Raw genomic sequence first — 57259 nt, forward strand, 5'->3', positions numbered from 1 at the left:
GCGATTGCTTCAGCACAATCCGGAGACCGGCTGCTACTGGCTGCCGGCCTCCACTCAGGCCCCGTCCTCGTCGACAAGTCGCTGTCACTGATCGGCGAGGATGGTGCCCACATCGATGCCGGCGGCACGGGGTCCGTCATTCTGGTCGATGCAGCCGATGTGTTCATCGAGAACCTGCAGATCACCGGGTCCGGCAGTTCACACGAAGAGATCGATTCCGGCGTCAAGCTGACGAAGAAGGCTGCACGTGCCGTGGTCCGCAACAATGTTCTGATCGGCAACCTTTATGGTGTCGACATTCATGGCGCCCGCGACACCCGCATTATCGGCAATGAAATCACCGGTCGCGATGACCACCGCATGAACCGCCGCGGCAATGGCGTCTATGTCTGGAATGCTCCGGGTTCTACCGTCGAGAACAACAGCTTCGAGCTTGGCCGCGACGGCATTTTCGTCAACACCAGCCGCAAGAACACATTCTCCGGAAACCGTTTCGAGAACCTGCGCTTTGCGGTCCACTACATGCATGCCCACGACAGCGTCGTGGCCGGCAATATCTCGATCGGCAATCACCTCGGTTACGCGATCATGTTCAGCGACCGGGTGACGATCCGCGACAATATTTCGATCCGCGATAGCCAACACGGCATCATGCTGAATTACGCCAACAACTCCATTGTGGAGGGCAACGCGGTCATCGGTGGTGGGGAGAAGTGCCTCTTCGTCTACAACGCCAACAAGAACATCATGCGCGGCAACCGGTTCGAAGCATGCCCCATCGGCGTTCACTTCACCGGCGGTTCGGCACGCAACGAAATCACCGGCAACGCATTCGTCGGCAACCGCACCCAGATCAAGTTCGTCTCCACCCGCAGCCATGTCTGGTCCGGCAATTACTGGAGCGACCACGCGGCCTACGACATTAACGGCGACGGTATCGCCGACCAGCCTTTCCGGCCAAACGATGCCATCGACCGCATTCTTTGGACCCAGCCGTCCGCGAAGCTGCTGGTCGGCAGCCCGGCGGTGCAATTGATCCGCTGGGCGCAGAAGAATTTCCCCGCATTGCTCCCTGGTGGCGTCGTCGACGACAAGCCGCTGATGAAACCGCACGCGTTGCCGGAGTTTGCACGCCGATGGAAGGCCAGCACGAAATGAACGCTTCAGTCGATATCAGTTCGGTCAGCAAGTCCTTCGGGGCCGTCCATGCCCTGGAGCGGGTTTCGCTCTCGGTCGCGCCCGGCGAGACGCTGGCGCTGCTCGGCCACAATGGCGCGGGCAAGACGACCCTGTTCCGCATACTGCTCGGCTTCATCGAGCCGGACAGCGGTGAAGCGCAAATCGGCAGCCTGAAAGCCGGCAGCCGGCAGGCCCGGCACATGATCTCCTATCTGCCGGAAAACGTCGCCTTTCCCAAGACGCTGACAGGCCGAGAAGTGGTCGAGCTTTATGCCGTTCTGAAAGGTTCCACAAAAATCGAGGCCGGACAGGCGCTTGAGAAAGTGGGTTTGGCGGAAGCGGCTTCACGGCGCTGCGGCACTTATTCCAAGGGCATGCGCCAGCGTCTCGGCCTTGCCCAGGCGATTGTCGGAAATCCGGGCATCCTGTTGCTGGACGAGCCGACTTCCGGCCTCGACCCGCTGTCGCGCCAGGATTTCTATCAATTGATCGCCGATCTGGCGGACAAGGGCACCTCGGTGCTGCTGTCTTCCCATGGCTTGAGTGAACTGGAAGCCCGAGCCAGCCGCGTCGCGATCTTGCGCAAGGGTAAGCTGGTTGCCGATGGTCCGCTCAACATATTGCAACGCGACGCAAGGCTGCCCACCCGCATCCGTGTGAAGACCGCTCCCGCCGATGTGGAGACGCTGCACCGCGAGTTTGGCGGACGGCGCATCAATGGCGCTTCGGTCGAGGTGACCTGCGAGCCGGACGAGAAAATGGCGATCCTAGCCGCCATTCATGAGCGTCCCGGCGAAATTGCCGATATCGAGGTGATCCCGCCGAGCCTAGATGAGGTCTACCGGCACTACTCCGCCTGCGACCCTGAGAAGGAGGCCCGGTCATGAATGCGCTTCTCGCCATTGCGTGCACGGAAGCCCGCCTCGGTTTCCGCAACAGTTGGGTGCTGCTGTCGACGGTAATCCTGACCGTCTTTGCGGTACTGCTAGTGCTGCTCGGTAGCGGCGCTTCGGGTCAGGTCGATGCGCCGCTTCTCAGCGTTTCCATCGCCAGCCTGTCGACCCTGTCGGTCTACCTCATTCCGCTGATCGCGCTGCTGCTGTCATTCGATGCAATCGCCGGCGAGATAGATCGCGGAACGCTTCAACTCGTGCTGGCGACACCGATCCCGCGCTGGCAGTTGCTGGCCGGCAAGTTCATAGGGCATCTGGCAGTGCTCGCCATCGCGATCATTGTCAGTTCCGGTGTCGCCGCCGGTCTCGCGATTGCACTCGATGATTATGCAGGTGCGCGACCGCTTGGCGATCTGGCGGCGCTAACGGCCACGAGCATCCTGCTCGGTGCTGTCTTTATTGCGATTGGCTATGTGGCCAGCGCCAGCGTGCGCCAGACGGGCACGGCGGCAGCACTCGCCGTCGGCATCTGGCTCGCCGCCGTCGTTCTCTACGATCTGGCGCTTCTCGGCGGCCTGCTTGCCAGTGGCGAGGGCGTGTTCGCACGCTCGGTCTTCCCCTGGCTCCTGCTGGTCAATCCGGCTGATGCCTTCCGTCTGTTCAACATGAGCGCAGCCGATGCCTCTCTCTTGCAGAACGGCCTTGGCTCGGTGTCCGGCAGTCCGCTGGCGCATAGCGCATGGGTGCTCGTCAGCCCGCTTGCCTGGACGCTTGCCGCCATCTCCTTCGCTGTTCTCCTGCTGAAAAGGGTCCGGCCATGAAACGCACTCTGTTCGCTATAGCTCTCTTCACCGTCACAGCGGCCCTTGGCGGCTGTTCCGAGGAAGAACAGAGCGCCGCCCTGCCCGCTCCGGTCGCCATGACCGAGGAAGCCGTCGGCCACTACTGCAATATGACCGTACTCGAACACGAAGGGCCTAAGGCGCAGATCCATCTGAAGGGATACGAGCACCCGGTCTGGTTCACACAGGTGCGCGATGCGGTGGCCTTTCTCAGGTCGCCGGAAGAACTGGCAGAAGCCGTAGTCACCTATGTGCACGACATGTCAAAAGCAGATAGCTGGGCGCATCCTGGCGACGGTGCATGGATCAATGCCGAAGATGCGCTCTACGTCATTGAAAGTACTCGAAAGGGCGGCATGAGCGCGCCGGAGGCAATACCGTTCGGCACGATGCAGGCCGCTGAAAAATTCATCGCCGAGAATGGCGGGCGCGCGGTGCACCTGGCCGAGATTCCCGACACTTACGTGTTGGGACCTGTCGACCTAACCTCCGTCAATGAAGAAGAAACGAACGCTCACGCGCATATGGGTTCAATGCAATGACCATCACCCGCAGACGTTTCATCGCAATCTCCGCTGCCACCGCCGCCTGCGGCATATCTGGCATCTCCACCGCTGCAGCCTCAACGCAGCAATGGCAGGGTGTGGCACTTGGTGCTCATGCGCAGATCCGGCTTGGCGGGCTGGAGGCATCGCGGGCGCAAAAGCTGCTCATCGCGGTTCGCAACGAGATCTCGCGGCTCGAGGACCTCTTCAGCCTTCACCGCCCGCAAAGCGCGCTCTGCCGATTGAACGCAGACGGGTTCCTTGCGGAGCCTGCGCCCGACCTGCTGGCGCTGGCGAGCCAGGTTTCGGCTGCCAATTCACTCAGCGAAGGGATTTTCGACCCGACCGTTCAACCCCTCTGGCAGACCTATGCCAAGGCCGGCGGGAAACCGAATGAGGACGCGCTTGCGCACGCCAGAAAGCTTGCTGGGTGGCACAAGGTCGCCGTGGATGTGGATCGCATCGTCTTGCCCGTCGGCGCCGCCCTCACATTCAATGGCATCGCCCAGGGCTTCGTGACCGACCGGATCGCCGACTACCTCCGCCGCAACGGCTTGAGCGAGGCGCTCGTCGAAGTCGGAGAAATCAGCGCAATCGGCGCGCCTTTGTACACGCGCGGTTGGCCTGTACATCTCGGCAACACCGATGGCCCTGCAGTGCGATTGCGCGATCGCGCAATCGCCACCAGCGCCCCTTCCGGAACGGTTTTCAGCGCCGATGGCGAGAGCCATCTCATCGATCCCGTTTCCGGTAAGCCGGCAACCTCCGACTGGCAACGCACGACTGTGGTTCACAAGTCCGCTGCCATGGCAGATGCACTGTCGACCGCTGCCGCTCTGATGCCGCTGGAAGCTGTGGAGCGGATGATCAAGTCCAGCGGCAATGCTGCGTTCATCGGCCAGCATGCCCGGCTCGGCGAAGTTCGGTTCGAAGTCTAAGAACCTCTGCCGTCACGATCCGCGCAGCCGTGACAGCGCGGGGCCAAGCGTGACGGCGAATGCGGCATACGCAACGATCCAGGACGTTGCCGCCAAATAGAGCAGTTCGACATAAGCCGCGGGCGCATATTCTGCAGAGAGCCGAGCAACAGTCGCCAGAAGAATTGCCGCGAAAGCCAGCTTGCCGCCTGCCCCCGCCCGCAGCTCCTGACCGGTGTGCCCGCGTGCCGCGCGCACCATGACGGCGAGCGTCATTGTGCCGAACGCACCGACCCCGAGCAAATGATAAGGTACCGCAGGAGGCATGGCTTCCGGCGCCAGAATGGTCATGCCCAGCGCCATCATGCCCACAGACAGCAGGGCGTAGGCCGCGTGCAGGATCCACACGAGCGGATCACGCAGAGTGCGATATCCGGCCCAGCGCGCGAGACGAAGCAATTGCATGGCCCCTGACGTGACAAGCAACAGCGCAGTCACCGTCATTTCCGGCAGCACAATCCAACCAGCAAGCGCCAGGCTCGTCACACCGATTGCCAACTTGTCGAACGGCCCGAATGACGCAGGCAAACGTCCGGGGTTTTCCCGCACCAGCCAGTTGCGGGTGAAGCTCGGTACAATGCGCCCGCCAATAATGACAGTGAGAAGCGTGGCTGCGGCAAAGGCCATGCGTCGCGCCAGAAGTGTGTCGTCCGCGAACACCGCTTGCCAGTGAAACAGTGCATTCGCACCCGTGAGTATGCCGAGCGGAATGAGAACTTTCAGGTTGCGCCAGTTGCCGCCTGATACGATTTCACGCGCGATAACGAGCGCGACGGCTATAAGGAAAGCACAATCGGCCATCATTGCTGCCTGCCAGCCGATCCATTGCGACATCAGCACCGCCAGCCTGCCCGCAATCCAGAGAGCAACCAGAATTATGAGCCCGGCGCCCTGCAACGGCATGCGTCCGGTCCAGTTGGGAACTGCGGTAAACAGAAATCCGGTGATGATCGCCGGCAGGAAGCCAAACAGCAGCTCATGCACATGCCATTCGACAGGCGCGAAATGCGTCGGCAAGATGATATTGCCGAACCATGCAGGCAACCAGAACGCAATCGACGCTGCGGCGTAGATGGCACCGGCAAGAAAGAAGGGCCTGAAGCCGTAGCTGAAAAGGGCCGGACCTGTATAGCCGCGCGTACGTGGGATGGACATGGTTTGGTTCCAAATACTGGACTAGGCTTCCAGACCTTATGACCAAGCGCGGTTCTCTCTTTGCAGTTGAGCAAGCTCTGAAGGAAACATGCTTCAAAAACTCGATGTGTCCCTGATCCGGGATCTGCCACCGTTCCGCGATTTGGACGAAAATGCCCTGGGTGAGCTCTTGATGCATGCCCGTTCCCACCGGATATCAAAGGACGCGAATATCTTTTCCCAAGGGCAGTCGGCGCAGGAATTTTTTCTGCTGCTGGATGGGCATCTGCGCGTCGTCAAGTTGACCCCCCAGGGCGAACAGTTCGTTCCGCGCTACATTTCCGCGGGAGAATTGTTCGGAATCGCAGTGGCGCTTGGCCTTGACGAATATCCAGCGACTGCGGTGGCTGCACGTGATTGCGTCGTGCTGTCCTGGCCCAATTCGCTGTGGTCGAACCTGATACAGCGGCATCCGACATTTGCGACCAATACCTACGCAATGGTCGGCCAGCGCCTTTCGGAAACCCAGCAGCAACTTGCGGCATTGGCGACCGAGTGCGTCGAGCAACGTGTGGCGCACGCAATTCTCAAACTGGCAAATCAGACCGGAAGGAAAACCGAAGACGGCATTGTCATCGACTTCCCGGTTACGCGTGAGGACATCTCGGATATGACCGGGACGACGCTTCATACGGTGTCCCGTCTTTTGAGCGCATGGGAAACGGCTGGATGGGTGAAATCCGGTCGCAAGCAGATCACCCTGACTGACGGCCATAGGCTGGTGATGATTGCAAGCGGCAAAAAGTAGCCGGAAGTGAGTTCATCGACGCTGCGATCTTTCGATCGCCTCGGCAATCTCTTCGAACAGCGCGTCGGGATCCAGGCCGTGCTCGCGCGCGGCATCCCCAGTGTCATGGAAAGAAGCCAGCAGGCAACCTACACACAACATGCGATTCCGGTTCATGACGGCGATCACTTCAGGATGCCCGGTCAGCAATTCATCCATTTTCGTGCTGGGTGAAATTGTTCCAGATCGCCTTTTCCGAGTGGCCATCAACGCTTCCGGCATCATCCACGCCTTTTAGAGATGCGGAAATGTAACCGGGCTCGCGCTATCGCTCATTGCATTAATGCAAACAGCTACATGGCAATCGAGTGAGCTAGATGGCCATATTCTAGGAAGGGTTCCTCCAAACAAGCAGGGCTTGCGTGCGGCGCATCGTGCAGCACGCATCTATCGTGTACCGCTTGCAAGGTGACCTACTAGCGAAGCGTCGGGAGCTCGCCCGCCCGTGTGGGAAAGGTCCGGAATACGGTCCCTAAACGCATGAGGCGCGCTAATTGCGCGCCTCACACAGTCTTGTCAGCCAGACAGGTCTGCACCAGCTCATGCGGTCGGCGGATCGATCCTCGGGAACCACCACCCCCGCGCGCAAAGCCCTCCAACGTTCAAGTTTGTTGGCGGGTATCGGCGGCCCTCTCGCTTCAAGCGGTGGTCATCCCACGCCTGCTTGGCGGCAGAGCCTTCTCGTAGGAAGAAGGGCTTACCCGGCTTTTCAGGTTCGTGGAACACGTCGTCGCCGAGCCAGCCGGCGCTAGTTGATGATTCCTGATGATTATCAGGACTCACGGTGACACTTGATTTGGGTCTCGGTGAGTCATTGGACTGATCACCAAGATCGTCCACGTCATCATCCTGATCGGCGGATTCTACCTCTCGTTCGGCAGCCTCATTGGCCAGCTTCGCCAGATTGATCCGGTACGTCGTGCCAATCGTGAAATGCGACGACCGCCGACGCTTCTTGCGGGAGATATACCCAGCCTTCTCGAGTTCAACGAGTGACCGACGAACGGAGGGCAGGCTGAAACCTGTGTCTGCCGCAATGGTTCGCTGCCTCGGCCAGCAAACGCCCTTCTCGTCTGCGCGGTCGCACAGGTACGTGAGTGTGACCTTTATCCGAGCAGGCCGGAAACGGAGTTTCAAAGCAAGGTTGCGCAGCCGATTACTCATGGCAGTTTCTCCCCTGATCCGGGAAAGCGCCAACGGAAGCCGTGGATGACGCCTTCCGGCTGGCGAGCCATTCCTCGAGATCTGCGCGCTTGTACCGGACGCTTCGACCGATCTTGTAAAACTCCGGGCCGCCGCCGCGCAGTCGCCAGGATTGCAACGTTCGGACGGGCAAGCCGAGCAGTTCGGCGACCTGGCCCTCCTTGAGATAAGTGTCAGAATTTGAAGTTGGTGAGTGCATTTGAGCTTTCTCCCGTACGTGTTGAGAGAGAGCACAAAAGGAAATCGAGCACTGGCGATCGTCAGATGTTTTTAGGAAGAATTCCGATCAAAACCGTCCGAAAATTCTCCGGTACACGATAGGCTGCACGTTAGATGCTAAGCGACTGATAAAGCGATAGTTCTTCCTTCGGCTTATTGCCGTAGTGGGCAAGCCATCCGGTCGAATTCAGCTCACCATATGAGCGCAAAAAAGTAAGACGCCTCATATCGTCATCCGGATCGAGGTTCGATAGTTCGTCCAGCAAGTCGATATTGATTTGGTCGGCTATGGTTCTGAGGGAACGGTCTTTGCTCGAGTACAGGGTCGGGTGGCCAAAGAGCGTAAGGCAGCATTGTATGAACTTGACCATTTCCAGATCTGGCGACGTTTCGTTTTTGTCCATCTTGCCCGTCGCATGGAAGGTGACTGGCCGTTCCAGGCAGAAGGCGTAAATCTCCATCAATCGCAGGAGGAGAAAGTTCTCAGGTTTCTGGCGCGTCAATTCCGAATTGATCGCCGTCAGGTTCAATTTCAATGCGTTGAGATGAATGGCGGCTGTGCCTTCATGACAGCGGATAGCAGTTTCTATGTAATTGCTGTGATCCTTGGACGTGAAGCTTTGCAGTGCCTGAGTAAACTGGACATGCTCACTGATCGCCAAAGCGACACGCTCATACCTGTTTTCGCTAAGCATATCCTGCAGGACGTTGCGGTGCTCCTTACGATCCACCCAGAGATCTGCATATCGCCACGCAGCAAGCCATGCGCGGGCGACAGCCAATCTGAGTTGTCGGGACGGTTGGTCCTGATCCAAGCCCAGTATCAGCCGTAGCAGCTTGGTGTGCAGTTCGGTCTCGATCCCACTACCGCTATCCGGATCACGCCACACGGCAGGCATCGTTCGACGATAACGCTCGTCCGTTTCCGGCGTCTGCAACGCGTAAGCATTAAGTTTCTTCAAGGCCGCTCTAACTGGCGATTCTGGGCGGGGCTCAGTGCGTTTCCCATAGACCCAGTTAAAGACAAGCCATGGGGGATAAACCTCCGGAAACCCTGACAGGCGATGAAACCCGTTCGGATTCCCGGTCCATTGGCTGTAGTCGATGGAGCTCATTTGCGAGATGTGGCTCTATTAGTGCCATTAGAGCCAGCTAAGCCGGCAGCAATGCGTTCGCCAAGCTCATCGGAGAGCGAGCGGATCGGATCCATGTCCCTGTTCACGTAGCGGCTGGTCATCGAGATATTGGCGTGCCGCAGCAGATGCCCGATCAGGAAAGCGTTCCCGCCGCTGCGCGCCGCGAATGTGCCGACCGTGTGCCGCAGGTCATGCAAACGCACATCCGGAATTTGCGCGTGATGGCGAACACGCTGCCATGCATTCTCGACCACTTCTTTCGCGAGGTGCCTTTGAGGGTCGCGGACGCGCGGCAGAACGAAGGGCGAGTCCTCGAACTGCAGTATGCCCTCAAGAATCTTTGCTGTGGCTTCGTTCATCGGATGCAATGCGCGGCCACCACCCTTTCGCGCGGGAAGCGACAAGGTGCGCGCATCAAGATCGACATGACGCCACTCGAGCGTGAGAACTTCGGAGAGGCGCGCGCCGGTGAAGAGCAGAAGGCGGATAGCCGCGAGCACGAATGGATCGACCGGAGTGCGTCGAGTTTCGACATCCTTGGGAAGATGCTTTTGCTTCGACGCTGGCGCCTTGATCGCCCATGGCAAACCGAGCTTCTCTGCTTCGTTCAGGACAGCGCCAAGACGTGTTAGCTCCTGATCGTCCAAGAAACGATCCCGATGGTTTTCCTTGTAGCGCTTAATACCGCGCACTGGATTGCTGAACTCCGATCGCATGCCCCACGCCTCGGCACAATTGAAAGCCTTGGAAATGACCGACAGCACGTAATTTGCCTGTCTTGGTATGGATGCCATTCCACTATGCAGCTTAGCGACATCCGCGCGTGTAACAGCGTCAGCGGGCAGTGTCCCAATCTTCGGCAGGATGATGCGTTGGACAAGATCACGGATGGTGGCCTGCGTGGACGGCGCATTATGCCGCTCGACGTGATCGATGAGGTATTTGTCGAATAGGTCTTTGACCTTGGGAGCCGTCCGTTTCTGCACCTTAAGCGCGATTGGATCCCGATTCTTGGAAACATCGACGAGCAACTCGCGCGCACACTTTCTAGCTTGATCAACGGTCAGCGTTCCGTAGCGACCCAGCGTCATCCGTCGAGAGCGTCCATGGCTGTTGCGATACTGGAGCACAAACGACTTCGTTCCCGATGGCAGCACCAGTAGCCCAAACCCGGCCACGGCGCTGTCCCACACGATCCGTCGTTTCCCATCGGCTTTTTCGGTATCGACAATCCGTTTACTGAGGTTAGGCATGGCTGGCTCACTGTGGTCGATCATCGCAAATCGCGACGCACCCAAAGTGCCATGTTTTGTCAGCACAGTGTCAGCAATTGAGTGCGAAACACAGCGTAGTGGATAGCAATGTGGAAAACTCAGATTAGATAATTGGATAAAGAAAACAGAACGTTACGCGCACAAACCAGCAAAGCCGCGTACTAGCATGCAGCGATTTGTAATCAGGGGGTCGCGGGTTCGACTCCTGCAGCCGGCACCAGCCATTCCGTCAGCTTTGCATCAATGCGTTCGGTCCTCTGGGAGCCTTGTCCAACCCGTGGGTGACGGCTGCCGAGTGACCTGGTCGCGCGTCCCCCGTTCCAGACCGGATCGCCATCAGGCTGATGGCTCGAATAATCGGGTTCCGGTAATGCGCAGTTGATTCCAGTCGCATCAATGGGGGCCGAGACACACGCCGCGATCACTCCCGCGATTGTCCCCGCCTTGGGCGATGGAACCAAATTTCGCCCAATCCCATTTCATCAGCATGGAAACGCGCATTTACCTGTTGAAGCCTGTTGCAGAGGCCAACGACCCGCAGTGGGACCTCGCCTCGAACCGCGGCGAAGTCTGGGTTCGCGCCCATTCGCCTGCGGACGCGCGGGTGGTCGCCAGCGAGGCGGAAATCGACTTTCTCGACATTGATGCAAAGCCTGCGCACGGAACCACGACAGAGTTCGCCAGCGCCTTCCGCAACATCAAGCTCTATGAGGCCCTCGAGTGGCACGGCGACGAGTATCCCGCCAATGGCCCGCGCGAGGTCGTGGCCGGACTGGACAGCACGTCCACCAGGTAGGCGCGGCTCCGGCGAAACCGAATTGACGAACGAGTGTATGTGATATGGAACCGGCTCAGACTTGGTTATCGGAGCCAGACCGCCTGCTCCACATAGCCGCTTCCTGCGCGGTGTTATTCTTCTACATCGTGGCGCTGACCAGGCTTTCGGGTAAGCGCACCACGGCAAACCTCAATAATTTCGACTGGATCATCACCGTAGGAATCGGCTCGCTGATGGCCTCCGGGATCCTCCTGCGCAACGTATCCATGCTGGACGCGATTCTGGCGGTCGCTGTGCTGGCCGCGCTGCAATGGCTGACCACGTGGGCTGCGATGAAATCGCGGCGGATCGCGAGGCTGGTGAAGTCGGAACCGCGCATCCTGCTGGAGAATGGCACGCTGCATACCGCCGCCGTCTCCAGCGAACGCATCTCGCGGGAGGAAGTCGACTCCGCCCTTCGGCGCGCAGGGCTTCCCGATCGCGGCGATGCCGCATGGGTCGTCATCGAGAATAACGGCGAACTGTCGGTCATCGCGCGCGACAAGAAGGCCGCGACCGGCAATGCCCTGCTTCGCGAACTGACCGAACGAACCGGATAGACCGACCATAGGACCTGTCTCATGACCGCGAACCATGATCGACCTGAAACGGAGACGACAAACGGCCTGAACGAGGCGCTGATCGCGACCACGCGCGCCCGGCTTGCCGAGGATGACCACACCGGCATGGTCGGGCGACTGGAAGGCCACCTGTGGGATCGCCTGCGCGAGGCGTGCAGCGACATCCGGCTCGTTGGCCCGAAGGAGTATCTTTCAAGGGCTGGTGAACCGATCACACAGAGCGCCCTTCTCCTCGACGGCATCATGGTGCGCAGCATCGCCCCTAGCAGCGCACGTCCTGAAAACCAGTTGATGGTGGCGATCCAGGTTCCGGGCGATTTCGTCGATCTCCATGGACTGCCGCTCGGGCGCCTTGACCACGACGTCCGCACCCTGACGGCATCTCGCGTCGCGTTCTTCCCCCATGATGCTCTCGAGGAGATCATGGAAGACGTCGAAGACGCCCGCGCGCTCTGGGAACTGACGATGATCGACGCCGCGATCCACCGGCACTGGACCTATCGAAGCGGGCGCCTGCGGGCGCTGGCGTCAATGGCCGATTTCCTGTGCGAGTACGACCTGCGCATGCAGCAGGCCGGTCGCGTTGTGGAAGACCGGCTGCCATTGCCGCTCATGCAGGCCGACCTGGCCGAGGTCACCGGCCTGTCCAAGGTCCATGTCAGTCGCGTCCTGAAGGACCTGCGTGATGCCGGCCTTTGCACGGTTCGCAATGGCGTAGCGGAAATCCACGACCGGCCCGGCCTGCGAAAGATCGCGGGATACGACCCGGCCTACCTCTACCTGCCAGAGTCCGCTCCGGTCGAGTGACCGGTCCGCGACGAGAACAGCGTGGCAATCCAGGTATCGCCGGCACACCGCGTGATCGCATGTTCCGGCCGCGCTTCGCGGAGTGCCGTTAGGAGCTGGTGTTCCACGTCGCTGGCGGTCAGCGTCGTCTGCGTGTCGCCGGTGTAGCCCGCGACGAGGCAATCCCCGCCGGGTGAGAGATCACGGACAACGCAGGCAATGGTGCACGCCAGTGCCTCTTCCTCCAGGTAGTAGAGAACTTCCGACAGCACGATCAGGTCCCACGGCCCCTCGGGCCAGTCCTGCGGAACCGCGGCGACTTCAAAGCGGGCATTGGAGATATGGCGCGCCCTCGCCCGTTCGATGGCGGTTGGCGCAAAGTCCAGTCCAAGCAAGGTTTCGCTGCGGTGCGCGATCTGCGCGCTCATGACGCCAATGGAACAGCCGACTTCCAGGACGCGGCCATATCTGGCGCGCGGGAGCAGTGCGAGGCAGCGGGCATACTTGTCTGCTTCGTAGGCACTGGTCTCGTAGCCCCACGGGTCCGGATTCTCCCGGTAGAGATGGTCGAAGGAGGCAGCGTCGCGGGTCATGCCGGTATGAAGATCTCGTCGGCCTCGACGAAATGCTGCGCGAGGTCGCGCGGCATCCGGAAGCCTTCGGGATCATCCGCGATCAGCCCGGTCATCTGCGAGCCGTGGGCAGCGATGGCACGTGCCTTGATGAAGCGGTAATCGGCGGTTGGAAAGCGGAGCATTCCCTCGCTGGACGCGCCTTCCACCGGCGTCTGCACGCGGCCCCAGACCGGGCAACCGAACAGCTTCGGGATTCGCTTTCGGCTCGCCAACCACTCACCGAGCCGCCAGACGCGCTGGTGGTCGGGGTGCGGGTCTCCGTTCCATGTCGTCCAGATGGCGGTGACGTCGAAGAACAGCGTGGAAATTCGCCGGCCGATGGTTCCAAACGCTTCCGCGCTGTCTGGCGCAGCCATGTCCGGATAGCCCAGCCAGACAATCGTGCCCCGGTCCCCGGTCAGGACCGAGACCGCATCGGCCAGTTCCCGGCGGCGCAGCGCCGAGAGTACATGCGGAGGATGGGTGCGCGAATTGGGATGCGAGCGTGCGCCGTCCGTCACCATCACGACATGAACCTGCCGCCCGGCACTTGAGGCTGCGGCGATCGCCCCGCCCATTGCGAGGGATTCATCGTCCGGATGGGGTACAAGCGCAAGGACATCGCCACTGCCCGCCAGTTGCTCAAGCGTGGCCGTCGGGGCATGCCGTGCGCGCGCCGCCATTCGGGTCAGCTGGACCACAGCGGACCCCAAGTCTCGCCGATTCCGGTTTCGGCGTCGCAGAGGGTCTTGCCGGCCAGCCGCAGCTTCCCGTCGAGATCGGCCTGCCGCAGGAAGAACGCGAGGTCGCGGCGAACACGCTCGACCGGTTGGCCGACCGCGAAGCTGCGCGCGCCCAGTGCCCTGTCGGCGATGGAGATGCCTTCCACGCACGCGGCCTCCACGGCTTCGCGCGCCATCAGCACCAGTGCCACCTCGCTTGGCCCGGCGCCGGGGGCCTCGATGCGCGCCGCGGCATCCTCGACCAGCAGACGCGCACCATGGGCAAGGCCCGCGATCCGCGCGACACGATGAAGCTGCGCCTCGGTAGCACCGTCCCCGAACGCTGCAACGGCGCTGCGCACCTCTTCGGCCAGCAGTTCGAGCCCGCCGACATGCAGCGCGACATAACGCCAGACACCACCCTGAAAGTGCGGCTCGCGTTCGTAGTCGCAGGGCTGCCCCAGCGGTTCGGCATCTATACCGGTGAAATCGTAGCTGCCTGACGCCGTGGCCCGCATGCCGGTGGTGTTCCAGCTGCTTGCATCTGCCCTTTCACCGGCTTCGACGGGCGCGAGCGCCATCTGCGTGCCGTCCGGGGTGGCAGCCGTCACCAGTGCACACCCGATGGTGCCAAGACCGGACGTGAAGCTCTTGCCACCGGTCAGGCCGAGGGCTGCATCCGGTGAATGAGCACCTTCCAAAGGTTTCGCACCGTTGGCACCCCACACGCCGTAGATCACGCCACGCGAAGCAGCGGCGAAATGGGCGTCACGCTGCGCCGATGTTCCGTAGACTGCGATCAGCCGTAGCGCGTTCATGTGTCCTTCGACCAGGCGGCCGACGGACAGGTTCGCCCGGCCGATCCGGCGCAGGAGGGTCACGCGCTCGATGACGGGCGTACGCGGGTCACACAGGTCGCCCAGCATGCCGGAGCGCACCATCAGCGCCATGTCGTGTGACAGGTTGCGGATGCCGGCATCGACCTCCTGTGCGTGGCGGGCAATTGTCGCCAGCGCGTCTGCCGGCGACAACGACGGATCGGGCGGCTTGAATGCGGCTGTCATGCGATTTGCCTTTCGGGTAGCGGCGGCTGCGCACCGAGAGCGGTGGCGAGCAGCGGCAGTTCCCGGCGGAGATCCGACAGCCGCATGCGTGTCCGACGCAGATCGGCGCGCCCGGCCTCGACCGTAGCCCATGTCCGCGTGAAGTCGCGATGCGCCATGCGCTGCCGCAGATCACCGCGCAACCGGTTGCGAAGGATGGTCTGGGCAGCCGGTTCGAGAAGCTCGTCGACCAGCGGATTGGCGTCTTTTATTCGAGAGGACAATGCATCAGCCATGCCGCCGGGCGCGCGGCCATCCAGCCGGCAGGTCGTCGTCACCTGCACGCGCGCGGAATGACGGACCCGAAAGCCGCATCGTTCGGCAAGATCGGCCAGCGCACGGTCCTCCCCGCAGCGCAGGTCGGCAAAGCCGCCAAGCGCCTCGTAGTGCGAAAGCCGAAGGGCGAGGCTTGCGCCCGCAGCGTTGAGGTGCGTCGGCTCCGGGTCCCAAGGCACCGGATCGAGAAGGCACCGCGCGGCAATCGTCAGCGCCATGTACTCCCCTTCAAGGGATCCGGAATTTGCGATCTCGGCGGGCAGGATCGCCGCTTCTTCCGGATCGGGAAGCACCGTGCCGCAGACAAGGTCCGCCCGGCCGAGTTCTGACAGGTTTGCATCGACCCAGTCGCGCGCCACCCTGGAATCGGCATCACTGACCATCACGGCCGCACGCTGCGAAAGACGGGAGCGGCAGGCGTTCACCGCAATGCGCCGCGCACGGCCAACCCCGCTGTCTGCTGGCGGCGAGCGATCATCGACCACGATGCCACTGGCACCGGACGAACGAAACCAGTCCACGGTGCGGGTGAAGGTGTCATCGTGGGACCCGTTGACGACCACGACGATGCCGCCGCGACCGCGCAGGCTCGCGGCAGCCGCATCAAGGCAGGCCGTGATCCGCTCGGCCTCGTTGCGCGCAGGGATGGTCACCGCCACGGGCCATGCCGTGGCGGTGCCGAATGCCAGGTGGTGCCGGGATAGATCGGCCATCATCAGGCGTCCCTCTCCCAGAAGCGCAGCGCCTTACAGGCCTTCAGGAAACCCTCGGCATCGTCCGCGCTGTCGATGGCGTGGACGCCGCCATCGGGGTCCTCCGGCACGGCTGCCGACCAGAAGTGGTTCTGCGCGTCGTCCGAGAGCGCGATGAACTTCTTGTGGGCGTGGGCATCCGCCAGAAACGTCCGCGCGCTGTGCATGCGCGCGAGCTTTGCAGCGCCCTCTGCGGAGGCAAGCACCGCGACGGCGTCGTAGAGAACGGACGGCGCACCATCGAGCTTCTGGTCGGCGGCGATCGTCCTGCCCCGGCTGGTCGTCACGCCGCCAACCTTCTCGGCCACGATCTCGACCGTGGCGCCGGCGTTCTTTGCGGCCTGCGAAAGGTCATCGAACAGAGCGCCGTCGATACCGTCGGTCACCAGTATGCCGAGCTTGCGGCCTGCAAAGGTCTCCGGCGGATTGGCGAGGATGCTGAGCGCGGGAGACGGCTCCGTCTCCACCACCTCGCGGGCAGGGATAGCGGCCTCGGGCATCTCGCCAAGGCCCAGACCGTCCGCCACCATCTCGGCGAGGTCGCCGTCGATATTGGGCAGGTGCGAGACGACACGCTCGCGGATGGCCGGGTTCTCGACCTTCGACAACTCGAAGATCAGTGCATCGGCGATGTGGCCCTGCTCCACCTCGGTCTGGCTGAGGTAGAACTGGCGTGCCTGGCTGTAGTGATCGGCGAAGGTCTCCGAACGAACCCGCTGCTTCACGCCGGTCTCTTCGACCTCGTAGGAGCGGAAGCCGCGTTCGGGGTCTTCGCGCGGGCCAAGCCCGTGGCTGTTGGGCTCGTAGTTGGCGCGGCCGCGCGGGTTGTGCATGGCCATGTGCCCGTCCTGCTGAAGATGGGCGAAGGGGCATTTCGGCGCGTTGATCGGCGTGTGGTTGAAGTTCGGGCTGCCGAGCCGCTTCAACTGGGTGTCGAGGTAGGAGAAGTTGCGCCCCTGCAGCAGCGGGTCGTTGGAATGGTCGATCCCCGGCACGATGTTACCGGTCTGGAAGGCGACCTGCTCGGTTTCGGCGAAGAAGTTGTCGACCATGCGGTCCAGCGTCATCGTGCCAACGATCCGCACCGGCACGTCTTCCTCGGGCACCAGCTTCGTCGCGTCGAGCACGTCGAAGGGGAAGCGCTCGGCGAAATCCTCGTCGAACACCTGCACGCCGAGGTCCCATTGCGGATAATCACCGGCGGTGATCGCATCCCAGAGGTCGCGCCGGTGGAAGTCGGGGTCCGCACCGTTGATCTTCACGGCCTCGTCCCAAAGCACGGACTGCACCCCGAGCCTCGGCTTCCAGTGGAACTTCACGAAGGACGACTTGCCGGCCGCGTTCACCAGCCTGAACGTGTGGACGCCGAACCCTTCCATGAAGCGGAAACTGCGCGGGATCGTGCGATCCGACATGATCCACATGACCATGTGCATCGCTTCCGGCATCAGTGAGATGAAATCCCAGAAGTTGTCATGGGCCGTCTGCGCTTGCGGAAAGGCGCGATCCGGCTCCTGCTTCGCCGCGTGGATCAGGTCGGGGAACTTGATCGCGTCCTGTATGAAGAAAACCGGGATGTTGTTCCCGACGAGGTCCCAGTTGCCCTCCTTTGTGTAGAACTTGACGGCAAAACCGCGCACGTCGCGGGCAAGATCGGGCGATCCCTTGTTGCCGGCGACCGTGGAGAAGCGCACGAAGATCTCCGTCTTCTCGCCGACCTCGGTGAGTACCTTCGCGCGCGTCAGGTCCGACAGGTCGTCGGTCAGCTCGAACGTGCCGTGGGCGCCGTAGCCGCGTGCGTGGACCACGCGCTCCGGAATGCGCTCGTGGTCGAAGTGGAACAGCTTCTCGCGGAAGATCTGGTCTTCCAGCAGGTGCGGTCCGCGCGGCGCAAGCTTCAACGAGTTCTGGTCGTCGGCGATCGGCATGCCAACCTGCGTGGTCATGGTTTCGTGGTCCTTGCCGGCGACCTGGTGGGTCTCGCCACCATTGCCGATGTTGGTCTGCTTGGTCGTCTTGCTCATGGTCTCGTTCCTCTCAGGAAGGGTCACGCGGTTGCGCGCGTTGCCTGCGGCACGGTTTCAAGCAGCCGTGCCCACTGCGCCGCGACGTGGGAGAGCCGGAATTCGGGCCGGGGTTCGGCAAACGGTGTCGCCGGCGCGGCGGCACGCCAGTCGGCGATCCGCGCGGCGATGGCATCAGCGTCTGTGGTGTCGATGCACTGGCCCGGACCGGAGGCGACCTCGTCGTTTGCGCCCAGCCCGCGATGCAGCAGCGCCGCGCAACCAACCGCATTGGCTTCGGCGATCACCAGTCCGAACGTCTCTGCGAAATGGTCCTGCGGATAGAAGAGGCAGAGCGCCCGGCGCATCCAGTCGATGAGGTCCGGTTGCGACAGCCGTCCGAGCGGCAGCACGCCCTCGGGGATGCGGCCTGTCGGCCAGTCGAGATAGCCGGGGTCGGCCACTGCCAGCCGCAGGTCGGGAAACCGTATCTTCAACCGCTCAAAGCGCTCGAAGACCTGCGCCAGTCCCTTGTGCGGCGAACTGGCAAATAGCAGCAGGTTCGGGTCGCGCGCGGTGCCATCCGGCGCAAGATCGTCGGCAATCGGATTGTGAACGTGGGTGATCGGCGGCGCGTCGTCGCCGAGCTCGCACTCCAGCCACCGCGCCTGCGAGCGCGACACGCAGATGATGTCCACGCCGTGCGCCTTCAGTGCGGGCGCAAGCCGCAGCGTGTGCCGGCCGGGAAAGACATGCAGCCAGACGTGAACACGGGCGTGCGGATGCAGCCGCGCAAGCTTCGGCGCGACCTTCAACGAGTTGACGACGACGATCCTGTCGGGGTTTTCGGGAAGCGGGCGACGCAGGTCGAGATCGGCGTAGGACACGCCCCCGGCAATCTCGACCGGAAGCTGACGCGCCGTCTGCCGCACGCGCACCGGCATGTGCGCGCTGAGGCTTTCGCATACCCGAACGAGCGTTGATTCCGTGCCGCCCAGCCCGGCGAGCGCGCCCGGCGCGCCGCTATAGGGGCGCGGTGCGACCGGATCGACGAAGGTGACGCCGCCGTTCATGCCGCCTCCTCCGCGCACGCGCCGAGAAGGGCTTCGAGCGACCCCGGTGCGCACAGACCGGCATTCGTGCACGACAGGAGCCGCACGCCCGTCAGGCTGATGGGGACCGGGTCCACCTGACGCGTTTCGAACCAGCGCTCCACCGCCGCCCAGACGCGCCGGCGGTCCGCCTGTCGGCGCGGGCTGTCGTAGTCGGTGTCGCCCTGCTGGGTCAGGCTGTCGGGTGTCTCGATCTTGGTCAGCAGCAGGTCCGGGATCACCCAGAGCGCTTCGCCTGCCATGATCAGCCGGTTTCGGAACTCGCGGTCCTCCTCGATGCAGTCGGAGAAGCCGCCCAGACGATCGAAGACGGAGCGGTGGAAGAGACCGGAATTGACGTGGGTCCAGTCTCCGGGGACGTGGGACGCCATCTGGAGATTGGGGAAGAAGTCATCGACCAGCGACAGGCTGCGCCGGATTTCCGTTCGCTGCCCGTCCGGCAGGATCAGCTCGTGATGGGTGAAGACGGCACCGACCTGCACCACGGTGCCAGGCTCGCGGCCGGACAGGCGCCAGTTCAGGCACGGATCGGCACAGATGGTCTCGTTGCCGATCACCCGCGCTTGCCGCAGGACCTTGTCGCGGTGCGGCAGGTCGTCGGAGTCGTGGAATGTCACCGCATCTGCCCCCGACAGCCAGATGCCGACATTCTTGGCCTGCGCGGTGCCCACGTTCTGCGCGAGCCGGACGCCGACGAAGCGCGGGTGATCCGCAAAGCTGCTGATGACATCGCCGGTGTCGTCGGTCGATCCGTCGTCGATCACGAACACGGTCGTGTCGGGATGGGACTGGCCGAGCGCGGCTTCGATGGCCTGCGGCAGGATGTGGGCCCGGTTGAACGTGGGAATGACGATGGCGACGCTGGGCAGCATGGTGAGCTCCTATGCAAGCTGGAGTGAGGCGCGATAGGCCGACAGGCGGCGCCTCGTGCCGAGGGCAAACGGGAACGGCAGGACGAGAAGCAGCGCGCCGAGACCGGCAAGCAGCGGAAGGCCGGGGACGAGCAGCAGGAGAAGCCCCGCAAGCGCCAGCGCCGGCATGAGCGGACCAAGCGACGCGCCACCGGACCCGACATCCTTCGAGGTGCGGCGGAAGCTTCCCGAGCAGCCGAGAAGCGCGTCCACGGTCCCCATCGCCGAGGGCAGGACCAGCACGAGACGCGAGGAAAGCGCGACCAGCAGGGCCGGAAATTCGGCGCGCCCCGAACGCATGACCGAGATGAACAGCGGCAGGCAGACCGACAGCCCGACGAGCAGCAGCCCGAAGCCGGAGAGCGACGTGAGATCGGCCGCAGCATGTGGGTCGAGACCTGCGGCAAGCGCCAGCCCGCCGCCGATCAGCCCGCCAGCCATCGGCAGGGCGAAATTGGTCCAGGCGGTCAGTTGCGCCGCGACATGAAGCGCTGCCGACAGCGACAGACCGGAAAAGCCCGTGAGGATCGTGCCGACATTGCCTGCGGCCCAGCGGTAGCGCTGTTGGGCGAGCCCCGCGACATCCAGCGGCAGCAGCCCGCGACCGGCAACACGGTCGACGAACCGGCCACGGAAACCCAGACGCCGCAGGCGCAGACCGAGCTCCGCATCCTCGGTGATGGTATCGCCGCTCCACTGCCCGGCGGCTTCGAGCGCGCTGCGGCGGATCACACTCAAGGTTCCCGTCAGCAGCATGGCGTCGGCACCATCGGCCTGCGGCGCATGGCGGTGAAAATAGTCGGCAAGTTCCAGCGAGATGCCGGCAACCTGTGCGCCGTCGTTGCGATAGGCCTGGGGGAACTGGAAGAAGTCGTCGTCGCGACGGGCAATCTCGGCTGCCGCAATCGCCAGGAAGTCCGGGGAGACTTCGTAGTCGGCATCGACGATCACGATGTGGGTCGCAGCCCGGTCGGTGCGCGACAGGGCGATGTTCAGCGCGCCGGCCTTCGCACCCTTCACGCCGTCCTCATGGAAGAAGCAGAACTGCGGCCCCAACCGGTCGCACAGGTCACTGACCGGCTGCCACAGCGTCGGGTCTGCCGTGTTGTTGTCGAGGACGATGACCTCGAACTGCGGCGCGCCGACCTGCCCTGCGAGCGAGCGAACCGTGCGGGATACCAGCGCGGGCGGCTCTTCATGGGTGGCGATGTGAACGGAAAAGATCGGCGACGGCGTTCCGGCTGCATCGTCCTGGCGCACGGGGCCGCGAAAGGAGACGCTGGCGGCAACCTGAAGCGCCGCGATGAGCCCCTGCGCGCCAAGCGCGAGCGCAACGATCGCCATCGCTGCGAGCGGTGCCACGAGGCCAAGCGCCACCGTCGTGAGGAATGCACCTCTGCTGTCGAGACGGAACATTCGGGGGTCTCCGAGAAACGAACCGCACCGCCGATGGGTGCGTACTGGCTCTACAATCTCGGGGGACCGACTTCCGTTCCGGTAACATTTGTTATGCGGGGGCAGCCGGGTCTTTGGCGCGTCGCGTCGGTACCGTGCGCCGTCTCCCTCCCCATCACGATCGGCGAAAGTTCATGTGAGCTATTTCGCATGCGTAAAACAGATTCATGACTGCCGCGCCGCTTTTCCGTTCTGGTGATCGACCCCGATAACCCCAACTGCGACATGCTGCAAAACATCTTCCAGGTGACGACGGCGCTGCGCCGACCCATGGCGATGATCATCGCTCGTTCCGACCCCGGTCCTGAAGGGTGTCGGCCACGTGTTCAACTGTGGAGTTGTCAACTTTGCCAGCATGCCGTTGCAGGCCAACGCGAGGCTGGAACCAGGCTTTGAAGCAGGTCGAGCGGCAACTTGAGGGCAGAAAGCCCGCTCCGCCCACCGATTAACCCTCCACAAACCATCCCCTTCCCTGAATGCACTTATTGGTTGTATTGAATGGCAACATTCAATTTGGGGTTGGGTATGAAAAACGTAATCAGCGCTGTGCTCGCGGCCAGCGTTCTCGCGGGCTGCGCGCAATCGGCGAGCCGCATTCCGGCGCAATATGTAAGCGATATCCAGTACGCACCGCTGGACTGCAACCAGATACGCGGCGAGATGGCCCGCGTAGCGACGCGCGTGAACGAGATCAGCCAGAAGCAGGACCAGTCGGCCAATGCCGACGCCATCTCCATGACGGTTGGCCTCGTGGTATTCTGGCCGGCGCTGTTCGTGCTCGCGGCCACGCCCGACCAGAAGGAAGAACTGGGTCGCCTCAAGGGCGAGTACCAGGCGCTTCAGCGCGCCGGACAGCAGAAGAACTGCGGGATCGAGCCGCCTGCCCCGCCGCAGAAGCCGCCGGGCGGGACCGGGGACGCGGGCTACACGCCGGACGTTTAGGGCATCGCCCCGCCCGTAGGCGCAACACTCGTCCTAGAGTTCCGACCACAGCACCCGCACGGCCATGGTCGCGGCGGCGGTGCGGTTCTCGATGCCGAGCTTGTTGAATATCTGCTCCAGGTGCTTGTTCACCGTGCGCGGCGACATGTCGAGGATCTCGGCAATTTCCTTGTTGGACTTGCCGTGGGTGATCCAGATCAGCACGCCCGCCTCGCGGATCGTCAGCCCGAAGGCGTTCGACAGCCGCTCCTCGTCGCCGCCATTGGTGCAATCCACCAGACGCAGCAGCACCTCGGCGTGATCGCTCGCATCCAGCAAGCGGAACTCGATGCTGGCGGACACGCCCTTCAGCGTCGTGGATGGCACGGTTGAGGGATCAGATTCCGCTGCCGTCTGAAGCCACTCCACGATCTCCCACGGCATCCGGTCGCCTGTCCCGTGGCGCAGGCCTGCAGAGATCATCAGGCTTTCGGCCTGATGCGTGGCCCAGCGGATTTCGCCGTGTAGCGTGGTGGCGACAATCCGGCGGCCAGTGCGGTCCAGCGCCTTGCGCGCCGACATCGCCTTGCGCGCATTGGCGAGGTGCACCTGGATGCGGGCGAAGAGTTCATCCAGCGGCAGCGGCTTGGTGACGAAGTCCACCCCGCCGCTGGCCAGAGCCCGCACGACATGACTGGTCTCGTTGGAGCCTGTCATGAAGATCACCGGGATATCCGTGAAACCCGGTTCGCCCTTGATGATCTCGCAAGTCTCGAACCCGTCCATGCCCGGCATCTTGGCATCCATCAGCACGAGGTCGGGCTGATGCGCGTGGATCTTGTTGAGGGCGCTGCGCCCGCTCGTTGCCAGGTCGACGTCGAAGCCCGACATCGTCAGCGCATCGCGCAGCATCGAGAGTGTTTCCTGGGAATCGTCGACCACCAGAACGCGGGCGTCCAGTCCGGTTTCAAGCGCCATGGCCACGGGCGTCCTCCAGAATGTTCAGGAACCGGTCCATCCGGTATCCGGCCATTAGGTCAATGAGGTGCGTGCAGAACCGCTTCGTTGCCGGGTGCGTCTGCCGCGTCTCCTCTAAAAGCGCGCGAACCGAGCGGTCCAGCCCGGCGCGCGCCAATATGGCGAGCTGGTCCAGCGTATCGGCAGCCGGCAGCTCGTGCGTTTCGAAGGTCATCTCGGGTTCATCGCCCTGCGCGGCGGCACTGGCATGAATCCATTGCACGCCGGTGAGCGCGCCGATGGTTTCCAGCAGGTCCTGAACCGCGAAGGGCTTGGTCAGGTAGGCATCGTGAAGCTGGCGGTTTTCGGGCACGTTGCGCTCGTTGCCCGCATCAGCCGACACCATCACCACGGGCAGGTCCGGGCCGTGGCGGTGGCGGATGCGGCTGGCAACCTCCCAGCCCGAGAGGTCCGGCATCGAAACATCGAGCAGAACGATGTCGGGCCGGTGTAGCGCCAGCGTCGAGAGACACGCGTGCCCGTTCGCCGCCGGCATCACGCGGAACCCCAGCGGCCGCAGCAGGTCCAGCACCAGCGCGCGGTGCGCCGGGTCGTCATCGGTCACTAGGATGGTGCGCCGCCGGCCCTGGTAACCGATGACAGGGCGCATCGTGTCGGCGCTCTCCTCGCCCTGCTGGGCCGATGGCAGCATCAGGCGCACCACGAAGGTCGTGCCCTGCCCGACCTCGCTGTTGACCGCGAGATCGCCGCCCATCACGTCGAGCAGCAGGTGGGTGATGGTCAGTCCCAGACCTGTCCCCGGCGCCATGCCGGCGCTGGTGTCCGGGGCGCCACGCTCGAACGGCAGGAAAACGCGCTCAAGGTCTTCCTGCGGGATGCCGGGGCCGGTGTCCTGCACCGTCAGGGTCGCGATGTCGTTGCGGTACGCGATCGAGAACGTGACCTTGCCGGTCTCGGTGAACTTCACCGCGTTGGACAGCAGATTGATGAGCACCTGCCGCAACCGCTTGTCATCGGTGAAGACGTAGGCCGGCATGCCGGTCAGCGCGTTGAACTCGAAGCCGATGCCCTTGGACTGCGCCTGCAGCGTGAACATATCGACGATCTGGTCCAGCAGCGGGCGCAGCGCAACCTTGTGGCGGTCGATCTCGACCTTGCCTGCCTCGATCTTGGAAATCTCCAGCAAGCCCTCGATCATCCCGGCGAGGTGTTCGCCCGAACGCTTGATGGTGCGTGCCGCATTCGCGACCAGCGGCTTGGGATCCTTCTCACGGTCGAGCAGCTGCGCATAGCCGAGGATCGCGTTCAGCGGCGTGCGAAGTTCGTGGCTCAGGCCCACCACGTACTTGCTCTTGGCGATGTTTGCCTTTTCCGCGACCTCTTTGGCCTCCTGCAGCTGGCGGTCGGTCTCCTGGTGGGCGTCGATCTCCGCCAGCAGCAGCTGGGTGTGGCGCCGGGCTTCTTCTTCGGCAAAGTTGCGGCTGTCCTGCGTCAGCACGAAGAGCCACACGATGACGCCGGAAATCAGCAGCACGATCACGAACATCTTCGACAGCGTCAGGCCGATGGAGTGGTTTCCCGGCGGGCCGATGGTGCTTTCCACGTAGATCAGCCCGAACAGCATGCCGACGATGGTCAGCGTCAGGACCATCAGCGCGCAGTAGCGGGCAAGCGTGGTGCCCGCCCAAGCCGCAACCGTTGCAGGCAAGTGCCGGGTCGCGAAATTGCGAACCTGGTCACCGAGGCGCGCGTCGGTCTTGCAGGCATCGCCGCAGCGCGCGTCCAGTGAACAGCACAGCGAGCAGATCGGCCCGGAATAAACCGGGCAGCGGGCCATGTCCTCGGTGTCGAACTCGTACTCGCAGATGCAGCACTGGATGCGCTCCAGCCCCTTCCAGCCCTGCTCCGGCGTGCGCGCGATATAGAAGGCGCTGCGCGTCGCCATCGCGATCAGCGGCACGAGGCAGAACGGCACGACGAGCGCCACGTAGGAGTAGAGCGCCTCGATCTCCGACCCGAACAGGCCGAAATATGCCAGCAATGCCAGCGCGATGCCGGCGAACATCGCCCCGAATCCGACCGGGTTGATGTCGTAAAGGTGGGCGCGCTTGAACTCGATGTGCCTGGGCGAAAGGCCGAGCGGCTTGTTGATGACGAGGTCGGCGACGATGGCACTGACCCATGCAACGGCGACGATGGAATAGAGCCCGAGGATGTGCTCCAGCGCCTTGTAGACGCCGAACTCCATCAGCAGCAGGCTGATCACCACGTTGAACACCAGCCAGACGACGCGGCCGGGATGGCTGTGGGTCAGGCGCGAGAAGAAGTTCGACCACGCAATCGACCCGGCATAGGAGTTGGTGACGTTGATCTTGAACTGGCAGATGACGACGAAGATGCCGGTCAGCCCCAGCGCCAGCTCCGGCTGCGCGAGCATCTTGCCGAAGACCGTCAGGTACATGTGCACCGGGTCGGAGGCGAGCTCGAACGGTACCCCGCTCTGGAAGGCATAGAAGGCAAGGAACGAGCCGGCGAAAATCTTCAGCGCCCCGATGATGACCCAGCCCGGACCGGCGGTCAGCATCGCCATCCACCACTTGCGGCGGGTCTTGGGCGTGGGGCGCGGTAGAAAGCGCAGGTAGTCCACCTGCTCGCCGATCTGCGCCATCAGCGAAAACAGCACGGCGGATGCCGCCCCGAACTGCACCAGCGAGAAGTTGCCGCCGACCGCCCCGTGCAGGCCGGTATAGCCGGTCCACTGGCGCACCGATTCCATGCTCTGGGCGGCGATGAACACGAAGGGCGCGAGTTGCAGCACCAGCCAGAACGGCTGCGTCCATGCCTGGAACCGGCTGATGAAGGTCACGCCGTGCGTCACCAGCGGTATGACGAGCAACGCCGAGATGACGTAGCCGACGGCCAGCGGGATGCCGAGAACGAGTTGGAGCGCGGTCGCAAGGATCGCCGCCTCGATGGCGAAGAAGATGAAGGTGAAGCTCGCATAGATCAGCGAGGTGATGGTCGAGCCGATATAGCCGAAGCCCGCCCCGCGCGTCAGCAGGTCGATATCCACGCCCGAGCGCGCAGCATTGTAGGAAATCGGGATACCGGCGAGGAAGATCAGCGTGCATGTCACCAGGATGGCGATCGCCGCATTGAAGAACCCGTAGTTCAGCGTGATCGCGCCGCCGATGGCCTCCAGCGCGAGGAACGACACCGCGCCGATGGCGGTGTTGGCAATGCGGGACGTCGAGAAGCGGCGCACGCCATACGCGGTAAAGCGCAGGGCATAATCCTCGAGCGTCTCGTTGGCGACCCACTTGTTATAGGTCCGCCGGATACGCGGAACACGTTCAGCCAGCACCCGTCATCTTCCCGTTGCGTCCGGTTCCCGGTGGTGCCCAGCCAGCCGGTCCGGCTCGATTCGCCGCACTCTTCGCACATGCAAAACGCGGACCAGTCCGAAGGCCGTCGGGGCAAGGGTCTCACGCCTCGCGCGGAAACAATCAGACCCACCTCGAACCGGCTGAAAACCCGCCCCAATTGCGCCAATTCCACAATTTGAGTGCGCTTTTGCAGCCATTTACCGAATGTTAAGGGGGCATTGAGTCCCGGCATATACGTCAAATGCCCCCTTGTTGCAGTGCACAACCACTGACGAAGATCGAGGCAGTTGGCAGCAAAACTGTCAGCCCGACTGACCCAGAACGCAGCAAATCCAGCGGGGCTCAAAACATGCCGAACGATCCCAAGTCACCCAACATCTACGGGTTGAACCGCCGCCAGCTTCTTGCTGGCATGTCCGCCATTCCGATCCTGGCCACGATGGGCGGTCCGCTCCGTGCGCAGGACTTCCCCACCGCCGAGGTCAACAAGACCGGCCTCGCCGTCACCGACGACAAGGTGACCGTGGGCATCCTCCACTCCATCACCGGCACCATGGCGATTTCCGAGACCGGCTCGGTGGAAGCCGAAAAGCTCGCCATCAAGCAGATCAACGAATCCGGTGGCGTGCTCGGCCGTCAGATCGACTTCATCCAGGAAGACGGTGCATCCGACTGGCCGACCTTCGCCGAGAAGGCCAAGAAGCTCCTAGTGCAGGACAAGGTCGCGTCCGTCATGGGTTGCTGGACGTCTGCCTCGCGCAAGGCGGTACTGCCGGTCTTCGAGCAGTACAACGGCATGCTCTTCTACCCGACCTTCTACGAAGGCCTCGAGGAGAGCCCGAACGTCATCTACACCGGCCAGGAAGCAACGCAGCAGATCATCGCCGGCCTCGACTGGGTGGCGAAGGAAAAGGGCGCCAAGAGCTTCTACCTGCTCGGCTCCGACTACATCTGGCCGCGCACGTCCAACAAGATCGCGCGCAAGCACATCGAGGACAAGCTTGGCCTGGAAGTGAAGGGCGAGGAGTACTACCCCCTCGGCCACACCCAGTTCAACTCGGTCATCAACAAGATCAAGCTCCGCAAGCCGGACGTGATCTACGCCATCGTCGTGGGTGGTTCGAACGTTGCCTTCTACAAGCAGCTCAAGGCTGCCGGCATCGACATGACCAAGGAAAGCCCGACGCTTCTCACCATCTCCGTGACCGAGGACGAGATCCTGGGCATCGGCGGCGAGAACATCGAAGGCGCCTATGCCTGCATGAAGTACTTCCAGTCTCTCGAGAACGAGAACAACAAGGAATTCGTGTCCGCGTTCAAGGAGATGTGGGGTGACGACAGCGTCATCGGCGACGTGACGCAGGCCGCCTATCTGGGTCCGTGGCTGTGGAAGCTCGCGGTCGAAAAGGCTGGCAGCTTCGACATCGACCCGCTGAAGATGGCCCTGCCGGGCATCGAGTTCGACAAGGCGCCGGAAGGCTACGTCCGGATCCACGAGAACCACCACTTGTGGTCGAAGACCCGCGTTGGCCGCGCCAAGGCGGATGGCCAGTACGAGGTCGTCTTCGAGACCGCGGACCTGGTCGAACCCGATCCGTTCCCGGAAGGCTACCAATAAGCCTTTCTGACGCCTGCCCCCGGCAGCTCTCCGACAACCGGGGGCAGGCATTTTTCCCGCATGAAACACCGTGGCGCCGGGGGGCGTGAACCGCCGCCCATGCGTGGAGCGAGGCAGAGATGATCGGCGACTACACCTACTATGAATTCTCATCCATCCTGGCGATGCAGGGCTTCGCGGGACTGATCCTGTTTTCGGTCTTCGTGCTGATGGCCCTCGGTCTCGCGATCATCTTCGGCCAGATGGGCGTCATCAACATGGCCCACGGCGAGTTCATGATCCTGGGCGCCTACGTCACCTATTTCACCTCCCAGTTCTTCGCAGCCTTCCTGCCCGACCTGTTCGGTGCCTACTTCTTCATTGCGATCGTCCTCGCGTTCATCGTGTCGGGGTCGCTCGGCATGCTAGTCGAATGGGGGATAATCCGGCATCTCTACAAGCGACCGCTGGACACGCTGCTCGCCACCTGGGGCCTGAGCCTCATCCTCCAGCAGTTCTACCGCTCCGTCTTCGGCGCGCGTGAAGTCGGCGTCACCCTGCCCGACTATCTCCTCGGCTCCATCTCCCTGACCGACATCATCGAGGTCCCCATCAACGGCCTCGTCGTGATGGGCCTGACCACCATCATCACAGTGGCGGTTTACGTCCTGATGTTCCGCTCGAGCTGGGGCAAGAAGGTTCGCGCCGTCATCCAGAACCGCATCATGGCGGGCGCCGTCGGCATCAACACAAAGATGGTCGACCGCATGACCTTTGGCCTTGGCTGCGGCATCGCCGGCATCGCCGGGTCGGCCTTCACGATGATCGGCTCCACCGGCCCGACCGCCGGCCAGCTCTACATCGTCGACACGTTTCTCGTCGTCGTCTTCGGCGGTGCGGCCAGCCTGCTCGGCACCATCGCATCCGCCTTCACCATCTCCCAGGCGCAATCGACCATGGAATTCTTCATGAGCGGCTCCATGGCCAAGGTGCTCACGCTGCTGACCGTGGTCGGCATCCTGATGCTGCGTCCGCAGGGCCTCTTCGCCCTCAAGATCCGCCGCTGAGGAGCATACGGACATGACCTTCCAGAACCCGTTCTTCACGCGCCGCGAATGGATCGCATTCGCACTCCTCACGGTCCTCATCGTGGTGGTCTTCCCGCTCGCGCTCGACGCCTTCCGTCTGAACCTGATCGGCAAGTACCTCACCTACGCCTTCGTCGCGCTCGGCCTGGTGCTGTGCTGGGGCTACGGCGGCATCCTCAGCCTCGGCCAGGGGGTCTTCTTCGGCCTCGGCGGCTACTGCATGGCCATGTTCCTGAAACTTGAATCCTCAAGCCCGGAGAACACGGCCATCCAGTCCACCCCCGGTATCCCGGACTTCATGGACTGGAACCAGATCACCGAGCTGCCCTTCTGGTGGGAACCCTTCAACTCGCTTGGCTTCACGATCCTCGCGGTCATCGCGGTCCCGGTCTTCTTCGCCTTCATCATCGCCTTTGCGATGTTCACCCGGCGCGTGGGCGGAGTGTATTTCGCCATCATCACCCAGGCGATCGCCGCCATCCTGACGATCCTCATCATCGGTCAGCAGGGCTATACCGGCGGCGTCAACGGCATCACCGACCTGCGCACGCTGCTAGGCTGGGACATCCGCACCGACGAGGCCAAGACGATCCTCTACTTTGTCAACGCGGCCCTTCTGCTCGGCTGCCTGCTGCTCGCCCAGCTGGTGAAGATCACCAAGTTCGGCCGACTGATGATCGCCATCCGCGACAAGGAGGACCGGGTCCGCTTCTCCGGCTACAACGTCTCCGGCTTCAAGATCTTCATCTTCTGCTTTGCAGCGGCCCTCTCGGCTGTCGGTGGGGCGATGTTCACGCTGCAGGTCGGCTTCATGTCGCCCTCCTTCGTCGGCATCGTGCCTTCCATCGAAATGGTGATCTTCGCAGCCGTCGGCGGCCGCCTGTCACTCTTCGGGGCGATCTACGGGGCGCTGATCGTCAACTACGCGAAGACCGTCTTCTCCGAGACCTTCCCGGAACTGTGGCTGTTTGCCATGGGCGGACTGTTCATCGCCGTCGTGATGCTCTTCCCCAACGGCATTGCCGGTCTCTTCCGCACCCACGTCGAACCCTTCTTCACCCGCATGTTCTCCGGCCTCGACCGGCGCCAGGCGGGAACGGGTGCGGCTGACGCTTCGCCCGCCGAATAGGAGGCTGCAACCATGTCACCCATCGCCAACCAGTCGCCCCCCAGCCATAAGGATTTCATCCTCTCGGTTGAGGCGCTCACGGTCTCCTTCGACGGCTTCAAGGCGGTCAACGACCTGTCCATCTACGTCGACGAGAACGAGATCCGCGTCATTATCGGCCCCAACGGGGCAGGCAAGACAACGGTCCTCGACCTGATCTGCGGTCGCACCAAGGCGACCTCCGGATCGATCAAGTTCCGCGACAAGGAACTGACGCACCTCAAGGAACACCAGATCGTCCACACGGGCGTCGGCCGCAAGTTCCAGAATCCGTCGATCTACGAGGAACTGACAGTCTTCGAGAACCTCGAACTGTCGTTTCCGCGCGGCAAGTCGGTGTTCGGCGCCCTCACCTTCCGCCGTGACGGCGAGGTGCGCGACCGCGTCGAGGAAATTGCCGACATGGTCTTCCTGAAGGATCACCTCAACACCGAGGCCGCGATCCTCTCCCACGGCCAGAAGCAGTGGCTGGAGATCGGCATGCTGCTGATCCAGAGCCCGGAACTCCTGATGCTGGACGAGCCGGTTGCCGGCATGAGCGTGGCGGAGCGGCTGAAGACCGCCGAATTGCTCAACACCATCATCCACAACCAGTCGGTGATCGTCATCGAGCACGACATGAAGTTCGTCGAGGACATCGCCCACCGCGTCACCGTCATGCACCAGGGAAAGGTGCTGGTCGAAGGGTCGATGGACCGCGTCAAGAACGACCCCAAGGTCGTTGAAGTCTATCTCGGTCACTAGGGGGCGAACATGCTTGCGATTGACAATCTCCACGTCGCCTACGGCGAGAGCGAAGTGATCCACGGCCTCGATTTCGAGGTCAAACCCAACGAGATCGTGGCCATCATGGGCCGCAACGGCATGGGCAAGACGACGCTCATGAAGTCGATGATGGGCATCGTCCCCACCAAGTCGGGTCATATCCGCGTCGACGATACCGACGTGACCGCCATGGAAAGCTACCAGCGCGTCGCCAATGGCATGGCCTACGTGCCGCAGGGCCGAATGATCTTCTCCACCATGACCGTGAAGGAGAACATCGAGACGGGCCTGACGGTGACCGGCGAAAGCAAGGTGCCCGACGACATATACGAGCTGTTCCCCGTGCTTCTGGAAATGAAGGACCGGCGCGGCGGCAACCTGTCAGGCGGTCAGCAGCAGCAGCTGGCCATCGCCCGCGCGCTCGCCTCCAAGCCCAAGGTTCTCCTGCTCGACGAGCCCACTGAAGGCATCCAGCCCTCCATCATCAAGGAAATGGCGCGCACCCTGTGCCGCATCCGCGACGAGAAGGGCCTCTCAATCGTGTGTTCGGAGCAGGTGCTGAGCTTCGCGCTCGACATGGCCGACCGCGTGCTGGTGATCGAGAAGGGCGAGATCGTCCACGAGAGCCCGCGCGACGGGATCGACGAAAAGAAGGTTGCCGGCTTCCTGTCCGTGTGACCGGGCGCGGCACTGACGGACAAGGCAATCCCACCAAACTTGAAGACCCTTAGAAAAGGAGCACGGACATGGCTGACACAATCATTTCGGTCGATCTCAGCGAGTCGCCGCACACCAACGAGAACATCCACAACCGCTGGCACCCGGACATTCCCATCGCCGTTTGGGTCGAGCCGGGCGACGACTTCAAGGTCGAGACCTATGACTGGACCGGCGGCCAGATCAAGAACGACGACGACGCAGCCGACGTACGCGACGTGGAACTGGAGCAGGTCCACTACCTGTCCGGCCCCATCGGCGTGAAGGGTGCCGAGCCGGGCGACTTGCTCGTCGTCGACATCCTAGACATCGGTGCCAAGGAAGAGATGCTCTGGGGCTTCAACGGCTTCTTTTCCAAGCAGAACGGCGGCGGCTTCCTGACCGAGCACTTCCCCGAGGCCCAGAAGTCGATCTGGGACATCGACGGCATGTTCACCAAGTCGCGCCACGTGCCCGGCGTGAAGTATGCCGGCCTCATCCACCCCGGCCTGATCGGGTGCCTGCCCGACCGCAAGATGCTGGACACCTGGAACGAGCGTGAAAAGAAGCTCTTCGACACCGACCCGGACCGCACGCCGCCGCTGGCAGCCCTGCCCAACACGCAGTCGGCCCACATGGGCAAGATGACGGGCGATGCCCGGGACAAGGCGGCAGCCGAAGGTGCACGCACGGTTCCCCCGCGCGAACACGGCGGCAACTGCGACATCAAGGACCTGTCGCGTGGCTCGAAGATCTACTTCCCGGTCTATGTCGAGGGTGCGGGCCTTTCCATGGGCGACCTGCACTTCAGCCAGGGCGATGGCGAAATCACCTTCTGCGGCGCCATCGAGATGGCCGGCTGGCTGCACTTGCGCGTCAGCCTGCTGAAGGGCGGCATGGAAAAGTACGGGATCAAGAATCCGATCTTCCGTCCCTCCCCGATCACGCCGAAATACGACGATTACCTCATCTTCGAGGGCATCTCGGTCGACGAATCCGGCGAGCAGCACTACCTCGACGTCCACATCGCCTACCGCCAGGCCTGCCTCAACGCCATCGAGTACCTGAAGAAGTTCGGCTATTCCGGCGCACAAGCCTACGCGATCCTCGGCACCGCGCCTTGCCAGGGGCACATCTCCGGCGTCGTCGACATTCCAAACGCCTGCGCGACGCTCTGGCTGCCGACCGACGTCTTCGAGTTCGACGTCATGCCCGGCAACGACGGTCCGACCAAGTATCTCGACGGGTCGGTCGACGTGCCGCTGGCACCCGATCTTTGATCCGCTGACGCCTGAGACACAGCAAGGAACAACGCGATGCCCTACTACGACTATGAATGCGGAACCTGCGGCCCCTTCACCGAGATCCGGCCGATGGCCCAGTCCGATGAAACCTGCGACTGTCCCGATTGTGGCGGGGCATCGCCGCGAGCCATCCTGCGGGCGCCCAACTTCGCCCTGATGGACGGCGCGGTCCGCACCGCCCATGCCACCAACGAGAAGTCGCAGCACGCGCCCTCCTCGTCCAAGGCGACCGGTCACGGCTCGGGCTGCTCATGCTGTTCGGGAACGAAGAAGTCCAAGGCCGTCTACCGCCCGGACGGATCGAAGACATTTCCCTCAAACCGCCCCTGGCAGATCAACCACTAGCCCAGAGCCGGCCGAGCAAAAAAATGGCGCCGGAGAGGTCAGCCCTCCGGCGCCAGTTCTGTCTTCAATGCAATGAACTACGACGAGTGATTCACGACTTGTCGCGGGCGCCCTTGTTCAGGTCTTCTTCCGCCCGGTAATCCTTGTCGAGCTTCTTGAAGCTCTCCACGACGCCGTCCGTCTCGACCTTGGCCTCGGCCTGCTCCTGCCGCTGGTTGCGAACATTGTACTGGTCGTCGCCCTGCAGCTTGTTGCGGCCCATCTTGTCGGACGCCAGATCGATCTCGCGAACCTTGCTTGCGCTTGCCTTGTCGGTCATCGGCTGATCCTCTCTGCGTGCTGAAAATGTGTGTCTGGAGCGGGTGTCCAGTGAACGGGCGCAATGCGGTGCGCCAACGTTCACGGTGCTTTCTGACCAACGCAAGCAGCCGGTCACGGTTCCATGGGGAACGCGTCCGCCGACCTCGCGTTGATCTGTCTGGCAGGCGAAATTCCGCCTGCCGCCAACGTCGACCCGGAGACTGTCCTGATCCCCACAACGCCATATCGCGTGTCAGCCGCGCGGCGCGCGGAACCGCACGCGCGCGAGAGTCAGCCCCCTGCTGCACCACGCGAGGGCGAGGAAATCTACGACACGCTCGGAACCCTCGAGAGCCTGGGCGGCGACGGCGACGTCAGCCTCGCTGACATATTCGATGCGCTCGGGCACTCGACTTTAGCGCCCTTGCTTCTGGTCCCTGCCCTCATCGTCGTGACGCCGCTCAGCGGCATTCCCGGCCTGTCCAGCATGATCGGCATCATCATCGCTTTGGTGTCTGTGCAGATGCTGTTCGGGCGCAATCACCTCTGGCTGCCGAACTTGCTGCTCAGGAAGGATGTCGATGCGGCCCGGATGCAGCGCTGGGTGAAGCGGCTGCACACACCGGCGCGCTGGATCGACGCCGTCACGCGCAAACGCCTGACATGGCTACTCGTCCCGCCTTTCGTTTCCGTCGTCCACCTGCTGTGCCTGGCATGCGGTTTGGCCATGCCGATGATGGAGTTCGTACCGTTTTCATCCTCTATACTGGGCTTCGTGGTCTTGCTCGTCGCAGTCGGATTGATCGCAAGAGACGGACTTTGGGTCTTCGGATCGCTTGCAGTCTTGGGCGGCGGCGTATTCGCGCTTGCGCGCGTGTTCTTCACCTAGGTGCGAGCGCGCGTCCGACTGCGTACCGTTCGCCGGCATCTTTCCGCCACCTTGCGTGTGATTTGTTATTGTGGCCGCCGCGAAAGTTTTCCAGAACAGGGCAGACGCCAGCACCAAATCGGCGGCCAGCTAAGCGATACTGTTCCCGCCGTGTCGTTAGCCGCGGATCAACCCGGAGACGGCAAGACGTTGACCAAGACTGCACTCATCACCGGGATTACCGGTCAGGACGGCGCGTATCTGGCCGAGCTGCTGCTCTCAAAAGGCTATGTCGTCTTCGGTATCAAGCGGCGCGCATCGTCGTTCAACACGATGCGGGTAGATCATCTGTACCAGGACCCGCGTGATCCGAACTCGAGGTTCTTCATCGAGTACGGCGACCTCACCGACAGCACCAACCTGATCCGGTTGATGCAACAGATACGGCCGACCGAGATCTACAATCTCGCAGCTCAGAGCCATGTCGCAGTCAGTTTCGAGAGCCCGGAATACACGGCAAACTCCGATGCGCTCGGCGTGCTGCGCCTGCTCGATGCGATCCGGATTCTCGGCATGGAAAAGCAGACGCGCTTTTACCAGGCCTCGACATCCGAGCTCTACGGCATGGTTCAGGAAGTGCCGCAGACCGAGACGACCCCATTCTATCCGCGCAGCCCGTACGGCGTTGCGAAGCTCTACGGTTACTGGATCACGGTGAACTACCGTGAGGCCTATGGCATCCACGCCTCCAACGGCATCCTGTTCAACCACGAAAGCCCCAGGCGCGGCGAAACCTTCGTCACGCGCAAAATCACGCGCGCCGTCTCGCGCATCGAAGCCGGGCTGGACGATTGCCTCTATGTCGGCAATCTCGACGCCGAGCGCGATTGGGGCCACGCCCGCGATTACGTCCAGGCGATGTGGATGATGCTCCAGCAGGAAGAGCCGGACGACTACGTCATCGCGACCGGTGTGACCCATTCGGTACGCCAGTTCATCGAGGCAGCCTGCCGGCATGTCGGCCGCACGATCGAATGGCATGGCCAGGGCGTTCACGAGGTCGGTATCGACAAGAAGAGCGGTGACGCGCTGATCCGGATCGACCCGCGCTATTTCCGTCCGACCGAAGTCGACCAACTCATCGGTGACGCGAGCAAGGCGCACAAGGTTCTCGGGTGGAAGCCCGACACCGATTTCCAGAGTCTCGTGACCGAGATGATGGAAGCCGATCTTGCAATCGCGCGAGAGGAGGCCGCCCGCGCAGGCTGAGCGCCGGTGCAAGAACCCAAACCATGCGCAAGATCCTCATTTTTGATCCCGCCGGCCGCCAAATGCGCGGCCACCAGTACGCGATCAGCAAATCGCTCACCGAAGACCTATCTTCCCACGAGATCACCGTGGTGATGCACCCGCACGCAGACCCCGGCGCGGTGTTCGCGCCGAACGTGCGCCGCATCGGCTGGCCGCGCACGCGCAGTCTCAGGGAAATTCTTTTCGGATCGGCGAAGGGGCCTGGGGCCATCGCGGAGCGGGAGAAGCGCGACCGCGCGACGCTCGCCCGTATCGTTGCCGATTGCGGGCTCGGAGCCGGCGACATCATCATCTTCCACACGGCCACCGGCGCACGCGTGCGCGCGCTGTGCTCCGTCATTGCCGACATGCCTGAAGACCAGCGGCCATCGGCCCATATCCGGTTTCTCACCCTCGACCAGGCGATGGATGGTACCGGCAGCGAAGAGGGCCTGCGGGAAACTGGGCGCATCATCAAGGCGTTGCCACAGGCTCACGCCTACTCCGAGAACATCGAGATGACGCAGCACTTCATGGCCGTATACGGTTTTGAAGACATGCGTCCCTGGCTCATTCGCATGACGGATCTCCAGACCGGCGACGTGCCGGAGGCCGGTGACCCGAAGGCGGAATATGTCGTCGGCTTCCTCGCATCTCAAAGGAGCGAGCAAGGCCCAGACAAGCTGGAAGCGATCATCCTGGCGTCCGCCGACCTGGTGCGGCGAGGCGAGATGCCGCCGACCCGGTTTATCGTCCGGACCGTCCCGGTTCCGCCCATTCACCGCCGGCGCAAGCACCCGGTCGTGAACCTGTCCGACGACCTCGATGAGCGCCTCGCCGGCAGCGGCGTGACAATCGAGCGCATCGAGGGAAGTCTGAGCAGTGACGCGTACACGACGCTCGTACAGCGTTCCCATGTCCTGGCCGCGCCCTATGATGGAAAGGCCTACTGGCTGCGCAGCACCGGCCTGCTGATTGACGGCGTCAATGTGGGCCGACCGATCGTGCTGACGCCAGGCATCGCCATGGGCGACTGGCAGGACCGGCTCAGCGCCCCGCGCCCCGAAACGATCGATGGCTTCGCGCAGGCACTTGCCGACGTCGCCAACAATTATCCGCGCTACGCGGCGCTGGCGAAGGCCGCCCGCGAAGATATGAACACCGAGATGGACACGGTCCTGAAAGACTATCTCGGCCTTGCCGACCACGAGGTCGCGCAACGAAACAAACCCGGAGCCGCCTGATGACCAGCCCAACCTGCATGAACTGCCGCGGCTCGTCCGTGGAAACGTTCATCGACCTTGGCAGGCAACCCAACGGGAACCTGTTCCTGCCCGAATCCGAGCTCGCCAACGAGCCGACATTCCCGCTCGAGATGGCTGTCTGCACCGATTGCTGGCAGGTCCAGATCGCGGAATTTCCCTCGCAGGAATTCCTGTTCTCCGACCACCCCTACCTGACCGGCGTGAACAAACCAGTGGTCGAGCATTTCAATGCGCTTGCGCCGCACATCGCAGCAAAACTGGGGCTTGGCCCCGGCGATCTCGTGCTGGATATCGGCTGCAACGACGGCACCTTCCTCGACGCCTTCCGCACTGCCGACATCGACACGCTAGGCATCGATCCGGGTGAGCGCGTCGTTGGTCGCGCCCGCGACAAGGGGCACGAGGTCATACGCGGCTTCTTCAACGAGCAGTCGGCGCGCAAGATCAGGGATGCGGGCCACGCCCCGAAACTGATTACTGCGGCGGCCGTGTTCTATCACGTACCTGACCTGCACGATTTCATCTCCGGCCTCGACGTGCTGATGGATGACCGGACCGTCTTCGTCGCCCAGTGCGTCAGCATGCGCGACCTGATGGAGAAGCTGGAATTCGACCACTTCTACCACGAGCATTCCTGCATCCACTCGGTTGGCGCGCTGCACCGGCTGTTTGCACAGCACGGAATGCGCCTGCTTGACGTGGAACACTACGATATCCACGGCGGCTCGTTCGTCGCCTACGTGGTCCGTGATGGCTTCGACAAGCAGACCGCCCCTACCGTCGAAGAGGCAATGGCGAAGGAACGCGCCGACGGGCTGGAGAGCATCGAGGCCTACCATGCCTTCGCGCGCGACGTGCGCTCCAACATGGATGAGTTGAAAGCCCAGCTTGAACGCATCAAGGCCGAGGGCCGCACCGTCTATGGCCTAGGCGCCCCGCTGAAGGGCTCGACACTGCTCAATTACGCCGATATCGGGCCGGACCTCGTGGAGGTCCTCACTGAAGTGAACCCCTACAAGATCGACCTGCTGTCTCCCGGAACGCATATCCCGGTGGTGGACGAGTCAAAGCTTGAAAAGCAGCCGGACTATTACCTCGTTCTGGCATGGAACTTCGCACCGTTCCTCGTCCAGAAATACGCCGACTACCTCGAAACCGGCGGCAAGTTCATCGTGCCGGTTCCGCGCACGCGCATCGTCGGTGCGGAAGCCGTCGCGGGAGGGTTCAAGCTGTGAGCGCGCCGACCATGAAAAACGTGATCGTGACCGGCGGCACCGGCTTCGTCGGCAGCAGGCTTGCCGAGATCATCCGCAGGCGTTTCGGCCCGGACGTCACGGTTCACGCGCTCGGCTCCAGGGATGTCGACCTGGCCTCGCGCGATGACACGTTTGCGTGGTTTGAAAGCCGCCCCTGGCGGGAAGACTGCGATCACATCATCCATCTCGCCGCCCTCTACAAGGCGGGCGACTGGCCGGTGACGCACCCCGCCACGCAGTTCTTCGTCAACATGTCGATCAACGTGAACGTGCTGGAGGCGTGGAACCGCTTCATGCCGCAGGCCAAGATGACGTCGATCCTGTCCTACTGCATGTATCCCTCGCACTCCGATCCGCACCCCGAGAGCGAGCTCTACGGCACGGAGCCGGAGGATTACCTCTTCGCCTATGCCCTGACCAAGAAGGCGATGATGATCGGTCAGCGCGCCTACAAAGTCGAGCACGACGCCAATACCACCAGTGTCATCCTGCCCACCATCTATGGCCCCGGCGACAGTTTCGCCGAGGACAGCCACGTCATGGGGGCGCTCGTCGGCAAGTTCGTGCGCGCGGCCAAGTGCGGCACGCCTCAGGTCGAAGTCTGGGGCGACGGTAACCAGGAGCGAGAGTTCCTCTATGTGGACGATGCAGCCGACGGGATCATCGCCGCGGCGCTGCATTCCAGCGAACCCGTCCTCAATCTTGGCACCGGCAAATCCGATGCCATCGGTGATATTGCCCGCGAGATCGCGAAGGCTTCCGGTTTTGAAGGTAAGCTTGTCTTCAACGAGAACCGCTTCGTCGGCGTCAGCAAGCGCATGCTGGACGTGACGAAGGTGAAGGACGTTCTCGGCTGGTCGGCTGCGACGCCGATCGCGGAAGGCATAGCGCGCACCTGCCGGTGGTATGCCGGCACGCTCGACTGAGGCGGCGCGCACCCCCTGCAAGACCTTGTGCGACCCGCACAATGCGGCCTCCGCGCTTGCACCGCGCCCGGCGGACCCTATGCTGCAAGGCACAGTTCTGCGCGCCCGTTCGGGCTGAAATCCGCAAACCGAAGGTCATTCATGTCAATCCAGGCGGCTGTCTATCACCTCACCCACTACAAGTACGATCGTCCGGTCACGCTGGGCCCGCAGATCATCCGGCTGAGACCCGCGCCCCACAGCCGTACGCGGGTGATTTCTCACTCGCTGAAGGTCGGCCCGACACCAAACTTCGTGAATCACCAGCAGGACCCCTACGGCAACTGGATGGCGCGCTTCGTGTTTCCCGAGCCAGTGCGTGAATTCAAGATCGAGGTCGACCTCGTCGCGGACATGGCGGTCTACAACCCGTTCGACTTCTTCACGGAGGAAAGTGCGGAGAAATGGCCGTTTGAGTACTCGGAAGACATACTCGAAGATCTCGTAATATACCGTACGCCTGAACCCGCCGGCCCGCTGCTGCAGGCCTTCCTCGACACCGTCCCGCGCGAAACGACGGGAACCGTTGATTTCGTCGTTGAGCTGAACGCCCGCCTCCAGAGCGAGATCGGCTACCTGATCCGCATGGAACCGGGCGTACAAACGCCGGAAGAAACGCTGTCGAACAAGTCCGGCTCCTGCCGCGACACCAGCTGGCTGCTGGTGCAGGTGCTGCGCAATCTCGGCTTTGCCGCGCGCTTCGTCTCAGGCTATCTCATCCAGTTGAAGCCGGACCTCGTCTCGCTCGACGGCCCTGCCGGCACCGACCACGACTTCACCGACCTGCACGCATGGTGCGAGGTCTACATCCCCGGCGCGGGCTGGATCGGCCTCGACCCGACCTCCGGTCTGCTGACGGGCGAAAGCCACATCCCGCTGGCTGCAACCCCGCATTTCCGCAATGCCGCGCCAGTGTCCGGTCTGGCGACCGCGGCGGAGGTCGAATTCAACTTCCACATGGAGGTGAACCGCGTTGCTGAGCATCCGCGCATCACCAAGCCGTTCTCTGATGAGAGCTGGACGCGGCTCAACGTACTCGGGCGCAAAGTCGATGAATCACTGGAAGCCGGCGACGTGCGGCTGACTATGGGTGGCGAGCCGACCTTCGTTTCCATCGATGACTTTGAATCGGGTGAATGGAACACAGACGCCGTTGGCCCCACCAAGCGCGGCATCGCGGACGAACTGATCCGCCGCCTGCGCGAGCGGTTCGCCCCCGGCGGCTTCCTGCACTACGGGCAAGGCAAGTGGTATCCGGGCGAATCCCTGCCGCGCTGGACGTTCTCCCTGTTCTGGCGCAAGGACGGAAAGCCGATCTGGAAGAACCCCGACCTGATCGCCACCGAGGATGCCGACCACAAGCCGACGCCCGACGACGCAGCAGCCCTCCTGAAGGCCGTCGCGCGGCGCATCGCGGTGTCCTCCGAAAACGTGTCGCCGGCCTACGAGGACCCGGCCGAATGGCTGCTGGAAGAAGCGAGCCTGCCGGAGAACGTGACGCCGGAAAATTCCGAGCTGCGCGACCCGGAAGCCCGCGCCCGCATGGCGCGCGTCTTCGAACGCGGCCTGACCGAACCTTCGGGCTACGTCCTGCCGGTGCAGCGCTGGCAGTCGAAGGCGACCAAGTCGCGCTGGCTTTCGGAAGTCTGGACGACGCGGCGCGGCAAGCTGTTCCTCGTGCCCGGCGACAGCCCGGTGGGCTACCGGTTGCCGCTGGAGGCCCTGCCCCACATTCCGAAGACCGAATTTCCCTACGTGAACATCGCCGACCCCACGGTGCCGCGCGCGCCCTTGCCGGAATTTGGCGACAATGGCGCGCCGCTTGACCAGCCGGAGGCGGACGCGAAAACGGAGCCGGAGGTCAGCCCCGGCCACACGCAGGAAGTCGCATCCTTCCAGGGCATCGAGGCCGGGCAGAATGTCGTTGAACAGAAGGCCAGCAAGTCGAACGAGCACGTGCGCACCGCGCTGGCCATCGAGCCGCGTGACGGCCGCCTTTGCGTGTTCATGCCGCCGGTCGAGAAGCTCGAGGACTATCTCGAACTGCTCGCAGCCGTCGAAGCCTCGGCGGCTGAACTGAACCTGCCCGTCCACATCGAGGGATATGCCCCGCCGACCGATCCGCGCGTCAACGTCATCCGCGTCGCGCCCGACCCCGGCGTCATCGAGGTGAACATCCATCCCGCCTCCAACTGGGACGAATGCGTCGCGACGACCGAGATCGTCTACGAGGAAGCCCGCCAGACGCGGCTCGGCGCGGACAAGTTCATGATCGACGGCCGTCATTGCGGCACCGGCGGCGGCAACCACGTGGTCGTGGGGTCATCCACGCCGCTCGACAGCCCCTTCCTGCGCCGTCCCGATCTGCTCAAGAGCATCATCCTCTACTGGCAGCGCCATCCAAGCCTATCCTACCTGTTCTCCGGGCTGTTCATCGGACCGACGAGCCAGGCTCCCCGCATCGACGAGGCGCGTCACGACAGCCTGTACGAACTCGAAATCGCGCTCGCCAACATTCCCGCCCCCGGCGAGGCGCCCCCGCTCCAGCCGTGGCTGGTCGACCGGCTGCTGCGCAACATTCTCATCGACGTGACGGGCAACACGCACCGCGCCGAGATCTGCATCGACAAGCTGTATTCCCCCGATGGCCCGACCGGCCGACTGGGCCTCGTTGAATTTCGCGGTTTCGAGATGCCGCCCGACCCCAAGATGAATGCCGCGCAGCAGCTTCTCATCCGCGCGCTGATCGCCCGCATGTGGCATTCCCCGATCACCGGCGACCCGGTGCGCTGGGGCACCCGACTGCATGACCGCTTCATGCTGCCGCACATCATCTGGGAGGACTTCCGCGACGTCCTCTCCGATCTCGCAGCCCACGGCTTCGACCTCGACCCGGAATGGTTCGAGGCACAAGCGGAGTTCCGCTTTCCCTTCTGCGGCGAGGTGGAATACGAGGGCGCGAAGCTGGAACTGCGGCAGGCGCTGGAGCCGTGGCACGTGCTGGGTGAAACCGGCGCAATCGGCGGCACGGTTCGCTACACCGACAGTTCCGTCGAACGCCTGCAGGTGAAGCTGCAATCCGATACGCCGGAACGCTACGCGGTGTCGTGTAACGGTGTGCGCGTGCCGCTACACGCAACCCGCGAGGGCGGTACCCAGATCGCCGGCGTACGCTACAAGGCGTGGCAGCCGGCGCTGGCACTGCACCCGACGCTACCCGTCGATGCACCGCTGACCTTCGACGTGTTCGACACGTGGAGCGGACGCCCGCTCGGCGGCTGCATCTACCATGTCGCCCATCCCGGCGGGCGCAACTACGACACCTTCCCCGTCAACGGCAACGAGGCGCAGGCCCGCCGCCTTGCACGGTTCGAGTCGCACGGCCATACTCCCGGCGGGCGCGCGCCGCATCCGGACGCGTCGCATCCGGAATTCCCGATGACACTCGACCTCCGGCGATCCGCGGTTCGATAGAAGACATGCCGTTTCAAGGCGAAGCAAACGCCAGCAACACCCTGTCAGCCCTGCTGGCAGGCTACCGTCCCCTGCCCGGTGTTCCAGATGAACTGCTGGCAGCCGACGGCACGCTTCGCCCTGTCTGGCGCGACCTCGCCCACGTCATCGCCTCCATGTCGCCGGAAGAACTCGCCGCCCGCCGCGCGCGCGGCGACCAGTACCTGCGCGATGCCGGCGTCTTCTATCGCAAGTACGATTCCCGCCAGGGTGCCGACCGCGACTGGCCGCTGTCGCACATGCCCGTCCTCATCGACGAGGACGAATGGTCCGGCATCGCGCTGGGGCTGATGCAACGCGCCGATATCCTCGAACGCTTCGTGCGCGATCTCTACGGCGACAACCGCCTCGTAGCCGATGGCCACTTGCCCGCCTCGCTCGTTGCCGGAAACCCGGAATGGCTGCGCCCGATGGTCGGCGTCGAGCCGCGCGGCGGACACTTCCTCCACCACATCGCCTTCGACATCGCGCGCGGGCCGGAAGGCAACTGGTGGGTGCTGTGCGACCGAACGCAGGCCCCGTCCGGCGCGGGCTTTGCGCTGGAAAACCGCATTGCCACCACGCGCGTCTTCACCGAGCACTATTCCAACCACAACGTGAAGCGTCTTGCCGGCTTCTTCCGCACCTTCAAGGAATCGCTCGTCGGCATGCGCGAAGGCGATGACAGCCGCCCCGCCATCCTCACGCCCGGCCCGATGAACGAGACGTTCTACGAGCACGCCTACGTGGCGCGCTATCTCGGCTTCATGCTGCTGGAGGGCGAAGACCTGACCGTCCATGGCGGCCGCCTGATGGTGCGCACCATCGCCGGCCTGAAGCCCATTTCCGTGCTCTGGCGCAGGCTGGATGCAAACTGGTCCGACCCGCTGGAGCTTGAAGAGTCCTCGCATATCGGCACCCCTGGCCTGATGGGAACGGTTCGCAACGGCAACCTGACGATGATCAACGCGCTCGGCAGCGGCGTGCTGGAAACCCGCGCCTTCCTCGCCTTCCTGCCGCGCATCGCCGAGAAGCTGACCGGCGAACCGCTGAAGATGCCCTCCATTGCCACATGGTGGTGTGGCCACGAGAGCGAGCGGCGATACGTGTCCGCCAATGCAGAGCGCATGACGATCGGCGATGCCTTCTCCACCCGCATGGTGTTCGACCACGCCGACCTTTCCGCCGTTGCCGGGCGTCTCAGCACCGGCAGCCTCGAACCGGTCGATGAGTGGATCGAGGCGAACGCCGGAAACCTCGTCGGGCAGGAACTCGTTGACCTCTCCACCACCCCGGCCTTCGGCGAAAACGGCCTTGAACCGCGCCCCATGAGCCTGCGCGTGTTCCTCGCTCGCACGCCGGACGGCTGGTCCGTGATGCCGGGCGGCTTTGCCCGCATCGCGAGCGGGTCCGGTCAGCCGGCGCTCGCCATGCAGGAAGGCAGCTCGACAGCCGACGTGTGGGTCGTCTCGCGCTCACCGGTGCAGCCGGAAACCATGCTGAGCCTGCACACCTCCGGCGCCGTCACGCCCAGCCCCGGCACGCTGCCGAGCCGTGCCGCCGAAAACCTGTACTGGCTCGGGCGCTACGTGGAGCGCTGCGAAAGCGCGACCCGTCTGCTGCGCGCCTGGCATGTGCGACTCGCCGACATGGCCCCGGCGAAAGCGCCCTTGCTGGAATATGTGCGCGACCATCTCGAGGCCTTCGATATCGATCCGCGCGAGGACCTGTCGCAAGGTCTCGGACCCATCGTGCAGGCGGCAACCACGGCTGCCGGCCACGTACGCGACCGGCTGTCCGCAGATGGCTGGCTCGCGCTGGACGACCTGCAACGTACCGTGAATCAACTGGCAAGCCAGGCCAGCGCCGGCGAGGACGCCGTTCATGCCGCAAATGTGTTGCTGCGAAAGATTTCAGGCTTCTCGGGCCTCGTGCACGAGAACATGTACCGCTTTGCAGGCTGGCGTTTCCTGTCCATAGGACGTTCGATAGAGCGCGCGATGGTCCTGTCGGGTTTGCTGGCACACCTGCTGCGCAAGGACGCACCAGATGGCAGCCTCGACCTGGCGGTGGAAACAGCGGACAGCTTCATGACCTTCCGCCGCCGCTATCCGGTATCATCCAACATGGCGGCTGTCGCAGACCTGTTGGCCCTCGACCCGCAGAACCCGCGCGCCGTCCTCTACCAGTTGCACGAGATCGACGAGCACATCTCCGAGCTGCCGGGTTCCGGCCGTCACGGTCGCCTGTCGCGGCTGCAGCGCGCCGTGCTGGACGTGCGCTCCAACCTTGAACTGCGCACGCCCGAGACGGTGGACGCGGAAGCGCTCGCCTTGGTTGGCCGCAAGATCGCGAAGCTGTCCGACATGCTCGCTGCAGACTATTTCCGCTGAGGACGCAATGCTTTACGACATCGCCCTCACCATCTCATACACTTACCCCGCTGCCGCCGAGGCGAGCCGACACCTCGTGCGCCTGGCCCCTGCCGACCTGCCGAACGAGCAACGTCTGGTAGCCGGAACCATGACGGTGGAGCCCAAGCCCGACGAGTGGATCAACCGCCGCGACTTCTTCCGAAATACATGCGTGGAACTGGCCTTCGTCGCGCCGCAGAAGGAAATCGTCTTCTCGGTGAAATCGCGCGTCGAGCGCGGCGGCCCGCAGCGCAGCTTCGACATCTCGCCCCCGCTCTCACGCCTTGCCGGGGAAATCGCTTCGATCCGCTCCCTTGGCCCGTCCGAACCGACGCACTTCCTCGCCCCTTCAGCGCGCGTCAGCATCGAGCGTGAAACGACGACCTTTGCGCGCGAGGCAATCAATTCCGGCATGACGGCTTTCGAAGCCGTCGTCGCCATCGGTCGTGCACTGCACCACCTGATGGAGTTCGACGCCGAGGCAACGACCGTCCGCACGCCGATGCTGGAAGCCTTTCGACAGCGCGCCGGCGTCTGCCAGGACTTCGCGCACATCATGATCGCCTGTCTGCGCGGCGTCGGAATTCCGGCGGGCTATGTCAGCGGCTACCTGCGCACGATGCCACCTGCCGGCGAGGAACGCATGGAAGGGGCCGACGCGATGCACGCCTGGGTGCGCGCCTGGTGCGGGGCCGAAATGCGCTGGATCGAGTTCGATCCCACCAACGATTTGATCGTGGAAACCGGTCACGTCGTCGTCGCGCGCGGGCGCGACTACTCCGACGTGGCCCCCGTGCGCGGCATCATGCGCACGTCCGGGTCCCATCGCAGCACGCAAGCTGTGGACGTGGTTCCCGCGTCGGCCTGAGGCCCGAAATCAAGAGCGGAGGAAATCCACCAGCGCGGTGTTGAATTCGCGCGGGTGGGACACGTTGCAGCCATGTGGCGCGCCGGCCAGCACCAGCAACTTGCTGTTGGGGATCATCGCATGCGTCCGTTCGCCGGACCCCTTGATGGGAACGATCCCGTCGGAATCGCCATGCAGGACCAGCGTGTGCGCGACGACCTTCTTCAGGTCATCGCGGAAATCCGTCGTGCCGAAGGCTTCCATGCACCCGAGCGCGGCATCCTGGTCCGACTGCTTGCAAAGCTCGATTGTCTTCTGGCGCTCGGATTCCGACACCTTCAGCGCGTCATTGGCCGTGAAGAAATCCTTGGTGAACTGATCGAAGAACGCATCGCGGTCCGCCTTCAGGCCTGATTCCATCTCCTCGGCGGCCTCCCTTGTCAGCGGGCCGTCGGGGTTATCGTCCGAGCGCATCATGCAGGGCGGCACCGCCGAGGCGAAAACGAGCGAATGGATCCGGTCCTGCCCATGATCGCCGACGTAGCGCGCCACCTCGCCGCCACCCATGGAAAACCCGACGAGGGACACGTCGCGCAGGCCCTTGTCCTCGATGATCGAGAGCAGGTCGCCTGCAAGCGTCGAGTAGTCGAAACCGGAGGCCGGCTTGTCGGACCGGCCAAATCCGCGCCGGTCATAGGCGATGACGCGCAAGCCTGCATCGCGCAGTGCCGGCACCTGGTACTCCCAGGCTTTCGCTGAAAGCGGCCAGCCGTGGATCAGGATGACGGGACGACCGGTGCCGCCAGAATCTTCGACATGCAGGTTCACTTGCGCAGATGACATGGATGGGGGTCCTTCCTGGATGGAACCGCGCACTCTGGCGGGCGGTGCAGATCGTCGGCAGGTGCAACGCCGCCACGTCCGCCGGGTTCCCGCCCATTGCCTTTGTGATTTTGCGCGCCAGTTGCTTTCACCGAAGCGCGCGCAGCGCCATTGCAGCAAGTTTGCGTGGCGTGCTTTAAGACGCGTTGTCAAACCTTTGGAAAGTTCTCCCCATGCAGCGCCCCGCGCGACGCCTGAACCGCCTTGTCCTCTCCCTTTCGGCAATCCTGATCGCGGCCACGCAGTTTTCTGGTCCGGCATTCGCCGCGAACCCGTTCGACCCGTTCGTGGGTGAATGGCGCGGGGATGGTGTTGTCGTCACCGACGAGGGCGAACAGGCGGCTTTGCGCTGCACGGTCGAGTTCATCGACGAGAACGGCGAGCGCGCCAGTCAGGTGCTGCGCTGCGCGACCACGGGCGCGGTGCTGATAATCAATTCCAGCATGCGGATCGAATCCGGCTCCCTCGTCGGTAGCTGGAGCAACGACCGTGGCAATCGCGGCGGGCTGTCCGGTTCCATCGGCGATGGCGCGATCAACGTGCAGCTTGGCGGCGATGAAGTCGACGCGACCATGAGCACGGTGCGCGACGGCTGCCGCATGAACGTCTCCGTTGACGGCAAGCTTGCGGGCATCACCGACCTGAACATCAGCCTGGCCAACGGCTGCTGAGCGTGCGCGCGGCACATCGCTGTTTCAGTCTTGAAACGATCGGCCTGATTTCCGCGCGCTACCCGGCCATCATGCTGGCCGCCCTCGCCCTGGTCACGGTCCTCGCTGCGGCAGGCATTCCCCGCCTCGGCTTCGACAGCGAGATCCGCAACGTCTTCCAGGCCGACAACACCTCGAACGAGACGCTGGACCGCGAGCAGGACGCGTTTGGCGCTGCCGACAACGATCTTCTCGTCCTAGTGGAAGGCGAAGCGCTTTTTACCCCTGCGGGCCTGAAGGCATTCCGCGACTTTGCGCTGGATTCACAGCTGGTCTCCGGCGTCGCGAGCACCATCTCCATGTTCGCCATTCCCGGCGAACCCTCGGGCGCACAGCGCTCGGCAAGCCTGTTTCCGGTCGACCTCGCAAACGTGCCCGACATCGACGGGCTGAAGCGTACAGTCACCACGCACCCGCTCGCCGCCGACACGCTCATCTCCGATGACGGCGAAGCAGCACTCCTTGTGGTGACGCTTGCACCGACGGACGACCCGATCGATGCAAGCCTCGACGTCACAGGCGACCTGGACGATATCGCCCGCACGACGCTGGCGCAGGCGGGGCTGACACATGTCGTCACCGGCTTCCCGGCAATCCGCGCGACCGTTGTCGGCATCCTGACCGACGACCAGTTCGTCTTCCGCATCGCCGCTCTGGTCATAGCCATTCTTCTGGCGCTGGCCTTCTTCATGCACGCCGGATACCTCGTTCTCTCCGTGCTGCCGGTCGCCGTTTCCACCGTCTGGCTGCTGGGCGGCATGGGCTGGGCGCGCGAGGACATCACGGTTGTCACCAACGTCGTGCCGACGCTGGTGATGGTGGTGACCTTCTCCAACGCCGTGCACCTGCTGCTGGGCGTCCGTCGCGCCCGAATCGCCGGCGTTGAGAAGCACGCGGCCATCGAGGATGCCGTGCGCACGGTCGGCCCTGCCACGGTGATGACGGCGGTCACCACGGCCATCGCACTGCTTTCGCTTGCGCTGATCGACCGGCCCGCCATCGCCTCCTTCGGGATCGTCGGCGCGCTCGGCGCAACGGGCGGATGCCTCCTGGTCCTGACGCTCGTCCCGGCCCTTGCCACCTACCTGCTTGGGCCGACAAACCCCGAAGCCGAGTTGCGGCGGGCAAACAGCGGCTTGTCGGGTGTGGTGCGTCGCGCCGGGCAATGGACCGCGCGTTTCGTCGTGGTCCGCGCCGTGATACTGGCGACCCTCGGCGTGGTGCTGCTGCTCGTCAGTGCCTGGTTCTACTGGCTGAACGGTCCGCGCTTTCGCTACGGCGACAACCTGCCCGTCCATTCGGAAGTCTCGGTTGCCGCACGCGCCATCGACACTAGGCTCGCAGGCTCCAGCAGTCTCGACCTTCTCGTGACCTTGCCCGACGGCGTCGCAGCCAACACCACGCAGGCGCTAGACATTGCACGCGCGGCTGGCGATGTCCTGCGCGGGCATGAAGCGATCCGCTCGGTCTGGTCGCTGGACGTCGTCGCGGACTGGTACGCGCGCGGCAGCGGCAGCCGTGCCGACCTGCTGGCGGAAATCGGCTCAGCCCCGATGCTGGAGAGGCTCGCCAACGCCGAGCGCGGACTGTTGCTGGTTACCGGCCATATCCGCGACACGGAAGCGTCTGACCTGCTCGCACTGGCGGCGCGGATCGAACCGCAACTCGCCGAGCTGCGTGACAGGTTCCCCGGCGCGGCGTTCGAGCTGACCGGGACGGCGCTGCATACTGCGCGCTCGGCAACCCAGATGATCGACCTACTGAGCTGGAGCCTGCTGGCGGCCATCGCCATGATTATCGTACTGATCGGACTGTCGCTGCGCTCGCTCGCCTACGGCGCGCTGACGATCCTGCCGAACCTGCTGCCGATCGGCGCGGCGGGGACGTATCTCTACCTCACCGGCCAGCAGCTACAGTTCACGTCGATCATCATTTTCACGATCAGCTTCGGCATCGCAGTCGACAGCACGATCCACATTCTCAACCACCACCGCGCGCGCCGCAGCACCTTCACCGACGGTCAGAAGGCGGTCGAGGCGACGATTGCGACGCTCACCCCTGCCCTCGTGCTGGCAACGCTGGCGCTCATGGGCGGTGCGGTGACGATGCTCAGCCCGCTGCCCATGTCGCAGCTTTACGGCGAGTTGATCGTGATCGTGCTGGTCGCAGCCCTCGCCGGTGATCTGGTCTTCCTGCCGGCGCTTCTGGCGCTGTTCGAGCGCTGGAAGGCCCGCGCGACCGCTGCTCAGTAGCCGAACTGCTCGGCGAGGATGCGCTCGTCGAGATTGTGCCCCGGATCGAACAGCATCAGCGCGGAGCTGTCCGCATCCTCCTCGATCTCGATCTTCACCACATCGCGGATCTCGTAATGGTCGGCGACGGCCGACACCGGCCGCTTGCGCGCTTCCAGCACGTCGATGGTGATGTGCGCACGGCTCGGCAACAACGCGCCGCGCCAGCGCCTTGGCCGGAACGGGGAGATCGGCGTCAGCGCCAGAAGCCGCGCCTCGATGGGAATGATCGGCCCCTGGGCGGAGAGGTTGTAGGCGGTCGAGCCGGCGGGCGTCGCGACCAGCAACCCGTCACAGATGAGTTCCTCCAGCCGCACCTTCCCGTCAATGGAGATGCGCAGCTTGGCCGCCTGGTGGATTTCGCGCAGCATCGAGACCTCGTTGATCGCGAGGGCCTCGTGCATGTCGCCGTCCATGGTGGTGGCCTTCAGCCGCAACGGACGGATGGGCGTATCGTGCGCCTTGCGCAACCGTTCCGTCAGACCCTCCTCGGCATATTCGTTCATCAGGAAGCCGACGGACCCCCGGTTCATGCCGTAGATCGGTTTGCCGGTATTCATGAACCGGTGCAGGCATTGCAGCATCAAACCGTCGCCACCGAGCGCGACGATGATGTCGGCGCTCTCCGGCTCGACCGTCTCGTAGAGCGCGGAGAGCCGCGCACGCGCATCCACCGCCTCATCCGAGTCGGCTGCGATCAATGCAATCGTTTTTGCCTTGCTGGTGACGTCGTCGTTCAAGCTGCCCCTCCTGGCACGTGCGCGCAGACTATATCCGCGCGCACGCCGATTTGAAGTGGGGGCAAGGTCGCCTTTTGCCTGACGGGACTATTCGCCGCCGAGCGTCAGCACCAGGCCCGCATAGGCCGAGATGCCCGGTGCCCGGTAGGACCACACCTCCTCGTAGTCCTCGTCGAGCAGGTTCTCGACCCGGACATAGGCTTGGGCGAACGGGTTCAGCTGGTAGGCCGCGCGCGCATTGACGAGGAAGTAGTCGTCGAGGCTCACCGTCTGGAACGTGGCGAAGTTGGTGTCCCGCGTGTCCGCGTTCATCACGGCACTGAGCGTCAGCGTGCCGCGATCCTGCGCGAAGCGGGCCGTGGCATCCACGCGCCCGGCGTGACGCGGACGGCGCAGCTCCGTCGAACCATTGGCATCGGTCGAGTCCAGGTAGGTGTAGGTCGCCGTCAGGTCGAACCATGAAAGCGGCGACCATGCCGCGCTGACCTCGACGCCCTGCCGGTGGCTGGTGCCATCGGCGTTTGCGACCGTCACGACCGGGAAACCGGAGAAATCGTTGACGATCTCGTCTTCCAGCGTGCTCTGGAAATAGGTCACGTCGACCACCAGCAGCCCGTCATAGAACGACTTTTCGATGCCGACATCCCAGCTGGTCGACGATTCCGGCGTGAGATTCGGATTGCCGACGAAGGTCGTCGGATCGTAGCCGAACTGCTCGATGAGCGTGGGGTTGGTGACGCCGGTACCGACACTGGCGTGCAGGCGCGCGCCGTAATTCGCAAGACGGTAGGAGCCCGCCAGCCGGAACGTGGTCGCATCGTCGAAGGCGCCGTTGTTGTCGTCATGTCGAACGGCTGCAGACAGCGACAGGTGATCGAACAAGTCCACCTGATATTCTCCCGCGAACGACAGCACCTCACGCTCCTTATGCGCGAGCTGGGCGGGCGTGGCGAATGTCGTGAAGTCGGTGAACCTGATGCCTTCGGTGCGGTGGCGCACATAGCCGGTCAGGCGGTGGCTGGCGCCGAACATGTCCGGCGTGTCGTGTCGCAGGGTCGTCTTGTAGAACAGGTCCGTGCGGTCTTCGAGCAGGCCCGTATTGCCGAAGTCGACATCGATACCGCGCGATTCGATCTCGCTGTAGATCGCCCCGCCCTCGTAGCTCAACGCCCCGTCGAAGAAAGACCCGCTGGCCACGATCCGGCCGTGGATCTCCTCCAGTTCGGACGCGTTCGGGCGTTCGACGAGGAAATCGACAGGCTGTCCGTCGGTTTCGGTGCGGCGATCGACGAAGCGCAGGTTGGCCGCGATGTTGAAGTGTTCGGAAATGTCCACGCCACCCTTGGCTGTCAGGGTCAGGTTGTCGGCGCCGTCCTTCTCGTCGCCGAAGCGCGAGGCGTTGAAACCATCGGTGTCGTACCCGGTCACGGAGACCGCTCCGAAGAACGCGCCCTGCTGCCCGCCGGCGCTCAGGTGCCCGGCGGCAGACGCCGGCGTACCACCTTCAACGACGGCTCGCACACGCGGCGCGCCACGGCCCGGATAGGTCTGGATGTTGATGACACCGGCATGGGCGTTCGAGCCGTAGATGCCCGACTGTGCACCGCGAATGATTTCGATGCGCTCGATCTCGGCGGCCAGAAGACCGCCGAAATCATACTCGCCGTCACCCGGACGATTGGCCTCGATGCCGTCGATCAGCACCAGCGTGTGGTTGGCTTCCGCGCCACGAATGCGCACCTGCGTCAGCGAGCCCTGCGGGCCGGACTGCGAGACCGAGACACCCGGCAGTGAGCGGAGGGCTTCGGTCGCCAAAACCACGCCCTGGTTGCGCAGGTCTTCGCTTGTCACCACCGTGACAGCGCTCCCGACCCGCTCGGACGGCGTTTCCTCGAAGCTCGATCCGACGATGATGTCCGGTAGCAGCGTCGCCCCTTCCGACACCGACGGAAAAGCTGAAAGTGCGAGTGCGGCGATGGAAACACCGCCAAGAATGATGGGCCGCGAAATGCGGTCTGCGCGCGGGAAGTTCATGCCCCGTCCCCCTGTATGCGACACCGCGTCCCCACGCGGTATCATCTGCAACTCGGGGCAGATGCGATCCGAGAACGGCACGCAATCGGGGCGCGCCGCCGGGTGCGCAAAGCCCCTGCGGATCACCACTACGGAGAGGGAAGGACCACTCTTCGCTCGTGCGCACCCCGCACACGAAACGGGTGACACGACGAGGCCGGTCTCCTGGCTCGCGGGTCAGCGCCCCACACCGCCTTCCCGGCCCATTGCAGGCCAGTGGCATCGTGGTTGGGGCTCGCCGCATACAGTTGCGGGGGCAGCCGCGGCTTTGCACGGGCGAACCGTACTTACCGCTGTTCCCTTGGCGAAGAACGATGATGACGGGAATACTCCCCGCCAGACGAACTGCGCCGCGCCTTGTCGATAAATGAATTGTTAAGGTTCAGGCCGCCGGTCGGTCAACCGGATTCCCGTCCGATTCCGTTTCATCTGCGACATGTGTCGCTTCTGCATCATCGGCCGGCATGGCCACGCCCTCCCCGTACTCGGGGACGATGATGCCGAGACGGTCGCGAAGCTTCGCCTTGTCGAGGCTCGAGAAATTCTCGGCGAGATCGGCAAATGCCGAAAGCGCCAGGTCGGAGCTGATGGCCCGCGGATTGGCAAGGAAGATGCCGTCCACTTCGGTCTCCAGAAGGTCTTCCTGCCGGGCAAACAGCGTCTCGCGGAGTCGCTCGCCCTCACGCAGTCCGATGAACTCGATGCGGATGTCCTTGCCCGGCTCCTGGCCCGCAAGCCGGACCATGCGTTCCGCCAGGTCGACGATCTTGATCGGTTCGCCCATGTCGAGCACGAGGATCGAGGGCTTGGACGACGTGCTGATGCAGTGCGCAGACCCCAGCAGCACGAGGCTGACGGCCTCCGACACCGTCATGAAGTAGCGCTCCATGTCCGGATGGGTCACGGTCACCGGTCCGCCCATGGCAATCTGCTCGTTGAACAGCGGCACGACCGAACCGCTGGTTCCCAGCACGTTGCCGAAGCGCACGGATATGAACCGCGTGATGGCCTTGTCGCCGCTGTTCGTCGTCACCTCGCCGCGCGAGATGCGCTCGCCAACGGCCCCGCAGTAGATCTCGGCTGCGCGCTTGGTCGCACCCATCACCGACACGGGATAGACGGCCTTGTCGCTGGAAATCAGCACGAAGGCCTGCGCCCCGGCCACCACGGCGGCATCGGCCACGTTGCGGGTGCCCAGCACGTTCGTCTGGATCGCCTCGCGCGGCTGGTGCTCGAGCATCGGCACGTGTTTGTAGGCCGCCGCGTGGAAAACGATGTCCGGCCGGAAGTCCTCGATGCGGCAGGTCACGACGTCGCGCTGGCGGATATCGCAAAGCACCGGATCAAGCGCCAGCGTCGCATGCTGGCCATTGAGGCGCTGCTTCACGCCATAGAGAGCGAACTCCGAATTTTCGAGGATCATCAGCCGCTCGCAGCCCAGCCGCGCCACCTGCCGGCAAATTTCCGCGCCGATGCTGCCGCCGCCGCCTGTCACGACAACGCGCCGGCCCGAAATCAGCCGCCGCATCGGTTCAAGGTCGATGTCGCGTGCCTTGCGCCCGACGACATCCTCGATACGTACCGGCTCGAACCGCGACAGGTACCCCGCCTTGCGGCCCGTATCGCCGAGGTGTTGCGGACGTTCTACGGTCAGCCCCATGCGGCGCGCCCGGCCGATCACATCCTCGATCGACTTGTGGCTGTCGAGAACATCGGCGCACACAATGACACCGCGAATGCGCACGGTCTTGGCTTCAAGATCACGCACCACCTCTTCCAGCTGGTCGAGCGTGCCAAGCACCGGAACGCCGCGAATGACCTGCCCCACATGGGCGCGGCGATGCGACAGCACGCCCACGGCAAAGAAGCTCTCGCGTGCCGCCGTCTCGATGGAGCGGATCACGACCTCCGCGTCGGTCCCGGCGCCGAGGATCAGCATCGGGGCGGCAGTCTCCGCCTTCACGGACAAGGCGCGGGCGACCCGCTGGTCGCGATAGATACGGTAGATGAGGCGTGACCCGCCAAGCGCGGCACACTGCGCCAGCCAGTACACGGCAACGACCGTGCGCGGGACGAGCAGCGTATCGCGCGCGACGAAGTCGGCAATGATCAAACCGACGGAAAGAATAGTGACGGCCTTGAGGATGGCGGTGAGGTCGGGGATCGAGGCGAACCGCCAGATGCCGCGATAAAGGCCGACGAGGTGGTAGACCATCGCTGCCGCCGGCACGAGAATCGCCATCGCGATCATCAGGTGCACGGACGCGTTGTCCCAGACACCGGTCTGGTAGCGAATGTAATAGGCAAACGAGATCGCCAGAATGGTCGCGATCATATCGTGGACGAAGGCGAGCGCACGCCTTGTATTGCCCGACAGGCTATTGAGCATCGTCACCGACATTGCGCGTGGTCACCCCCTTGGATCCGCTTCTTCACGGCCAGAACCCAGCCACTATCACGATCTGGACAGCGCAATCAAAACGCCACCGTTCCTCGCATCGTCACGTTTTCTTACTGCGACCATGAACCGAAATGCGCGTGGTGTCGTTTAAGTGAGACACCGGACGTTACGGCAACGACCGGCAGCGGAAGGATGGCACCATGCCCCACTCTTCAAGACCGCTCGCCCGCTACGCGCTCGTCGCGCTGTTTCTTGCCGCCGCTCTTGTGGCTCCGCAGGCAGCCCGCGCATCCCAGGACGAAGTGCAGTCGGTCATCACCCGCCAGATCGAGAGTTTCATCGGCGGTGACTTTGAGACCGCCTACAGCTTTGCGGCACCAAACGTGAAGGCGGCCTATCCCAGCGCCCGCATCTTCTCGCTGATGGTGAAACAGGGCTACGCGCCGGTTTTCAGCCCCCAGTCATACCGATTCGGTCCCTACGAGGACGCCGGCAACATGTATATCCAGCGGGTTGAAGTGATCGGTCCGGATGGTCATTTCTACACCGCCGACTACACCGTGAAAAAGTTTGGCGACGCGTACCTGATAACCGGCTGCTTCATACGCAAGGCGACGGGCATCTCGCTCTAGATACCCATCGCCCGCGCGGAAAGCGCTGGTGATCTGTGGTCAGGCTGCGGCGCTGTCGTCCTCGGCGTGTGTATGGTCTTCATTGTGTGAAGCGCGGCGGCGGTCGACACCGTCCCACGGTTCCTTCCTGGCGTCATCGGCATCGAGTATCTCGTTCACCGCATCCAGGAAGCGCCCGAACTCGGCTTCCATGTGCCTTGCCTGATCGCTGATTTCTCCGGAGGTTGCACCAACTTCGGTGCCCGCCTGCTGCGTGGATTCGGCTGCCTTGCGCACCGTGGTGATGTCGGTTGCGACCTGCGAGGAGTGCGACGCGGCAGACTGGGTGCTCTCGGCAATTTCCTGCGTTGCCGCCCCCTGCTCTTCCACCGCCGACGCAATGGCCGTCGCGGCATTCGAAACGTCGCTGATCGTGTCGGCAATCTTTCCGATGCTTCCCACCGCCTTGTCCGTCGCAGACTGGATCTGCACGATCTTGCTGCTGATCTCGTCGGTTGCCTTGGCCGTCTGGCCTGCGAGGTTCTTCACCTCGCTGGCGACCACGGCGAACCCGCGCCCGGCTTCACCGGCACGCGCTGCCTCGATGGTGGCGTTCAGCGCAAGCAGGTTCGTCTGGTTTGCGATGTCGGTGATGATCTTGATGACGTCACCGATTTCCTGCGCCGCGACCGACAGATGCTCCACCGCCTGCTGGGTCGAGCGGGTCTGGTCGAGCGCCTGTGCAGCCGTCTGGGCGGAGATTTCCGCCTGGCCGCCGATTTCCTTGATCGAGGCCGACAATTCCTCCGTCGCAGAGGCGCTGGACTGTGCGCTGGCGCTGGTCTGCTCGGCTGCATGGGCGACGAGGTCGGCACGCTCCAGCGCGTCCGCTGCCGAGGTCTTCAGCCGCTCGGCACAATCGACGAGCGCGTCGGACGCGGTCTGCGAGTTTTCCAGCGCCGTCGTCATCATCGTGCGGAAGCTGTCGATGGCGCCACCGAGCAGATTGCCCTTGCGGGCGCTGTCGGCGAGCATTGCCTCGAAATAGACCGAGAGCGCGGCATCCATGTCGACGAACACCGCCTTCTGGATCGCGCACAGGTATTCCGCGGCCTTCTCGGTGTCCCCGGGATATTGCCGGGAGATGACATCGGTCAGCGCATTCAGAACGAACAGGTAGCCGCCGATATACCACTTCGGATCCAGCCCGATGCGATGGTGGGCG

At 63.5% G+C, this 57259-nt stretch carries 50 protein-coding genes and 1 riboswitch (1 of these 51 cut by a window edge); of the genes, 28 read left to right on the forward strand and 22 right to left on the reverse strand.

Going from position 1 to position 57259, the window contains the following annotated elements:
• The 5 genes from ACKTEK_RS08800 to ACKTEK_RS08820 form a co-directional block, all read left to right on the forward strand.
• Positions 1-1158, forward strand: a 1158-nt coding sequence (locus ACKTEK_RS08800) for a nitrous oxide reductase family maturation protein NosD (protein WP_409164915.1), incomplete at its 5' end; no start/stop codon positions are given.
• Positions 1137-2066, forward strand: coding sequence for an ATP-binding cassette domain-containing protein (locus tag ACKTEK_RS08805; RefSeq protein ID WP_409164916.1), 930 nt, complete (start codon positions 1137-1139; stop codon positions 2064-2066). The genes ACKTEK_RS08800 and ACKTEK_RS08805, both read left to right, overlap by 22 nt.
• Positions 2063-2893 carry an ABC transporter permease gene (locus ACKTEK_RS08810; RefSeq protein WP_409164917.1) on the forward strand — a complete coding sequence of 277 codons (831 nt, stop codon included), beginning with the start codon at positions 2063-2065 and terminating at the stop codon, positions 2891-2893. The genes ACKTEK_RS08805 and ACKTEK_RS08810 overlap by 4 nt, the downstream gene beginning before the upstream one ends.
• A complete protein-coding gene (locus ACKTEK_RS08815) occupies positions 2890-3456 on the forward strand; it encodes a nitrous oxide reductase accessory protein NosL (RefSeq protein WP_409164918.1) in 567 nt (188 codons plus the stop codon). The genes ACKTEK_RS08810 and ACKTEK_RS08815 overlap by 4 nt, the downstream gene beginning before the upstream one ends.
• Positions 3453-4397 (forward strand): FAD:protein FMN transferase, encoded by a 945-nt coding sequence (locus ACKTEK_RS08820; protein ID WP_409164919.1) that lies wholly within the window; start codon positions 3453-3455, stop codon positions 4395-4397. The genes ACKTEK_RS08815 and ACKTEK_RS08820 overlap by 4 nt, the downstream gene beginning before the upstream one ends.
• 12 nt (positions 4398-4409) lie before the next feature.
• On the opposite strand, the gene ACKTEK_RS08825 is transcribed toward ACKTEK_RS08820, so the two are convergent.
• Positions 4410-5591, reverse strand: a complete 1182-nt coding sequence (locus ACKTEK_RS08825) for an NnrS family protein (RefSeq protein WP_409164920.1) — start codon at positions 5589-5591, stop codon at positions 4410-4412.
• Positions 5592-5679: 88 nt separating this feature from the next.
• Here ACKTEK_RS08825 and ACKTEK_RS08830 point away from each other — a divergent pair, with 88 nt between their 5' ends.
• Positions 5680-6378 carry a Crp/Fnr family transcriptional regulator gene (locus tag ACKTEK_RS08830; protein ID WP_409164921.1) on the forward strand — a complete coding sequence of 233 codons (699 nt, stop codon included), beginning with the start codon at positions 5680-5682 and terminating at the stop codon, positions 6376-6378.
• A gap of 12 nt (positions 6379-6390) precedes the next feature.
• Here the strand turns inward: ACKTEK_RS08830 and ACKTEK_RS08835 are convergent, their stop codons facing one another.
• The 5 genes from ACKTEK_RS08835 to ACKTEK_RS08855 all read right to left on the reverse strand — a co-directional run bounded on the left by ACKTEK_RS08835 (position 6391) and on the right by ACKTEK_RS08855 (position 10252).
• Positions 6391-6642 (reverse strand): DUF1858 domain-containing protein, encoded by a 252-nt coding sequence (locus ACKTEK_RS08835; protein WP_409164922.1) that lies wholly within the window; start codon positions 6640-6642, stop codon positions 6391-6393.
• Between the two features lie 315 nt (positions 6643-6957).
• Positions 6958-7581, reverse strand: a complete 624-nt coding sequence (locus tag ACKTEK_RS08840) for a helix-turn-helix domain-containing protein (RefSeq protein WP_409164923.1) — start codon at positions 7579-7581, stop codon at positions 6958-6960.
• On the reverse strand, positions 7574-7819 hold the full coding sequence (locus ACKTEK_RS08845) for a helix-turn-helix transcriptional regulator (RefSeq protein ID WP_409164924.1): 246 nt from the start codon (positions 7817-7819) through the stop codon (positions 7574-7576). The genes ACKTEK_RS08840 and ACKTEK_RS08845 overlap by 8 nt, the downstream gene beginning before the upstream one ends.
• A 130-nt stretch (positions 7820-7949) precedes the next feature.
• A complete protein-coding gene (locus ACKTEK_RS08850) occupies positions 7950-8954 on the reverse strand; it encodes a hypothetical protein (RefSeq protein ID WP_409164925.1) in 1005 nt (334 codons plus the stop codon).
• Entirely contained in the window at positions 8951-10252 is a 1302-nt protein-coding gene (locus ACKTEK_RS08855; RefSeq protein WP_409164926.1) for a tyrosine-type recombinase/integrase, read from the reverse strand. Before ACKTEK_RS08855 ends, ACKTEK_RS08850 begins: the two co-directional genes overlap by 4 nt.
• Before the next feature lie 484 nt (positions 10253-10736).
• Between ACKTEK_RS08855 and ACKTEK_RS08860 the strand changes: the two genes are divergently transcribed.
• The 3 genes from ACKTEK_RS08860 to ACKTEK_RS08870 are packed head-to-tail and all read left to right on the forward strand — an operon-like array spanning position 10737 to position 12454.
• Positions 10737-11045, forward strand: a complete 309-nt coding sequence (locus ACKTEK_RS08860) for a hypothetical protein (RefSeq protein ID WP_409164927.1) — start codon at positions 10737-10739, stop codon at positions 11043-11045.
• Between the two features lie 44 nt (positions 11046-11089).
• Positions 11090-11626 (forward strand): DUF421 domain-containing protein, encoded by a 537-nt coding sequence (locus ACKTEK_RS08865; protein WP_409164928.1) that lies wholly within the window; start codon positions 11090-11092, stop codon positions 11624-11626.
• Positions 11627-11647: 21 nt separating this feature from the next.
• Complete coding sequence (locus tag ACKTEK_RS08870; RefSeq protein ID WP_409164929.1) at positions 11648-12454, forward strand: Crp/Fnr family transcriptional regulator; 807 nt, start codon at positions 11648-11650, stop codon at positions 12452-12454.
• On the opposite strand, the gene ACKTEK_RS08875 is transcribed toward ACKTEK_RS08870, so the two are convergent.
• Genes ACKTEK_RS08875 through ACKTEK_RS08910 form a run of 8 tightly spaced genes read right to left on the reverse strand, consistent with a single transcriptional unit; the run spans position 12424 to position 21342 of the window.
• Positions 12424-13026 (reverse strand): class I SAM-dependent DNA methyltransferase, encoded by a 603-nt coding sequence (locus ACKTEK_RS08875; RefSeq protein ID WP_409164930.1) that lies wholly within the window; start codon positions 13024-13026, stop codon positions 12424-12426. The genes ACKTEK_RS08870 and ACKTEK_RS08875 overlap by 31 nt on opposite strands.
• Positions 13023-13730: a PIG-L deacetylase family protein gene (locus ACKTEK_RS08880; protein ID WP_409164931.1), complete on the reverse strand. Its 708-nt coding sequence runs from the start codon at positions 13728-13730 to the stop codon at positions 13023-13025. The genes ACKTEK_RS08875 and ACKTEK_RS08880 overlap by 4 nt, the downstream gene beginning before the upstream one ends.
• Before the next feature lie 5 nt (positions 13731-13735).
• Positions 13736-14833, reverse strand: coding sequence for an acyl-CoA dehydrogenase (locus ACKTEK_RS08885; protein ID WP_409164932.1), 1098 nt, complete (start codon positions 14831-14833; stop codon positions 13736-13738).
• Positions 14830-15861 carry a glycosyltransferase gene (locus ACKTEK_RS08890; protein WP_409164933.1) on the reverse strand — a complete coding sequence of 344 codons (1032 nt, stop codon included), beginning with the start codon at positions 15859-15861 and terminating at the stop codon, positions 14830-14832. The genes ACKTEK_RS08885 and ACKTEK_RS08890 overlap by 4 nt, the downstream gene beginning before the upstream one ends.
• A 2-nt stretch (positions 15862-15863) precedes the next feature.
• A complete protein-coding gene (locus ACKTEK_RS08895; protein WP_409164934.1) occupies positions 15864-17924 on the reverse strand; it encodes a catalase in 2061 nt (686 codons plus the stop codon).
• Between the two features lie 23 nt (positions 17925-17947).
• Positions 17948-18976, reverse strand: a complete 1029-nt coding sequence (locus ACKTEK_RS08900; protein WP_409164935.1) for a glycosyltransferase — start codon at positions 18974-18976, stop codon at positions 17948-17950.
• A complete protein-coding gene (locus tag ACKTEK_RS08905) occupies positions 18973-19887 on the reverse strand; it encodes a glycosyltransferase family 2 protein (protein ID WP_409164936.1) in 915 nt (304 codons plus the stop codon). Before ACKTEK_RS08905 ends, ACKTEK_RS08900 begins: the two co-directional genes overlap by 4 nt.
• A 9-nt stretch (positions 19888-19896) precedes the next feature.
• Positions 19897-21342 carry a glycosyltransferase family 2 protein gene (locus tag ACKTEK_RS08910; RefSeq protein ID WP_409164937.1) on the reverse strand — a complete coding sequence of 482 codons (1446 nt, stop codon included), beginning with the start codon at positions 21340-21342 and terminating at the stop codon, positions 19897-19899.
• Between the two features lie 564 nt (positions 21343-21906).
• On the opposite strand from ACKTEK_RS08910, the gene ACKTEK_RS08915 reads away from it, so the two are divergent.
• Positions 21907-22323: a hypothetical protein gene (locus ACKTEK_RS08915; RefSeq protein WP_409164938.1), complete on the forward strand. Its 417-nt coding sequence runs from the start codon at positions 21907-21909 to the stop codon at positions 22321-22323.
• A gap of 33 nt (positions 22324-22356) precedes the next feature.
• On the opposite strand, the gene ACKTEK_RS08920 is transcribed toward ACKTEK_RS08915, so the two are convergent.
• Entirely contained in the window at positions 22357-23280 is a 924-nt protein-coding gene (locus tag ACKTEK_RS08920; protein ID WP_409166139.1) for a response regulator, read from the reverse strand.
• Positions 23270-26644 carry an ATP-binding protein gene (locus ACKTEK_RS08925; RefSeq protein ID WP_409164939.1) on the reverse strand — a complete coding sequence of 1125 codons (3375 nt, stop codon included), beginning with the start codon at positions 26642-26644 and terminating at the stop codon, positions 23270-23272. The genes ACKTEK_RS08920 and ACKTEK_RS08925 overlap by 11 nt, the downstream gene beginning before the upstream one ends.
• 371 nt (positions 26645-27015) lie before the next feature.
• Between ACKTEK_RS08925 and urtA the strand changes: the two genes are divergently transcribed.
• The 7 genes from urtA (at position 27016) to ACKTEK_RS08960 (ending at position 33629) form a co-directional block, all read left to right on the forward strand.
• Positions 27016-28284, forward strand: a complete 1269-nt coding sequence (gene urtA / locus ACKTEK_RS08930; RefSeq protein ID WP_409164940.1) for an urea ABC transporter substrate-binding protein — start codon at positions 27016-27018, stop codon at positions 28282-28284.
• 119 nt (positions 28285-28403) lie between these two features.
• Positions 28404-29330, forward strand: a complete 927-nt coding sequence (gene urtB / locus ACKTEK_RS08935) for an urea ABC transporter permease subunit UrtB (RefSeq protein ID WP_409164941.1) — start codon at positions 28404-28406, stop codon at positions 29328-29330.
• Positions 29331-29343: 13 nt separating this feature from the next.
• Entirely contained in the window at positions 29344-30480 is a 1137-nt protein-coding gene (gene urtC / locus ACKTEK_RS08940; RefSeq protein WP_409164942.1) for an urea ABC transporter permease subunit UrtC, read from the forward strand.
• A 12-nt stretch (positions 30481-30492) separates the two neighbouring features.
• The gene (urtD, locus tag ACKTEK_RS08945; RefSeq protein WP_409164943.1) at positions 30493-31263 is read left to right on the forward strand and encodes an urea ABC transporter ATP-binding protein UrtD; all 771 of its coding nucleotides are present in this window, start codon (positions 30493-30495) and stop codon (positions 31261-31263) included.
• Between the two features lie 9 nt (positions 31264-31272).
• Positions 31273-31962, forward strand: a complete 690-nt coding sequence (urtE, locus tag ACKTEK_RS08950) for an urea ABC transporter ATP-binding subunit UrtE (protein ID WP_409164944.1) — start codon at positions 31273-31275, stop codon at positions 31960-31962.
• A gap of 68 nt (positions 31963-32030) precedes the next feature.
• A complete protein-coding gene (fmdA, locus tag ACKTEK_RS08955) occupies positions 32031-33260 on the forward strand; it encodes a formamidase (RefSeq protein WP_409164945.1) in 1230 nt (409 codons plus the stop codon).
• 36 nt (positions 33261-33296) lie between these two features.
• Positions 33297-33629: an FmdB family zinc ribbon protein gene (locus tag ACKTEK_RS08960; RefSeq protein ID WP_409164946.1), complete on the forward strand. Its 333-nt coding sequence runs from the start codon at positions 33297-33299 to the stop codon at positions 33627-33629.
• 91 nt (positions 33630-33720) lie between these two features.
• Here ACKTEK_RS08960 and ACKTEK_RS08965 read toward each other — a convergent pair whose 3' ends face one another.
• Positions 33721-33948: a hypothetical protein gene (locus ACKTEK_RS08965; RefSeq protein ID WP_409164947.1), complete on the reverse strand. Its 228-nt coding sequence runs from the start codon at positions 33946-33948 to the stop codon at positions 33721-33723.
• Between the two features lie 231 nt (positions 33949-34179).
• On the opposite strand from ACKTEK_RS08965, the gene ACKTEK_RS08970 reads away from it, so the two are divergent.
• From ACKTEK_RS08970 to ACKTEK_RS09005, 8 genes are all read left to right on the forward strand, one after another.
• Complete coding sequence (locus tag ACKTEK_RS08970) at positions 34180-34818, forward strand: exopolysaccharide biosynthesis protein (protein WP_409164948.1); 639 nt, start codon at positions 34180-34182, stop codon at positions 34816-34818.
• A 189-nt stretch (positions 34819-35007) separates the two neighbouring features.
• Positions 35008-36066, forward strand: a complete 1059-nt coding sequence (gmd, locus tag ACKTEK_RS08975) for a GDP-mannose 4,6-dehydratase (protein WP_409164949.1) — start codon at positions 35008-35010, stop codon at positions 36064-36066.
• Positions 36067-36089: 23 nt separating this feature from the next.
• Entirely contained in the window at positions 36090-37331 is a 1242-nt protein-coding gene (locus ACKTEK_RS08980; RefSeq protein ID WP_409164950.1) for a hypothetical protein, read from the forward strand.
• The gene (locus ACKTEK_RS08985) at positions 37331-38587 is read left to right on the forward strand and encodes a class I SAM-dependent methyltransferase (protein ID WP_409164951.1); all 1257 of its coding nucleotides are present in this window, start codon (positions 37331-37333) and stop codon (positions 38585-38587) included. The genes ACKTEK_RS08980 and ACKTEK_RS08985 overlap by 1 nt, the downstream gene beginning before the upstream one ends.
• Before the next feature lie 11 nt (positions 38588-38598).
• Complete coding sequence (locus ACKTEK_RS08990) at positions 38599-39534, forward strand: NAD-dependent epimerase/dehydratase family protein (protein ID WP_409164952.1); 936 nt, start codon at positions 38599-38601, stop codon at positions 39532-39534.
• A 141-nt stretch (positions 39535-39675) separates the two neighbouring features.
• Positions 39676-43047 (forward strand): DUF2126 domain-containing protein, encoded by a 3372-nt coding sequence (locus ACKTEK_RS08995; protein WP_409164953.1) that lies wholly within the window; start codon positions 39676-39678, stop codon positions 43045-43047.
• A gap of 5 nt (positions 43048-43052) precedes the next feature.
• Entirely contained in the window at positions 43053-45458 is a 2406-nt protein-coding gene (locus ACKTEK_RS09000) for a circularly permuted type 2 ATP-grasp protein (protein WP_409164954.1), read from the forward strand.
• Positions 45459-45465: 7 nt separating this feature from the next.
• Positions 45466-46347, forward strand: coding sequence for a transglutaminase domain-containing protein (locus ACKTEK_RS09005; protein ID WP_409164955.1), 882 nt, complete (start codon positions 45466-45468; stop codon positions 46345-46347).
• Positions 46348-46356: 9 nt separating this feature from the next.
• On the opposite strand, the gene ACKTEK_RS09010 is transcribed toward ACKTEK_RS09005, so the two are convergent.
• Positions 46357-47169 (reverse strand): alpha/beta fold hydrolase, encoded by an 813-nt coding sequence (locus tag ACKTEK_RS09010; protein ID WP_409164956.1) that lies wholly within the window; start codon positions 47167-47169, stop codon positions 46357-46359.
• 212 nt (positions 47170-47381) lie between these two features.
• Here ACKTEK_RS09010 and ACKTEK_RS09015 point away from each other — a divergent pair, with 212 nt between their 5' ends.
• Entirely contained in the window at positions 47382-47879 is a 498-nt protein-coding gene (locus ACKTEK_RS09015) for a hypothetical protein (RefSeq protein ID WP_409164957.1), read from the forward strand.
• 2 nt (positions 47880-47881) lie between these two features.
• A complete protein-coding gene (locus ACKTEK_RS09020) occupies positions 47882-50170 on the forward strand; it encodes an efflux RND transporter permease subunit (RefSeq protein WP_409164958.1) in 2289 nt (762 codons plus the stop codon).
• Here ACKTEK_RS09020 and ACKTEK_RS09025 read toward each other — a convergent pair.
• From ACKTEK_RS09025 to ACKTEK_RS09035, 3 genes are all read right to left on the reverse strand, one after another.
• The gene (locus ACKTEK_RS09025) at positions 50164-50949 is read right to left on the reverse strand and encodes an NAD kinase (RefSeq protein WP_409164959.1); all 786 of its coding nucleotides are present in this window, start codon (positions 50947-50949) and stop codon (positions 50164-50166) included. The genes ACKTEK_RS09020 and ACKTEK_RS09025 overlap by 7 nt on opposite strands.
• A gap of 87 nt (positions 50950-51036) precedes the next feature.
• Positions 51037-52983 carry a TonB-dependent receptor plug domain-containing protein gene (locus ACKTEK_RS09030; RefSeq protein WP_409164960.1) on the reverse strand — a complete coding sequence of 649 codons (1947 nt, stop codon included), beginning with the start codon at positions 52981-52983 and terminating at the stop codon, positions 51037-51039.
• Between the two features lie 176 nt (positions 52984-53159).
• Positions 53160-53387, reverse strand: a riboswitch (cobalamin riboswitch).
• A 17-nt stretch (positions 53388-53404) separates the two neighbouring features.
• Positions 53405-55411 (reverse strand): polysaccharide biosynthesis protein, encoded by a 2007-nt coding sequence (locus ACKTEK_RS09035; protein ID WP_409166140.1) that lies wholly within the window; start codon positions 55409-55411, stop codon positions 53405-53407.
• A gap of 212 nt (positions 55412-55623) precedes the next feature.
• Between ACKTEK_RS09035 and ACKTEK_RS09040 the strand changes: the two genes are divergently transcribed.
• Positions 55624-56055: a DUF4864 domain-containing protein gene (locus ACKTEK_RS09040; protein ID WP_409164961.1), complete on the forward strand. Its 432-nt coding sequence runs from the start codon at positions 55624-55626 to the stop codon at positions 56053-56055.
• Between the two features lie 39 nt (positions 56056-56094).
• On the opposite strand, the gene ACKTEK_RS09045 is transcribed toward ACKTEK_RS09040, so the two are convergent.
• A protein-coding gene (locus ACKTEK_RS09045; RefSeq protein ID WP_409164962.1) for a protoglobin domain-containing protein crosses the window boundary here: on the reverse strand, positions 56095-57259 show its 3' portion. The gene runs 302 nt beyond the window's last position; the window shows 1165 of its 1467 coding nt (coding positions 303-1467); its start codon lies beyond the right edge, outside the window — the gene reads right to left on this strand; it ends in the stop codon at positions 56095-56097.

The organism is Tepidamorphus sp. 3E244, assembly GCF_046159835.1.
Classification (GTDB): Bacteria; Pseudomonadota; Alphaproteobacteria; order Rhizobiales; family Tepidamorphaceae; genus JACKJK01.

Coding starts and splice junctions, on each gene's coding strand:
- ACKTEK_RS08805 (WP_409164916.1), top strand. CDS start 1,137: ATGGAAGGCCAGCACGAAATGAACGCTTCAGTCGATATCAGTTCGGTC.
- ACKTEK_RS08810 (WP_409164917.1), top strand. CDS start 2,063: ATGAATGCGCTTCTCGCCATTGCGTGCACGGAAGCCCGCCTCGGTTTC.
- ACKTEK_RS08815 (WP_409164918.1), top strand. CDS start 2,890: ATGAAACGCACTCTGTTCGCTATAGCTCTCTTCACCGTCACAGCGGCC.
- ACKTEK_RS08820 (WP_409164919.1), top strand. CDS start 3,453: ATGACCATCACCCGCAGACGTTTCATCGCAATCTCCGCTGCCACCGCC.
- ACKTEK_RS08825 (WP_409164920.1), bottom strand. CDS start 5,591: ATGTCCATCCCACGTACGCGCGGCTATACAGGTCCGGCCCTTTTCAGC.
- ACKTEK_RS08830 (WP_409164921.1), top strand. CDS start 5,680: ATGCTTCAAAAACTCGATGTGTCCCTGATCCGGGATCTGCCACCGTTC.
- ACKTEK_RS08835 (WP_409164922.1), bottom strand. CDS start 6,642: ATGATGCCGGAAGCGTTGATGGCCACTCGGAAAAGGCGATCTGGAACA.
- ACKTEK_RS08840 (WP_409164923.1), bottom strand. CDS start 7,581: ATGAGTAATCGGCTGCGCAACCTTGCTTTGAAACTCCGTTTCCGGCCT.
- ACKTEK_RS08845 (WP_409164924.1), bottom strand. CDS start 7,819: ATGCACTCACCAACTTCAAATTCTGACACTTATCTCAAGGAGGGCCAG.
- ACKTEK_RS08850 (WP_409164925.1), bottom strand. CDS start 8,954: ATGAGCTCCATCGACTACAGCCAATGGACCGGGAATCCGAACGGGTTT.
- ACKTEK_RS08855 (WP_409164926.1), bottom strand. CDS start 10,252: ATGATCGACCACAGTGAGCCAGCCATGCCTAACCTCAGTAAACGGATT.
- ACKTEK_RS08860 (WP_409164927.1), top strand. CDS start 10,737: ATGGAAACGCGCATTTACCTGTTGAAGCCTGTTGCAGAGGCCAACGAC.
- ACKTEK_RS08865 (WP_409164928.1), top strand. CDS start 11,090: ATGGAACCGGCTCAGACTTGGTTATCGGAGCCAGACCGCCTGCTCCAC.
- ACKTEK_RS08870 (WP_409164929.1), top strand. CDS start 11,648: ATGACCGCGAACCATGATCGACCTGAAACGGAGACGACAAACGGCCTG.
- ACKTEK_RS08875 (WP_409164930.1), bottom strand. CDS start 13,026: ATGACCCGCGACGCTGCCTCCTTCGACCATCTCTACCGGGAGAATCCG.
- ACKTEK_RS08880 (WP_409164931.1), bottom strand. CDS start 13,730: ATGGCGGCGCGCGCACGGCATGCCCCGACGGCCACGCTTGAGCAACTG.
- ACKTEK_RS08885 (WP_409164932.1), bottom strand. CDS start 14,833: ATGACAGCCGCATTCAAGCCGCCCGATCCGTCGTTGTCGCCGGCAGAC.
- ACKTEK_RS08890 (WP_409164933.1), bottom strand. CDS start 15,861: ATGGCCGATCTATCCCGGCACCACCTGGCATTCGGCACCGCCACGGCA.
- ACKTEK_RS08895 (WP_409164934.1), bottom strand. CDS start 17,924: ATGAGCAAGACGACCAAGCAGACCAACATCGGCAATGGTGGCGAGACC.
- ACKTEK_RS08900 (WP_409164935.1), bottom strand. CDS start 18,976: ATGAACGGCGGCGTCACCTTCGTCGATCCGGTCGCACCGCGCCCCTAT.
- ACKTEK_RS08905 (WP_409164936.1), bottom strand. CDS start 19,887: ATGCTGCCCAGCGTCGCCATCGTCATTCCCACGTTCAACCGGGCCCAC.
- ACKTEK_RS08910 (WP_409164937.1), bottom strand. CDS start 21,342: ATGTTCCGTCTCGACAGCAGAGGTGCATTCCTCACGACGGTGGCGCTT.
- ACKTEK_RS08915 (WP_409164938.1), top strand. CDS start 21,907: ATGAAAAACGTAATCAGCGCTGTGCTCGCGGCCAGCGTTCTCGCGGGC.
- ACKTEK_RS08920 (WP_409166139.1), bottom strand. CDS start 23,280: ATGGCGCTTGAAACCGGACTGGACGCCCGCGTTCTGGTGGTCGACGAT.
- urtA (WP_409164940.1), top strand. CDS start 27,016: ATGCCGAACGATCCCAAGTCACCCAACATCTACGGGTTGAACCGCCGC.
- urtB (WP_409164941.1), top strand. CDS start 28,404: ATGATCGGCGACTACACCTACTATGAATTCTCATCCATCCTGGCGATG.
- urtC (WP_409164942.1), top strand. CDS start 29,344: ATGACCTTCCAGAACCCGTTCTTCACGCGCCGCGAATGGATCGCATTC.
- urtD (WP_409164943.1), top strand. CDS start 30,493: ATGTCACCCATCGCCAACCAGTCGCCCCCCAGCCATAAGGATTTCATC.
- urtE (WP_409164944.1), top strand. CDS start 31,273: ATGCTTGCGATTGACAATCTCCACGTCGCCTACGGCGAGAGCGAAGTG.
- fmdA (WP_409164945.1), top strand. CDS start 32,031: ATGGCTGACACAATCATTTCGGTCGATCTCAGCGAGTCGCCGCACACC.
- ACKTEK_RS08960 (WP_409164946.1), top strand. CDS start 33,297: ATGCCCTACTACGACTATGAATGCGGAACCTGCGGCCCCTTCACCGAG.
- ACKTEK_RS08965 (WP_409164947.1), bottom strand. CDS start 33,948: ATGACCGACAAGGCAAGCGCAAGCAAGGTTCGCGAGATCGATCTGGCG.
- ACKTEK_RS08980 (WP_409164950.1), top strand. CDS start 36,090: ATGCGCAAGATCCTCATTTTTGATCCCGCCGGCCGCCAAATGCGCGGC.
- ACKTEK_RS08985 (WP_409164951.1), top strand. CDS start 37,331: ATGACCAGCCCAACCTGCATGAACTGCCGCGGCTCGTCCGTGGAAACG.
- ACKTEK_RS08990 (WP_409164952.1), top strand. CDS start 38,599: ATGAAAAACGTGATCGTGACCGGCGGCACCGGCTTCGTCGGCAGCAGG.
- ACKTEK_RS08995 (WP_409164953.1), top strand. CDS start 39,676: ATGTCAATCCAGGCGGCTGTCTATCACCTCACCCACTACAAGTACGAT.
- ACKTEK_RS09000 (WP_409164954.1), top strand. CDS start 43,053: ATGCCGTTTCAAGGCGAAGCAAACGCCAGCAACACCCTGTCAGCCCTG.
- ACKTEK_RS09005 (WP_409164955.1), top strand. CDS start 45,466: ATGCTTTACGACATCGCCCTCACCATCTCATACACTTACCCCGCTGCC.
- ACKTEK_RS09010 (WP_409164956.1), bottom strand. CDS start 47,169: ATGTCATCTGCGCAAGTGAACCTGCATGTCGAAGATTCTGGCGGCACC.
- ACKTEK_RS09015 (WP_409164957.1), top strand. CDS start 47,382: ATGCAGCGCCCCGCGCGACGCCTGAACCGCCTTGTCCTCTCCCTTTCG.
- ACKTEK_RS09030 (WP_409164960.1), bottom strand. CDS start 52,983: ATGAACTTCCCGCGCGCAGACCGCATTTCGCGGCCCATCATTCTTGGC.
- ACKTEK_RS09035 (WP_409166140.1), bottom strand. CDS start 55,411: ATGCTCAATAGCCTGTCGGGCAATACAAGGCGTGCGCTCGCCTTCGTC.
- ACKTEK_RS09040 (WP_409164961.1), top strand. CDS start 55,624: ATGCCCCACTCTTCAAGACCGCTCGCCCGCTACGCGCTCGTCGCGCTG.